Origin of the sequence: Rhizobium sp. NZLR10, assembly GCF_019685125.1 — a bacterium.
GTDB lineage: Bacteria > Pseudomonadota > Alphaproteobacteria > Rhizobiales > Rhizobiaceae > Rhizobium.
Genome location: NZ_JABDWE010000017.1, coordinates 1 through 46,721, shown reverse-complemented (window position 1 = coordinate 46,721; position 46,721 = coordinate 1). Strand labels below are relative to the sequence as shown.

42 protein-coding genes and 2 pseudogenes are annotated in these 46,721 nt (G+C 61.8%); 24 read left to right on the top strand and 20 right to left on the bottom strand.

Features of this window, described 5'->3' with window-relative positions; translation table 11 throughout:
- Positions 1-503 (top strand): calcium-binding protein (locus tag HJB82_RS23315; RefSeq protein WP_409201853.1); only part of this gene is annotated, 503 nt, incomplete at its 5' end.
- Positions 504-554: 51 nt separating this feature from the next.
- On the opposite strand, the gene HJB82_RS23310 is transcribed toward HJB82_RS23315, so the two are convergent.
- From HJB82_RS23310 to HJB82_RS23300, 3 genes are read right to left on the bottom strand one after another with little or no spacing between them, the layout of a single operon-like run.
- Complete coding sequence (locus HJB82_RS23310) at positions 555-1,379, bottom strand: transglutaminase family protein (protein ID WP_207581398.1); 825 nt, start codon at positions 1,377-1,379, stop codon at positions 555-557.
- A 12-nt stretch (positions 1,380-1,391) separates the two neighbouring features.
- Positions 1,392-2,333: an alpha-E domain-containing protein gene (locus HJB82_RS23305; protein ID WP_207581397.1), complete on the bottom strand. Its 942-nt coding sequence runs from the start codon at positions 2,331-2,333 to the stop codon at positions 1,392-1,394.
- The gene (locus tag HJB82_RS23300; RefSeq protein WP_207581396.1) at positions 2,333-3,742 is read right to left on the bottom strand and encodes a circularly permuted type 2 ATP-grasp protein; all 1,410 of its coding nucleotides are present in this window, start codon (positions 3,740-3,742) and stop codon (positions 2,333-2,335) included. Before HJB82_RS23300 ends, HJB82_RS23305 begins: the two co-directional genes overlap by 1 nt.
- A gap of 402 nt (positions 3,743-4,144) precedes the next feature.
- On the opposite strand from HJB82_RS23300, the gene HJB82_RS23295 reads away from it, so the two are divergent.
- Positions 4,145-5,041 (top strand): DMT family transporter, encoded by an 897-nt coding sequence (locus tag HJB82_RS23295; RefSeq protein WP_221117683.1) that lies wholly within the window; start codon positions 4,145-4,147, stop codon positions 5,039-5,041.
- 53 nt (positions 5,042-5,094) lie between these two features.
- Here the strand turns inward: HJB82_RS23295 and HJB82_RS23290 are convergent, their stop codons facing one another.
- The 4 genes from HJB82_RS23290 to HJB82_RS23275 form a co-directional block, all read right to left on the bottom strand.
- Positions 5,095-6,774 carry a DEAD/DEAH box helicase gene (locus HJB82_RS23290; protein WP_207584351.1) on the bottom strand — a complete coding sequence of 560 codons (1,680 nt, stop codon included), beginning with the start codon at positions 6,772-6,774 and terminating at the stop codon, positions 5,095-5,097.
- Positions 6,775-7,020: 246 nt separating this feature from the next.
- Positions 7,021-8,136, bottom strand: coding sequence for a DNA alkylation repair protein (locus tag HJB82_RS23285; RefSeq protein ID WP_207581394.1), 1,116 nt, complete (start codon positions 8,134-8,136; stop codon positions 7,021-7,023).
- A 14-nt stretch (positions 8,137-8,150) separates the two neighbouring features.
- A complete protein-coding gene (locus HJB82_RS23280; protein WP_207581393.1) occupies positions 8,151-9,074 on the bottom strand; it encodes a hypothetical protein in 924 nt (307 codons plus the stop codon).
- A 298-nt stretch (positions 9,075-9,372) separates the two neighbouring features.
- Entirely contained in the window at positions 9,373-9,690 is a 318-nt protein-coding gene (locus tag HJB82_RS23275) for a hypothetical protein (protein ID WP_207581392.1), read from the bottom strand.
- Positions 9,691-10,030: 340 nt separating this feature from the next.
- Between HJB82_RS23275 and HJB82_RS23270 the strand changes: the two genes are divergently transcribed.
- A complete protein-coding gene (locus tag HJB82_RS23270; protein ID WP_221141592.1) occupies positions 10,031-13,432 on the top strand; it encodes a response regulator in 3,402 nt (1,133 codons plus the stop codon).
- A gap of 271 nt (positions 13,433-13,703) precedes the next feature.
- Here the strand turns inward: HJB82_RS23270 and mnmD are convergent, their stop codons facing one another.
- On the bottom strand, positions 13,704-14,432 hold the full coding sequence (mnmD, locus tag HJB82_RS23265; RefSeq protein ID WP_221141590.1) for a tRNA (5-methylaminomethyl-2-thiouridine)(34)-methyltransferase MnmD: 729 nt from the start codon (positions 14,430-14,432) through the stop codon (positions 13,704-13,706).
- Here mnmD and HJB82_RS23260 point away from each other — a divergent pair.
- From HJB82_RS23260 to HJB82_RS23225, 8 genes are all read left to right on the top strand, one after another.
- Positions 14,431-15,609, top strand: a complete 1,179-nt coding sequence (locus HJB82_RS23260; protein ID WP_221141589.1) for an FAD-binding oxidoreductase — start codon at positions 14,431-14,433, stop codon at positions 15,607-15,609. The two genes, mnmD and HJB82_RS23260, sit on opposite strands and share 2 nt — an antisense overlap.
- Positions 15,610-15,723: 114 nt before the next feature.
- On the top strand, positions 15,724-16,431 hold the full coding sequence (locus HJB82_RS23255; RefSeq protein ID WP_207581388.1) for a DUF1045 domain-containing protein: 708 nt from the start codon (positions 15,724-15,726) through the stop codon (positions 16,429-16,431).
- Positions 16,432-16,546: 115 nt separating this feature from the next.
- On the top strand, positions 16,547-17,470 hold the full coding sequence (gene puuE, locus HJB82_RS23250) for an allantoinase PuuE (RefSeq protein ID WP_207581387.1): 924 nt from the start codon (positions 16,547-16,549) through the stop codon (positions 17,468-17,470).
- Positions 17,470-17,970 carry a 2-oxo-4-hydroxy-4-carboxy-5-ureidoimidazoline decarboxylase gene (gene uraD, locus HJB82_RS23245; RefSeq protein ID WP_207581386.1) on the top strand — a complete coding sequence of 167 codons (501 nt, stop codon included), beginning with the start codon at positions 17,470-17,472 and terminating at the stop codon, positions 17,968-17,970. Before puuE ends, uraD begins: the two co-directional genes overlap by 1 nt.
- A complete protein-coding gene (locus HJB82_RS23240; RefSeq protein ID WP_221117678.1) occupies positions 17,967-18,329 on the top strand; it encodes a DUF86 domain-containing protein in 363 nt (120 codons plus the stop codon). The genes uraD and HJB82_RS23240 overlap by 4 nt, the downstream gene beginning before the upstream one ends.
- 4 nt (positions 18,330-18,333) lie before the next feature.
- Complete coding sequence (locus HJB82_RS23235) at positions 18,334-18,834, top strand: ureidoglycolate lyase (RefSeq protein WP_221117677.1); 501 nt, start codon at positions 18,334-18,336, stop codon at positions 18,832-18,834.
- On the top strand, positions 18,831-19,187 hold the full coding sequence (gene uraH, locus HJB82_RS23230) for a hydroxyisourate hydrolase (RefSeq protein WP_221117676.1): 357 nt from the start codon (positions 18,831-18,833) through the stop codon (positions 19,185-19,187). The genes HJB82_RS23235 and uraH overlap by 4 nt, the downstream gene beginning before the upstream one ends.
- A 2-nt stretch (positions 19,188-19,189) precedes the next feature.
- On the top strand, positions 19,190-19,930 hold the full coding sequence (locus HJB82_RS23225; protein ID WP_221132473.1) for a metallophosphoesterase: 741 nt from the start codon (positions 19,190-19,192) through the stop codon (positions 19,928-19,930).
- A 21-nt stretch (positions 19,931-19,951) separates the two neighbouring features.
- On the opposite strand, the pseudogene HJB82_RS23220 reads toward HJB82_RS23225, so the two are convergent.
- Positions 19,952-20,311 (bottom strand): annotated as a pseudogene (locus HJB82_RS23220) (flotillin domain-containing protein); the annotation flags it as partial.
- 513 nt (positions 20,312-20,824) lie between these two features.
- Positions 20,825-21,436: a CDP-alcohol phosphatidyltransferase family protein gene (locus HJB82_RS23215; RefSeq protein WP_221141587.1), complete on the bottom strand. Its 612-nt coding sequence runs from the start codon at positions 21,434-21,436 to the stop codon at positions 20,825-20,827.
- 201 nt (positions 21,437-21,637) lie between these two features.
- Here HJB82_RS23215 and HJB82_RS23210 point away from each other — a divergent pair, with 201 nt between their 5' ends.
- The 3 genes from HJB82_RS23210 to HJB82_RS23200 are packed head-to-tail and all read left to right on the top strand — an operon-like array spanning position 21,638 to position 25,197.
- Positions 21,638-23,422 carry a bifunctional alpha/beta hydrolase/class I SAM-dependent methyltransferase gene (locus HJB82_RS23210; protein ID WP_221141585.1) on the top strand — a complete coding sequence of 595 codons (1,785 nt, stop codon included), beginning with the start codon at positions 21,638-21,640 and terminating at the stop codon, positions 23,420-23,422.
- A gap of 9 nt (positions 23,423-23,431) precedes the next feature.
- Positions 23,432-24,760, top strand: a complete 1,329-nt coding sequence (locus HJB82_RS23205) for a phosphatase PAP2/dual specificity phosphatase family protein (protein ID WP_207581379.1) — start codon at positions 23,432-23,434, stop codon at positions 24,758-24,760.
- Positions 24,757-25,197: a hypothetical protein gene (locus tag HJB82_RS23200; RefSeq protein WP_207581378.1), complete on the top strand. Its 441-nt coding sequence runs from the start codon at positions 24,757-24,759 to the stop codon at positions 25,195-25,197. The genes HJB82_RS23205 and HJB82_RS23200 overlap by 4 nt, the downstream gene beginning before the upstream one ends.
- Before the next feature lie 126 nt (positions 25,198-25,323).
- Here HJB82_RS23200 and HJB82_RS23195 read toward each other — a convergent pair whose 3' ends face one another.
- The 3 genes from HJB82_RS23195 to puuD form a co-directional block, all read right to left on the bottom strand.
- Positions 25,324-26,466, bottom strand: a complete 1,143-nt coding sequence (locus HJB82_RS23195) for an alpha-hydroxy acid oxidase (protein ID WP_207581377.1) — start codon at positions 26,464-26,466, stop codon at positions 25,324-25,326.
- Positions 26,467-26,572: 106 nt separating this feature from the next.
- Positions 26,573-27,883 carry a guanine deaminase gene (gene guaD, locus HJB82_RS23190; protein ID WP_221141582.1) on the bottom strand — a complete coding sequence of 437 codons (1,311 nt, stop codon included), beginning with the start codon at positions 27,881-27,883 and terminating at the stop codon, positions 26,573-26,575.
- Complete coding sequence (gene puuD, locus HJB82_RS23185; RefSeq protein ID WP_221132480.1) at positions 27,880-29,118, bottom strand: urate hydroxylase PuuD; 1,239 nt, start codon at positions 29,116-29,118, stop codon at positions 27,880-27,882. The genes guaD and puuD overlap by 4 nt, the downstream gene beginning before the upstream one ends.
- Before the next feature lie 288 nt (positions 29,119-29,406).
- On the opposite strand from puuD, the gene HJB82_RS23180 reads away from it, so the two are divergent.
- A complete protein-coding gene (locus HJB82_RS23180) occupies positions 29,407-29,739 on the top strand; it encodes a hypothetical protein (RefSeq protein ID WP_085738009.1) in 333 nt (110 codons plus the stop codon).
- Positions 29,740-29,791: 52 nt separating this feature from the next.
- On the opposite strand, the gene HJB82_RS23175 is transcribed toward HJB82_RS23180, so the two are convergent.
- Positions 29,792-30,688 (bottom strand): LysR substrate-binding domain-containing protein, encoded by an 897-nt coding sequence (locus HJB82_RS23175; protein ID WP_221141580.1) that lies wholly within the window; start codon positions 30,686-30,688, stop codon positions 29,792-29,794.
- Between the two features lie 101 nt (positions 30,689-30,789).
- Here HJB82_RS23175 and HJB82_RS23170 point away from each other — a divergent pair, with 101 nt between their 5' ends.
- The gene (locus tag HJB82_RS23170) at positions 30,790-30,993 is read left to right on the top strand and encodes a hypothetical protein (RefSeq protein WP_207581374.1); all 204 of its coding nucleotides are present in this window, start codon (positions 30,790-30,792) and stop codon (positions 30,991-30,993) included.
- Here the strand turns inward: HJB82_RS23170 and xdhC are convergent.
- The 4 genes from xdhC to HJB82_RS23150 form a co-directional block, all read right to left on the bottom strand.
- The gene (gene xdhC, locus HJB82_RS23165; protein ID WP_221141578.1) at positions 30,969-31,784 is read right to left on the bottom strand and encodes a xanthine dehydrogenase accessory protein XdhC; all 816 of its coding nucleotides are present in this window, start codon (positions 31,782-31,784) and stop codon (positions 30,969-30,971) included. The genes HJB82_RS23170 and xdhC overlap by 25 nt on opposite strands.
- 258 nt (positions 31,785-32,042) lie before the next feature.
- Positions 32,043-34,382 carry a xanthine dehydrogenase molybdopterin binding subunit gene (gene xdhB, locus HJB82_RS23160; protein ID WP_207581372.1) on the bottom strand — a complete coding sequence of 780 codons (2,340 nt, stop codon included), beginning with the start codon at positions 34,380-34,382 and terminating at the stop codon, positions 32,043-32,045.
- 103 nt (positions 34,383-34,485) lie between these two features.
- Positions 34,486-35,952: a xanthine dehydrogenase small subunit gene (gene xdhA, locus HJB82_RS23155; RefSeq protein WP_221117666.1), complete on the bottom strand. Its 1,467-nt coding sequence runs from the start codon at positions 35,950-35,952 to the stop codon at positions 34,486-34,488.
- Positions 35,953-35,980: 28 nt separating this feature from the next.
- Entirely contained in the window at positions 35,981-36,757 is a 777-nt protein-coding gene (locus tag HJB82_RS23150) for a 3-hydroxybutyrate dehydrogenase (protein ID WP_207581370.1), read from the bottom strand.
- A 259-nt stretch (positions 36,758-37,016) separates the two neighbouring features.
- Between HJB82_RS23150 and glpK the strand changes: the two genes are divergently transcribed.
- The 6 genes from glpK to map all read left to right on the top strand — a co-directional run bounded on the left by glpK (position 37,017) and on the right by map (position 42,968).
- Positions 37,017-38,510, top strand: a complete 1,494-nt coding sequence (gene glpK / locus HJB82_RS23145) for a glycerol kinase GlpK (protein ID WP_221141576.1) — start codon at positions 37,017-37,019, stop codon at positions 38,508-38,510.
- 159 nt (positions 38,511-38,669) lie between these two features.
- Positions 38,670-39,044: a YciI family protein gene (locus HJB82_RS23140; protein WP_207581368.1), complete on the top strand. Its 375-nt coding sequence runs from the start codon at positions 38,670-38,672 to the stop codon at positions 39,042-39,044.
- Positions 39,041-40,300, top strand: a complete 1,260-nt coding sequence (locus HJB82_RS23135) for an RNA polymerase sigma factor (RefSeq protein ID WP_221141574.1) — start codon at positions 39,041-39,043, stop codon at positions 40,298-40,300. The genes HJB82_RS23140 and HJB82_RS23135 overlap by 4 nt, the downstream gene beginning before the upstream one ends.
- A gap of 94 nt (positions 40,301-40,394) precedes the next feature.
- The gene (locus tag HJB82_RS23130) at positions 40,395-40,862 is read left to right on the top strand and encodes an SRPBCC family protein (RefSeq protein WP_221117664.1); all 468 of its coding nucleotides are present in this window, start codon (positions 40,395-40,397) and stop codon (positions 40,860-40,862) included.
- A 246-nt stretch (positions 40,863-41,108) separates the two neighbouring features.
- On the top strand, positions 41,109-42,170 hold the full coding sequence (locus HJB82_RS23125; RefSeq protein ID WP_221141573.1) for an LLM class flavin-dependent oxidoreductase: 1,062 nt from the start codon (positions 41,109-41,111) through the stop codon (positions 42,168-42,170).
- Positions 42,171-42,209: 39 nt separating this feature from the next.
- Complete coding sequence (gene map / locus HJB82_RS23120; RefSeq protein ID WP_207581364.1) at positions 42,210-42,968, top strand: type I methionyl aminopeptidase; 759 nt, start codon at positions 42,210-42,212, stop codon at positions 42,966-42,968.
- A 71-nt stretch (positions 42,969-43,039) separates the two neighbouring features.
- Here the strand turns inward: map and HJB82_RS23115 are convergent, their stop codons facing one another.
- Positions 43,040-43,615, bottom strand: coding sequence for a PadR family transcriptional regulator (locus HJB82_RS23115; RefSeq protein WP_221141572.1), 576 nt, complete (start codon positions 43,613-43,615; stop codon positions 43,040-43,042).
- Between the two features lie 167 nt (positions 43,616-43,782).
- Here HJB82_RS23115 and HJB82_RS23110 point away from each other — a divergent pair, with 167 nt between their 5' ends.
- Entirely contained in the window at positions 43,783-44,967 is a 1,185-nt protein-coding gene (locus HJB82_RS23110) for a YbfB/YjiJ family MFS transporter (RefSeq protein WP_221141571.1), read from the top strand.
- 217 nt (positions 44,968-45,184) lie between these two features.
- On the top strand, positions 45,185-46,450 hold the full coding sequence (sbmA, locus tag HJB82_RS23105) for a peptide antibiotic transporter SbmA (RefSeq protein ID WP_207581362.1): 1,266 nt from the start codon (positions 45,185-45,187) through the stop codon (positions 46,448-46,450).
- Positions 46,451-46,618: 168 nt separating this feature from the next.
- Here the strand turns inward: sbmA and HJB82_RS23100 are convergent.
- Positions 46,619-46,721: pseudogene (locus HJB82_RS23100) on the bottom strand (IS110 family transposase); the annotation flags it as partial.

The following is a 46,721-nucleotide window of genomic DNA, read 5'->3' as shown; positions in this document are numbered from 1 at the left end:
TCGGTGGTGCGGGCAACGACACTTATATCGTCGACAATGCCGGCGACCTCGTCACCGAAGCCGCCGATAATGGGATCGACACGGTTCGCACGAACCTGGCGAGCTATACGCTTGCCGACAATGTCGAGAACCTGAGCTTTGCCGGCACTGGGGTGTTTGCCGGAACAGGGAATGCGCTGAACAACGTTATCGTCGGCGGCAGTGGTTCCAATACGCTAACGGGTGGCGCCGGCAACGATATCCTCACTGGTGGAGCGGCAGCCGACGTCTTCGTTTATTCGCAGAACTGGGGCCACGATACGATCACAAACTTCGTGGCAATCGGCTCCGCACATGACGCGATCTGGATCGATGACAGCATTTTCGCCGACTGGGCATCGCTTTTTGCGGCAACCCAGCAGTCTGGGAGTGATGCAATTATTACAGCCGATTCCGACAACACCATAACGCTGAAGAATGTTGCTGTTTCAAGCCTTCAGTCGTGGGACTTCTTGTTTGCGTGACCTTCGCTTGGGCCTTGCGGCACAAATTCTGCCGGGGTGGGCTGATGCCGCTCAGCTCTGGCTCTGGCTTTGCATCTGGCCGCCGTTCTCGACCTTCACGGTGACCGACAGCGTTTCGCCCGGCGTGCCGATGCGCATGCCTGAAATCGGCGCGGCGTCGCGGTAGCAGAGGCCGGAGGCGACGCGGACATAACGCGTATCCGGGCAGATTTCGTTGGCTGGATCGAAACCGACCCAGCCGAGGCCGGGGATATGGGCCTCGGCCCAGGCATGGGTCGCCGCCTGTTCGACCTTTTCCGCCATCATAAGATAGCCCGAGATATAACGCGCCGGCACCTGCAGGGCGCGGGCGGCGGCGATGAAGATGTGGGCATGGTCCTGGCAGACGCCGCTCTTTTTCTCAAGGGCCTGTTCGGCCGTCGTCTCGGTGTTGCTGGTGCCGGGCTTATAATCGACCGTCTGGTGGATTGCTTCCATGAGCGCATGCATGCGGGCCAGCGCATTATCGCCGCCGACGTCCTTGATCAGTTCCTTGACCAGCTTGCCGCCCTTGGTCAGCGGCGTTTCGCGCAGGAAAAGCCAAAGTGGGCAGAAGCCGGTATGCGGGCCGGTGACACCGTTGTTATCCGCCGTCTCGACCTCACCTTCGGCCAGAATGCGCGTCACGTCCTGCTCGCCTTCCAGCGAGACCAGGTTGACGTGATTGCCGTACTGGTCGTCATATTCCACCTCGGGGGTGGCGCCCTCGACGTTCAGCGACCAGCCGAGCACCTTCTGGGCGGGGCTCGTCGGCGGCGTCAGTCTGAGCCGCTGCAGCGAGAACTGCGCCGGTTCGTCGTAGCGATATTCGGTGAGGTGGCTGATTTTCAGTCTCATGTTCTGATCCGCTTAAACGTAGAACCGGTAGCCGTTGGAAATCTCGGCGCCGAGCTGATTGTTGCGCGAGACGAAATCCTCCAGGAACTCATGCAGGCCCTGATCCATGATATCGCGGATCGCCCGCGTCTGCAGCGTGGTGCGGATCGCATCGGCGGTATCGTGGGCAGGCAGCCGCTCCTCGTAATCCTGGGCGAGATAGCCGAGATTGCTGACGATCTTCTCGTAACAATAGGCGAGTGAGCGCGGCATCTGGACGTTCAGGGTCAGGAAGTCGGCAATGTTCATGGCGCGGTATTCGCCGTCATAGGCCCAGCTATAGGCGCGGTGGGCGGAGACCGAGCGCAGGATCGATTCCCATTGCACGTTGTCGAGAGAGGAGCCGACGGCCGAGACCGAGGGCAGCAGCACGTAATATTTCACGTCGAGGATACGGCTGGTATTGTCGGCCCGCTCGATGAAGGTGCCGATGCGGGCGAAATTATAGAGTTCGTTGCGTAGCGTCGAACCATGGAAAGCGCCGCGGATCAGGCCGGCGCGGCGCTTGATGGCGTCGATCACCTCCGGCATTTCGGCCGGCTTGACGCGTTTTTCGAGGAGCGACTTCAGGTCGATCCAGCATTCGTTGGTCGCTTCCCAAGTCTCCCGCGTCAGCGCGGTGCGCACCATGCGGGCGTTGTTGCGGCCGGAGTCGATGCAGGACATGACGCTCGACGGGTTGGCGCGATCGCGCAGGAGATAGTCGATCGCGTCGGCGTTGGTCAGCTTCGCATGGCCCTCGTCATAGGCCTCGCGTACGCCGGCACTTTGCAGCACGCCATCCCAGTTGTCGTCGCCGGCGCTGCTGCGGGTCAGCGACATGCGTAGCCCGGCATCGACAAGGCGGGCGATATTTTCGGCGCGCTCGATGTAGCGGAACATCCAGTAGAGGCCGTTTGCGGTTCTTCCGAGCATCAGTCCTCCAATACCCAGGTGTCTTTGGTGCCGCCGCCCTGGCTGGAATTGACCACCAGCGATCCCTGCTTCAACGCCACGCGGGTGAGCCCGCCCGGAATGATCTGAACCTTGTCAGATACGAGCACATAGGGGCGAAGGTCGACATGGCGCGGCGCAATCCCTTTGTTGACGAGGATTGGCACGGTGGAGAGCGACAGCGTCGGCTGGGCGATGTAGTTGTTCGGCTTGGCCTTCAGCTTCTCAGCGAAATCGGCGCGCTCCTTCTTCGAAGCCGTCGGGCCGACCAGCATGCCGTAGCCGCCCGAGCCGTGCACTTCCTTGACCACCAACTCTTCCAGATGCTCCAGCACGTATTTCAGGCTGCTCGCCTCCGAACAGCGCCAGGTCGGCACGTTTTCCAGCAGCGCCTTGCTGCCGGTGTAGAATTCGACGATCTCCGGCATATAGGAATAGATCGCCTTGTCGTCGCAAATGCCGGTACCAGGTGCGTTGGCGATGGTGATATTGCCGGAGCGGTAGACGTCCATGATGCCGGGAATGCCGAGCGCGGAATCAGCTCGGAAGGTGAGGGGGTCGAGGAAGTCGTCGTCGACGCGGCGGTAGAGCACGTCGATCGCCTCGTAACCGCGGGTCGTCCGCATCTTCACCTTGCCGTCGATGACGCGCAAATCCGAGCCCTCGACCAGTTCGACGCCCATCATGTCGGCGAGGAAGGAATGCTCGTAATAGGCCGAATTGTAGATGCCGGGCGTCAGTACCGCGACGCGCGGCTTGCCGGCGCAGCCGGGAGGAGCGAGGGACGCGAGGCTCTGGCGCAGCAGGTAGGGATAGTCCTCGACGCGCTGCACCTTGTTCTCATGAAAGAGCTCGGGGAACATCTGCATCATGGTTTCCCGGTTTTCCAGCATGTAGCTGACGCCGGAAGGCGTACGCGCATTGTCCTCGAGCACGTAGAACTGGTCCTCGCCGGTGCGCACGATGTCGGTGCCGACGATGTGGGTGTAGACGCCGCCGGGCGGGCGGAAGCCGACCATCTCGGGGATGAAGGTAACGTTGTTCTCGATCAGCTCGCGCGGGATGCGGCCGGCGCGAATAATCTCCTGCTTATGGTAGATATCGTCGAGAAAGGCGTTGAGTGCGATCACCCGCTGCTCGATGCCCTGGGCGAGCCTGCGCCATTCGCGGGCGGAGATGATGCGGGGAATGATATCGAAGGGGATGAGCTTTTCGGAGCTATCGGCATGGCCATAGACCGCGAAGGTGATGCCGGTCTTCCGGAAAATGTTTTCCGCATCGCGGGACTTGGCAATCAGATGCGCCCGGTCTTGGCTGTTGTACCACTCGAAGTATTTTTCATAAGGCGGGCGAGGATTTTCGTCCCCGGTAATCATTTCATCAAATGCCAAAAGTGCAGCTCCCCTTTTCGTTCATTTGAATACAACGCAAATGGCAATGCAAGAACCATGCGCAGTTCGAGGAAAAGATTTTGCGCTGCGGGAAACGGGTGAAAATCCGGGCATTTAAAGTGGTGCGGTGCGGCATGCCGGATAATCGATCTGCAGGCTTGCGCAAAATCTGAGCATTTGATCGTTTTTCGTTCGGTCGCCGTGGTTTGTTGGGCGCCGACAGAACCCCACTCTCCTCATCCTGTGCCTGTCACTGGGATGAGAAGAGTGGGGAAAGCCGGCAGATTCGTCCTGCAATCCCAACCATCAGCGCAATTACAAATAAGTATCAACGCTTCGACTTTGACTGAACGGCCGGGTGCGGCTATCAGCGCGACCAGCCCTTCTCTCGCGAGCATCCCCATGTCCCTCGATCGCCTTGCCCCCGCCGTTTTCGTCCTGCTCTGGTCAACGGGCTGGGTGGTGGCGAAATACGCCTCGCTGCATTCCGAGCCCTTCACCTTTCTTTCGATCCGCTACGCGCTGTCGGCGGCGGCCTTCCTGGGGCTCTGCCTGGCGGCGCGGGCGCGATGGCCGACAAGCCGGGCGACGTGGCTACGCGCCATCTATTCCGGTTTCTTCCTGCATGGTTTCTATCTCGCCGGCCTCTGGTGGGCGATTGCCAACGGCGTGCCGGCCGGCATATCGGGAATCATCGCGGCGCTGCAGCCGCTTTTGACGGCAATGGCAGCTCCGTTCCTGGTCGGCGAGCGGCTGCAACAGGCACAGAAATTCGGGCTTGGCCTCGGCTTCATCGGCATTGCCATCGCCATTTCGCCGAAGCTCCTCGATCCGGCAACCGCCGATCTCACACATGCCGCTCTGCCGCTGGCGATCAACCTCATTGCCATGGGGTCCGTTACCTACGGCACGCTTTACCAGAAGAAGCACCTGCAATCGGGCGACCTCAGGACCATCGCGACGCTGCAATATATCGGCGCGCTGATGCTCACGCTGCCGCTTTCGCTCATTTTCGAGCAACAGCATTTCGATGGCTCCGCGCAGGCCTATGGCGCGCTCGCCTGGTCGGTCTTCGGGCTGTCGATGGGTGGCGTCGGGTTGCTGCTTCATCTGATCCGCCGCGGCCAGGTTTCACGAGCTGCCTCGCTGATCTACCTGATGCCGCCGGCCGTCGCCCTTGAGGCCTTCATCGCTTTTGGGGAACCGCTGACGCTGCCGTTGATCGTCGGCACCGTGGTGGTCGTGATGGGGGTCTACCTGACGAACCGCAGGGCATTCAGCGAGCCTGCGGAAGCGTAGATAGCAGAAAGGCCGGGAAATCCCGGCCTTTCTGCTTTTCAGTCTATCGATGCTTAGGCGCGTTCGCGGCGCTGGCCGCCGCCATTGCGGGAGCCGGAGCCACCGCGACGGTCGCCGCCGTTGCCGTCGCGACGGGGTTCCCCGCCCTGGGCCTGCTGTGGGCCGCGGTCTTCACCGTGCTTGCGAGCCGGGCGGCCGTGGGCGTGGCGGCCGTTGCCGCGATGATGACCGCTCGGCTCGCCATTGGCATGGCCGCCATGGGCGGGACGCTGCGGCTTTGCCGAGGGGCGGAAGTCGGAGGTCGAGGCCAGATCGTTGTCGGGACCAAGATTCGGGGTGGCTTCGCCGCGGCGCTGGCCGCGGAAATCCTCGTTGCGAGCGGTGCGTTCGGGACGCGGACGGCGCTCCTGGTGGCTGCCGCGATGCTCCGAACGGTTCTGATCGCCACGGCCTTCGCCACGACCCTGACCTTCGCGCGCCTGACCTTGGCCGCCACCACGATTGCGGTTGTTGCCATTGCCGTTAGCGCGGCGGGGGCCGCCACTGATATTTGCCGGCGGCTCGCCGCTTGCGACTGCGATGTCGATGCCCATCAGGCGCTCGATGTCACGCAGCAACTTGGCTTCGTCGGGGGCGCAGAAGGCAATCGCGATGCCGTCACGGCCGGCGCGCGCCGTGCGGCCGATGCGGTGAACGTAGGCGTCGGGCACTTCGGGCAGGTCGTAGTTGTAGACATGGCTGACGGCCGGGATGTCGATGCCGCGGGCGGCAACGTCGGTGGCGATCAGTGTCTTGATGCTGCCGTCGCGGAAGGCCTTCAGCGCTCGCTCACGTTGCCCCTGGCTCTTATTGCCATGGATCGAGGCGACGGAATAGCCGATGTTTTCGAGATGCTTCATCAGCTTCTCCGCACCGTGCTTGGTGCGCAGGAAGACGATGGCGCGGCCGTCAGGGTTTTCGGTCAGCGACTTGCGGAGCAGTTCCGTCTTGTCGTTCTTGCCGCCGACGAAATGGACGTATTGCTCGACCTTGTCGGCAGCCTTGCCGGGAGGTGTGACTTCGACCTTGACGGGATCGACGAGGTAGTCACCGGCGAGATCGGCGATCGCCTTTGGCATGGTGGCCGAGAAAAGCATGGTCTGGCGCTTCTTCGGCACCATCTTGGCGATCTTGCGCAGATCATGCACGAAGCCGAGGTCGAGCATCTGATCGGCTTCATCAAGCACGAGATAGCGGACCGTGGTCAGCGAGATGGCGCGGCGATTGATGAGGTCAAGCAGGCGGCCGGGCGTGGCGACGAGGATATCGGTGCCCTTTTCGAGCTGAAGCTGCTGCTTGTTGATCGAAACGCCACCGACGACGACGTTGATGCGCAGATGCGACTTGCGGATGAACTTCTTCAGGCTCTCGGCGATCTGGTTCACCAGTTCGCGGGTCGGCGCCAGGATCAGCGTCCGCGTCGTGCGGTTGTCGGGGCGACGTTCGTCGGCAAGCAGCTTTTCGATGAGCGGCAGGCCGAAAGCGGCCGTCTTGCCGGTGCCGGTCTGGGCAAGACCGATCAGGTCGCGGCCTTCGAGAAGGAGGGGAATGGCATGTTCCTGGATCGGCGTCGGCGTTTCGATGCCGAGCTGGAACAAAGTAGCGACGATCGGCTTGGAGACACCAAGCGATTCAAAATTAGTCAAGGCATAACCTTTCGGGGCGCCACAACGACTATCGCCGGAACGCACCATGCGATCCGGTTTCATTCTGGCGTCAAGAACCCCGCGTGAAGTGGGAACTTGTGAGTTGGAAAAAGCTTTCCAGCGCTTCTGGCCGCTCATGGGAGTGCGGCGCTCTATCGAAATGCGCTTTTGTCCCTTCTTCCTGCGTCCGTATTTTCTAGCAGGGGCACGCTCACGCGGCGGCCGGAAGGGTGAAAGCTGAGCCGCATTTGGGCTAGTTCTCTCACAAAGTCAAGTGCAGTGCACAAGAAAGCCTCAGCCAGGCTCAAGAGAAGGCATGACGAGGACGAAGCTTTCCGATGCGGTCTCCGCGCCGTTGACGAGGATGGCGATGCGATGTTTACCGGGATAATAGCGCCGCGTGGTAATCGGCCGCATGGCGTGGCGGCGCTCGATCGCGTGGCTTTGGCCCGGCGCGAGCATGATCGTCTTGCACTTGAAGACCTTGGGCGAGAGCGAACCGTCACCCTTCACGTGGTGGATGGCGTAGTCGATCATCAGCGATTGCGGGGTCTCGCCGGCATTCGTCACGCGGATTTCGAAATCCAGCCCTTCGCCGAAGAGCACCTCGCTGTTTGCGAGCCGCAATTCGCATGCGAGCGAGGCAGCCGCGCCGAAGCCGAAATTGGCGAGCGCCTGCGTATGGCCCTTCTTCAAAAGCGTGCGGGAGGCGTGCTTCAGCAGCCAACGGCGTTCGCGGGTGGCGTTTTCGATGTGGCCGGCGATGAAGGCGGCGACCATGTCCGGATGATCCTTGGCGATATCGTTCAGGCTGTTGGCGACGGAGCGGCGAACATAATCCTCCGGATCGTCGATCAATTCGGTCAGGATCGGCAGGATCGGCGCCGGATCCTTCACGAGCTGCGACAGGCGCATCGCCCAAGGCAGACGTGGCCGCGTTCCCTCGCTCGCCAGCCGGCGCACATGCCGATCGGGATCGTCGACCCAGCCGGAAATGATGGCAAGCGCACGCTGCTGGTCGCGGTGGATGAACGGGCGGATGCCGAATTCGGCGGTGAAATACGGCGTCAGCGCCTTCAGGAGATCGAGACCGAGTTCGAAATGATCAAGGCCGCGTGTGGCGATGAACTGGTTGACCGGCAGCAGCATCCAGCCTGATAGACCGGGCCTGCCTGATGCAGGGAGGCTCGCCTTCAGGATAGCGGCCGCCCCAGGAAAATCATCGGGAAGCGTGGCAAACAGCGCGTCGCGGATCAGGGCCGAGCGTTCCATCAACTCCATCTCCCCGAGGCCATCGGTCGCCAGCGTCACGAAACGGCCCTTGTCGAAGGCGGGCGCATGGGCGGCGATGCGATCGGCCATGTCGCCGACCAGCGCCTGATGCAGCAGGTTCTTGAGCGGTTCCGGCATGCTGATCCTCCTACCTATCTGGTGGCCGCAAACACCAAGTTCGGATAGAGCCGTTCAATGACGGCGCACCGCATGGCGATAGCGAGATCGTCGTGAAAGATTTCGAGCGCTTTGCCTGCGTCTTTCGGCGTGAGCCACCCGTCAGTCAGGCGCCAGCGACGGAAGAACAGCCAGTCAAGCTCGTGCCGGGATATAAACTCCAAGCTACTTCGTGCCCGTTCCGGAGTGTCGGATGAACTTATCATGTTGGCGTTCGGCCCATATTTGGCGCGTGACTCCTCTAAAGCTGCCGCACTTCGTTGCATCTCGGCTGTCACCTGCGCATCGGTGATGGTGACAAGTTTGTCCATTTCGGCGCGGATATCAGCCGGTATCCTGACAAGAGCTTGCTCCAATGCGTTAGAGAAACGGGGATCGGAGGTGAAACTCATTTCCCATTCCTCTGGCCAGTCCCGCCAGAACACGGTTTCAGCAATCTCCGTCCAACGGCCTTCGGCAAGCAGCCCCAATGCCCGAATGACAGGCAAGACCTCGGATGTTGCGAACGCAGGACCAAGACCGTTTGCAGCCGCGATATTCGGCGGAGGCGGAGGTGGTGCGCCTAACCGGTAAACGAGAAAGCCGCCCGTCGATAGAGGCACGCTGCCATCAGGCAGGCGATAAGATAGCAGCCTCTGTTGTGCCGCCAGCCGAAGCACCGAGACGCACAGATCGTCCCAGCGTGGCAGTTCGAGAGGTAGCTGAGCATTCTTACGCGGGATTGTGCCCCCGCGGGTTTCATCGGCCTGTCCGAGTGCCACCAGAGCTTCGCAACCGATCTGATAGGCCGTCAGGAACATATGGTTCCAGCCCTCTTCCCCATCGCCGCGCGGGATGTTTCGGGATAGGAAGCCGACTACGTCTGCCGCCCAACCGGCAGCCGGGATTTTCAAGGCCATTCCGCCTCTGCCCTCCGCATGTTAAATATCCGGCTGATGCTCGAAATTCGATCGATAGCGAAAGCGAAAAGCACGAACGCTTCGAGGGGATTACTAGCTGCCTTTTGCGATATTTAACAGAGTGACGAATAGATCGCTTATCGAGGATGCAGCGCGCAATTGGTGCTCCGATACTGTGGAGCCAAAGCGCTTCATCGGATCGAGCGATGTTGCGGACACTGCGCCATCGGCATTGATGCCGAAGCTGCTGTTGGCCCGGCGCCGCCGGGAGGTCAAGTGGCGCCGGTTGCGGTTTCAGCTATTCGGTGCAGACTTTGACGCGGTAGGGATCGCCCCAATCGTCGCGCCGCCATTCGAGGTGGCAATACGACGGCCGGTAGTAGGTCCGGTAGACCGGATAGGGGCGATAAGCGGGATAGGCGGGGTAGGCAGGATAAGCGGGATAGGCCGGGCGTGCGGCCTCGGACAGCAGAGCGCCGCCGACGACGCCGGCGGCAAGCCCGCCCCAGAAGGCATCGCGTGGACGGGCATCGGCGGTGGTGGCGGTGGCGAGCGAGGCGCTGACAAGGGTCAGCGCGATCAGGCCCGTCGCCATGGTCTTATGAAGAACGGACATGCTGTTTTCCTTGATTTAGACTGGCTTCGATAAAGCCATGTCCAGACTCCGCCCGGATCGCGGCGGCGAAATGGCCGCGCAAGCGCTTCCCGCATTAAATTTTCGTCATGATTCCAACGGGTCCCGGCAGGGGGTGGAATGATGCATAGGGTGGCATTGCCGCCGATATCGCCGCTTTTCAGTCTCGTGCAAGTCCGGGCTCCCAATGTGAGGCAGTTTCAGCCTGGTGAGCGGGCTCGTAAAATTCCCCCGCTAAAATTTATGGTTAAAACCTTGTTAAAAGCCTTGGTGTTACAGTCTTTGTAGTTGATATTTCATTCATTGCGGGAGCGACAATTTCTTGAAATCAGCCGGGGATCTATTGGAATTGGCTTGCCGCCGGATCGCTGATCTGGACACCCCGGCCTATGTCAAGAACAGCGAGCTGCGCTATGTCGCCGTCAACGAGGCCTATGCCGATTTCCTGGGCCGCGAGATTTCCGATTTCATCGGCCGGCGCAGCCGCGAGCTGTTCGACCGTCCCGAGGAAGAGGAGCGCGAGGATAGGGAACGCCGCGCGTTGGTGTTCGGTAGCGAGGAAAACGCCATCTGCTTCGATGCAGCCGGTCTCGGCCATGAGCGCATCCAGATCGAAAGCTTCTCACCGTCGCCTGAGCGGGCCTATGTGCTCGGTATCTTCGAAGTGCGCGAGACGGCGCGTCGCGCGGTTGACGGCGGGCGGGTTGCTAGCGATCCCAGGATCGCTGGCGATCCTGGGATTTCGGCCGATTTTGCCCGCGTGCGCGAGGCGCTGGAAAAGCTCGACCATCCGATCGGCATCTTTGCCGGGGATGGGCGACCCCTGATCGTCAACGCCGCCTATCGCAACAGCGCAAAGCCGGCTGCTCCCAGCGATACGGGCTGGCACGAAAGCGTCAACGAACGCGATCTGTTGCGCATCATCATGGAGGACCTGCCGGTCGCGGTTTTCGTACGCGACGATAGGCACCGCCTCGTCTATGCCAATCAGTATTACGAGACCTTCGGTGGCTATGACCGCTCGCAGGTGCTGGGGATGACCGAGCACGAAATGTTCGGGCCAGAGGACGGCGAGGCGATCTACCAGGAAAACCGCCTGGCGTTGGAAGACGGCCTGTCGAAAGAGATCGAAAGCCAGATGCCGAGCAAGGATGGCCGCATTCATCCGCTCATCTCGCGGGTCAACCGCGTCGTGACGCCGGATGGGCGCACCTATGTCGTCGGCTCCTTTTCCGATATCTCGCCGCTCAAGGAGCGGGAGACGGCACTGATCGAGGCGAAGAAGCAGGAAGAGGTGCTGCATGGGGATATCGAAAGCATCCTTCGCTCGCTGCCGGTCGGCGTGCTGATCCTCGACAACGACCATCGGATTCTCTACGTCAACGACGAATTCTACAGCATTTGGGATCTGCCACCCGACGATCCCTTCGACGGCCGCCCCTTCATCGACGTCATCCGCCGCAATTCCGAGCTCGGCCGCTACGACGGCACGCAGACGCCGGATGAGATCTACGCTTTCCGCAAGCACCTGTTCGAGACCGATGCGCCCGAGCCGATCGAGCTCGATTGGGCAGGCGGTAAATCCGTCATCTTCGACAGTCGCCGTATTTCCAACGACCGTATCTTGCTCTCCTATGCCGACATCACGGCTGTTCGCGAGCGGGAGAAGGAAATCCACGAGGCCCGCGCCGCGCTGGAGCGGCTCGGCGAGATGATGCGCGATGCGACGCATGCCATGTCGCAAGGGCTCGCCATCGTCCAGGATGGCATCATCAAGCTGTCCAACGAGTCGCTTTCAGAGATACTGCGCATACCAGCTTCCCATATCGAGCCAGGCGAGGGCTGGATCGGGCTCTTCGATTTCTGCGCGGCGCGCGGCGATTTCCATGATGCAGCCGCCGAGATCCTGCAGGGTTGGCGCGCCAACATCGCATCGAAGCAACCGATCTCCACGGTCTTCCATGTAGCAGGCGAACGCTGGGTGAACATGGAGGCGACGGTCAGCGAGGGGCAGCATTGGGTGGCGCTTTTCACCGACGTCACCGAGCTCAAGAGCCGCGAGGAGGACTTGCGCCAGCTCTTGTCGCGCGCCGAAGCCGCCGACCGGGCCAAATCCGAATTCCTCGCCAATATGAGCCACGAGATCCGCACGCCGATGAACGGTGTGCTCGGCATGGCGGAACTGCTTGCCAAGACCAATCTCGACACGCGCCAGAAAACCTTCATCGACATCATCGTCAAGTCGGGCAATGCGCTGTTGACGATCATCAACGATATCCTCGACTTCTCGAAGATCGATGCGGGGCAGATGAAACTGCGCAAAGCCGCCTTCGACATCACCGAAGCGGTGGAGGACGTGGCGACGCTCCTATCCTCGCATGCTGCCGAGAAGAACATCGAGCTCCTGGTGCGGGCCGCACCGGATCTGCCCGCCGCGGTGATCGGCGATGCCGGGCGTTTTCGCCAGATCGTCACCAATCTCGTCGGCAATGCCGTCAAATTCACCGAGCGCGGCCACGTCTTCGTCGATGTCGGCTTCCAGACGGTTGCCGGCGGCGAGATCCTGGCGAGAATCCGCATCGAGGATACCGGTATCGGCATCCCGCGCGAAAAGCTCGAATCGGTCTTCGATAAGTTCTCGCAGGTCGACGCCTCCTCGACCCGCCGGCATGAGGGAACGGGTCTCGGGCTTGCGATCACCGCCGGCCTTGTCGATCTCTTCGGCGGGTATCTCAATGTCGAGAGCGAATGGGGCAGGGGCTCGGTCTTCACCGTCAATCTCCCCTTTGCGGTGGCTGCAGCCCGCCTCGAGCCGAAACCGCTGCCAATCAATGTGCAGGGCGCGCGCGTCCTCGTGGTCGACGACAATGATGTGAACCGGCGCATCCTCACCGAGCAGCTTTCGCTCTGGGGCTTTGACGGCGTGGCCGCCGAGGGCGGGGGCACCGGTCTTGCGATCCTGGAGGCGGCGGCGGATCTCGGCATTACCGTCGATGCCGTCGTGCTTGATTATCACATGCCCGATATGAACGGCGCCGATGTCGCGCGCCGGCTGCGCGCCGATCCCCGCTTCGTCGAGCTTCCGATCATCTTTCTGACGTCGATGGATATTTCAGGCACAGAAAAGGAATTCGCGGCACTGAACGGTCATGCGCATCTGATGAAGCCGGCGCGCGCCAACGTGCTGCGCAATACCGTCGTCGAGGTCGTCCGCGCCGGCCGCGTGAAGCAGGTTTCAGAAGGCGAGATCGCCCGGCTGCAGGCGCAGGCGGTGGTGCCGGCACCGCCGCCTGAGCCGATGCCGCAGCAGCGGGCGCCTGAATTCGTCGATGTGCTCGTCGCCGAGGACAACGAGGTGAACCAGATCGTCTTCACCCAGATCCTGCAAGGAACGGGCCTCTCCTTCCTCGTCGTCGACAATGGCGAGCAGGCGGTTGCCGCCTGGGAGCGACACACGCCGCGGATCATTATGATGGACGTCTCGATGCCCGTCATGAACGGCCATGAGGCGACCCGGACGATCCGCGCGCGCGAAAAAGGGCAGGGGCATCGCGTGCCGATCATCGGTGTCACCGCCCATGCGCTCGAAAGCGACCGCGACCTCTGTCTCGACGCCGGCATGGACGACTATATGTCGAAACCGATCAGCCCCGAATTGTTGGAAGAGAAGATTCGGCAATGGCTCCTCAAGGACGAGCAGCAGCCGGGGCGCACCAGCTACTGATCTCAGTCGGAAAACAGGATGCTCTCGAAATCCTGAACTCCGTTCAAGATATGCAGGACCTCGATGCGATCCTTGCCGCCCGATCAAAGATCAGATAATTCCCGTAAGGGCGGCGGACGCCGTGTTCATAGCGCGGGACCAGTGAAAAACCGTTCGGCGTTTCCGCCAGACGTTCGCTTCGTTCCATCAGGTCATGAATAAAGCTTACCGCCCGCTACGGATTGTCCTTGCCATATAATCGTTAGCAACAGTGGACTGGAAGCAGCAAACGTTACCTGTCGGGCGCCTTGATGCCGCAGAGCATTTCGCGTTTGCCGGCGAAGCCCTGGCGGCGCTCGACGGTAAAGCCTGCGGCGATGAGGTTGCGGCGTACGAAACCGGCCGCGGCATAGGTGGCGAAAGTGCCGCCGGGCGCGGTCTTTTCGTGGACACGTCGCATCAGTTCTTCCGACCACATGTCGCCGTTGCGCGAGGGCGCGAAGCCGTCGAGATACCAGGCGTCGAAGCCGCGCTTTGCGGCTGCGACGCCGTCGAGTGCTGCGCCGCAGACGACGCTGAGCCTCATCTGGTCGTCGAGGTCGAGCGAGACGGTATCGGCAGGCGTTGGCGGCCAGGCCGCCGTCAGCGCCTCGCGTTCGGCATCGATCTCCGGCCAGTGGGAGAGCGCACGGCCGATTTCTTCGCCGCGCATCGGGTGGAGCTCGAAGGAGATGAAATGCAGCTGCTGGCCGGGCACGCTGTACAGCTTCCATCGCCGCCAGGTCTCGGCGAAGTTCAGGCCGGTGCCGAAGCCGAGTTCGCCGATCACGAATTCCTGCCGCCCGTTCCAACGCTCCGGCAGGCCGTTGCCGGCGAGAAAGACGTGGCCGCATTCCAGCCGCCCATCGGTCTGGCAATAAAAATGGTCGCCAAAGGCGAGGGAATAGGGCATATCGCCGTCGCGCCATTCGAGCGGCTGCGGCGCGCCCGCGCCAATCTGATCGGGGTTCACGTCTGTCATGGAAAAAGCCGATAATCCTCAGCCGGTCTCAGGTCAATCGTCCTGCGAATTGCTGATCGTCGGCGGCGGCATCATGGGTCTCTGGGCGGCCGTCCATGCCGAGCGCCGTGGCATCGCTACCCTTATCGTCGACGCCGGCAAATTGGGTGGAGGTGCGAGCGGCGGCCTGCTCGGCGCGCTGATGCCGCATATGCCGGATCGGTGGTCTGAGAAAAAGCAGTTCCAGTTCGATGCGCTGGTCTCGCTCGAAGCCGAGATCGCCATGCTGGAAGCCGAAACCGGGCTTTCGGCCGGTTACCGCCGTTCCGGGCGGCTGATCCCGCTGCCGAAGCCGCATCTCAACAAGATAGCGCGCGCTCACTCCGAAGATGCCGAGCGCCACTGGTGCGCAGGCGAGCGCCGCTTCCATTGGCACGTGCTCGACAGTCCGCCGGTCGACGGCTGGATCGAGGCATCCGCCGGCGAGAGCGGTTTCGTGCATGATACGCTCGCCGCCCGCGTTGCGCCCCGCTCACTGACTGCGGGGCTCATTGCCTTCTTGCGACAGGCAAAACATGTGCGGATCATGGAACACGCGGCGGTGACGGGTGTCGATCCCGACTGCGGCACGGCCGACATAGGGGGCGAAACCATCACTTTCAGCGACTGCGTCCTGGCCGCCGGTCACCAGTCTTTTCCGTTGCTGCAGGTGCTGACCGCCGGGCTGAAGCGACCGCTCGGTCAACCGGTCAAGGGGCAGGCGGCGCTGTTGAAAGCCGATCTCGACCCGGCGCTGCCGACGATCTTCCTCGACGGGCTCTATGTCGTCGCGCACGAGGGCGGCTATGTGGCGATCGGCAGCACCAGCGAAAACCGCTTCGACGATCCCACATCGACCGATGCTCAGCTCGACACGCTGATCGCCGCGGCGCGGGAGATCGTGCCGGCGCTGCGCGACGCCCCTGTCATCGAGCGCTGGGCAGGGCTCCGCCCGAAGGCGATCGACCGTGACCCGATGATCGGCCGCCACCCCGATCACCCGCGCCTGATCGCGCTGACCGGCGGCTTCAAGGTCAGCTTCGGCCTGGCCCACCGGTTGGCGGAAGCGGCGATATGTATCGCAGGCGATACGGATTGCGGATTTTTGCTGCCGGAAAGCTTCGCAATTTCAAGCCATATCGCGGCAGCTTCACGTTAAACGTGAATTCGACGCCGCTTCGTTTCGTTATTCTGTCATGCAAATCACCTATCTGCTTGCGCATCGACAGCGCCGGATTTGATCGGCGCTCAGTTCCTTGATGGAGGAAATTGCATGCGCTATGCCATTTGCTTCACGCCTCCGGCGAGCGACCCGCTGTCGCTTGTGGCTGCCAGTTGGCTTGGCCGAAACGTGTTTTCGGGCGATATGGTGGAGCCGCCGGCAGTTCGTGGCCTTGGCATTCACGAGATCGCCTTCCATACCGCCGTGCCGCGGCGCTATGGTTTTCACGGCGTTCTGAAGGCGCCGTTTCACCTGGGTCACAATATGTCCGAAGCGCAACTCCTGCGCGATCTGATGCGTTTTTCCGGGACCTTCGTCCCCTTCCAGATTCCGCGCATCGAAGTCGCACGGCTCGGCAATTTCTACAGCTTGCTGCCGAGCGCCCCCTGCGAGCGGATCCAGTATCTCGCTTCGGCGATCGTCCAGGAATTCGATCGTTTCCGCGCGCCGCTCAGCGAAGCCGAGATCGAGCGCAGCGATCCGGACGGGCTGTCGGCAGCGCAGTTTTCAAACCTGCATCGCTGGGGCAATCCTTATGTGATGGAAGAGTTCCGCTTTCATATGCCGGTGACAGGACCCGTCAACGCGATCGACATGGCGCGCATCGAGCCGGCCCTGCGGACGATTTTCGCGCCTGCCCTCAGTGACCCGGTGACGGTTTCAAACGTGGCGCTCATGATCGAGGAGGGCACGGGCGGTCCCTTCCGCGTTCATTCGCTGCACCCGATGGGCAAGGTCAGCGCGCGCAAGATCGCCTGAGCGTGCCGATGGGCTAAGCCATTGTACTGCAAAGGCAAAATCGGATTGAGCAGTTTCCTTCTCGACATTCCGGCTGCGGATGCTACCGTTCGCCGTCTTTTCAGAAGGTGATTTGATGGTATCCGAGACTTATCCGCGCAATCTCGTCGGCTACGGGCGACAGACGCCCGATCCGAAGTGGCCGGGCGAGGCGCGCGTCGCCGTGCAGTTCGTCATCAATTATGAGGAGGGCGGCGAAAGCTCGATCCTCGACGGCGATCCGGCTTCTGAAAATCTGCTGTCGGAGATCGTTGGCGCGGCCGCCTGGCCCGGACAGCGCAATCTCAACATGGAATCGATCTACGAATACGGTTCGCGCGCGGGCTTCTGGCGGCTCTGGCGGATGTTCACCGATCTCAAGGTGCAGGCGACCGTCTACGGCGTAACGCTAGCGATGGCGCGCAATCCTGAAGCGGTCGCTGCGATGAAGGATGCCGGCTGGGAGATCGCCAGCCACGGTTACCGCTGGCTGGAATACAAGGATTTTCCGGAAGATCTGGAGCGCAAGCACATCCTCGAAGCGGTGCGCCTGCACGCCGAGCTTACCGGCGAGCGGCCATACGGCATGTATCAGGGCAAGCCTTCCGACAAGACGCTTCGGCTGGTGCAGGAGGAGGGCGGCTTCCTCTATTCCTCCGATTCCTATGCCGACGATCTGCCTTACTGGGTGAAGGGCGTCGATGGGAAACCCTTCCTGATCATCCCCTATACGCTCGAAACCAACGACATGCGCTTTGCCACACCGCAGGGCTTCAATACCGGCGATCAGTTCTTCACCTATCTGAAGGATGCCTTCGATACGCTCTATGAGGAAGGCAAGGCGGGCAGCCCGAAGATGATGTCGGTCGGCCTGCATTGCCGCCTCGTCGGGCGCCCGGGCCGGGCGGCGGCGCTGAAGCGCTTCATCGAATATGTGCTGAAGCATGACAAGGTCTGGATTCCGCGCCGCATCGAGATTGCCGAGCACTGGCACAAGCACCATCAGCCGGACGCGATCTGATGCTGTCGCGCGAGGATTTCGTTTCCCGCTTCGGCGGCGTCTTCGAACATTCGCCTTTCATCGCCGAGCGCGCCTATGACGCCGGCAGCGTGAACGAGCCTCTGACGGCGGCCGGCGTACATGCGGCGCTTGCCGCCGTCTTCCGCGCGGCAAGCCGACAGGAGCGTCTCGGGGTGCTCAGCGCCCACCCCGACCTTGCCGGGCGCCTCGCCATATCGGGTGAACTTACCGAAGACAGCCGCAAGGAGCAGTCCGGCGCCGGTCTCGACCGCCTGAGCCCTGCCGAGCACGCCCGCTTCACGGAACTCAATTCGGCCTATGTCGAAAAATATGGCTTTCCCTTCATCATCGCCGTCAAGGGGCTCGGCAAGGAGGATATCCTGGAAGCTTTCGAAACACGGATCGGCAACGGCCGGGACGAGGAGTTTTCGACCGCGACGGCACAGGTCGAAAAGATCGCGCTGCTGCGTCTGACATCGATGTTGCCGGAGGCTGAATGAAGGAGAGGCGCGCTATCGACTATCTCAATGACATGCAAAAGGCGGCATCCCAAGCGTTGTCCTTCATCGGCGGAATGGATGAGGCGGCTTTCGCCGAGGACCAGCTTACCTTCAAGGCCGTTGCCTTCTGCCACTTCACCATCGGTGCTGCGGCATCCCGTCTGCTGGTGACCCATCCGGAATTTGCCACCGAGCATCCCAATCTGCCGTGGACCAGGATCTGCGGCACCGGTAATCGCATCCTCGACGACGTCTTCGATCTCGATCCCTCCGAAATCTGGGAGGCGACGTATCGGACGCTGCCGGAGCTTCTTCGCGAGATCGATGCCGTCCGATACTGGCATGCCCAAGGCGAGTGACGCGATGTCTCGGTTTCTCGACATTCGTCCTCTCACCAGCTCCGCCTTCGCTCTCTTCGGTGAGGTGATCGAAGCCGATCCGGCCGCGAAGCGGCTCATCAATGGCGGCACGACGGAGCGTTTCCATGCGCTGGCCGCGGCGCAAGCGACGGGCGAGGGCGCCCGCGTCATCATCAACCTCTTTCGCGGCCAGCCGCGCAGCTTTCCCTATGACATCGACATGATGGAGCGTCATCCCTTCGGCAGCCAGAGCTTCTCGCCAGTCTCCGGCCGTCCCTTCCTCGTCGTCGTCTCCGAGGACGAGGGCGGACGTCCGGGCAGACCGCAAGTGTTTTGCGCGCGCGGGGACCAGGGAGTGAACTACCGCCAAAATGTCTGGCATCATCCGCTGATGGCGCTTGGCCAAGTCTCCGATTTCCTGGTCGTCGACCGCGACGGGCCGGGCAACAATCTGGAAGAGTTCTTCTTCGAAACGCCCTACATCATCAAAGAGCCAGCCCCATGACCGGACTGACCACCCATGTTCTCGACACCGCCCTCGGCAAGCCGGCCGAACGCCTCAGGATCGATCTTTTCCAGCTCGACGGCGAGATCCGCAGGCATCTGAAGACGGTCGAGACCAATGCCGACGGCCGAGTCGACGGCGGTCCCATCCTCGCTGGCGAACATTTCCGGGCCGGCACCTATGAACTGGTCTTCCACGCCGGCGATTATCTGAGGGCCAGCGGCACGCCGCTGCCGCATCCGGCCTTTCTCGATCTGGTGCCAATCCGCTTCGGCATTGCCGATGTCACGGCGCATTATCATGTGCCGCTGCTGATTTCGCCCTACGGCTATTCCACCTATCGAGGGAGTTAGAAATGCGTTTTGCCGCGATCGCCGACATTCACGGCAACCATCTGGCGCTTGAAGCCGTGCTTACGGATATTCGCGCTGAGGGCATCGAGGACATCGTCAATCTCGGCGATTTCTTCAGCGGGCCGCTGGAAGCCGGTCGGACCGCTGATTTGCTGATGCCGCTTGGCCTGACCTCGGTTCGCGGCAATCACGATCGCTATCTGATCGAGCAGGATCCGGCCTCCATGCATGCCTCGGATGCTTCAGCCCATCGGCAATTGACGTCGTCCCATCTCGACTGGATTCGCAGCCTGCCGTTCAACACCGTCTATCGCGGCGAGGTGTATCTCTGCCATGCGACGCCGAAGGACGATAATCTCTATTGGCTGGAATCGGTCTCGGCGGATGGCGTCGTCTTCCTGAAGCCGATCGAAGCGATCGAGGCGCTGGCCGAGGGCATAGACCTGCCGCTGATCCTCTGCGGCCACAGCCACCTTCCCCGCGCCGTCCGTCTCTCCGACGGGCGCCTGATCGTTAATCCCGGCAGCGTCGGCTGCCCCGCCTATGACGACGACCGGCCCTATTACCACAAGATCGAAGCCGGCCATCCGCTGGCCGGCTATGCCATTCTGGAAAAGACGGCGGCGGGATGGACGTGGCAGTTCAGGAATGTCGCCTACGACCATATGGCGATGTCGGCACTGGCCGCCGAAAGGGGCCGTGGCGACTGGGAGAGCGCGCTGGCGGCGGGTTGGGTGAGATAGCCCAGACCCGCCTGCACGCGATCATTCCTTCTTCGGCGCCGCAGGGGCGATCGTCTTTGCCGGGGCTGCGGCCGCTGCCGGCGCTACCGGAGGCGCGGCCGGTATTGCCGGCTTTACCGGAGCCGGAACCAGCTTTGCCGGTTTCGCGCCATCGAGATTTCCAAGGAGGGATGAGATGGCGTTGTCGCCGTCGAAGCCGGCCTCTTTCAGCAATTTGTCGAGGATCGGCTTGTTTGCCTGATAGGAGCGGAGCTGGCCGGCCAAGCCTTCGCCGAGGCCGATGCCGCTTTCGCCGTTCGCGCCCCCGCGGCCCAGCATGCCGCCGGTGTCGAAGATCCTGATGTCAGAGATTTTCTCGATCTGCTTGACCGCCTCGGCGAGCTCGATCAGGATGTCGATCATCCTGCGATAGGCGACTATCGTGTCATCGAGCGCCGCCCATCACGCCGAAAATCTGCACAGCGAGGCCGCGCGCCCTAATCGTGTTGAACCCAGGTTCGATTGGCCGCGCCTATTTCGAGGAAATCGCGAAGGCTGTGAGCGGTCCTGGCGAGCCTGATCCGGCGCGGCTTACAGAGATCATGCTGCGGCACGGCCTGATTCCCGCCTGAAAAGACTCGGCCGCCGCCCGGCTGACAAGTTCCGGGCCTCCCATCCCAATGGAACCGGCGAGGGCCGTCTTAGGCGTGTGCGCAAAGCGGACCCGCCGCCGCTCGCGGTCGAGAGCCGCCGACGGCTTTCTGAAGCTACTGGACCCGCAGCCTGAAGTGGGCAGATGAGCACTAATCATGGGGAGCGGTATAAGCTTAACATACCGTTAGGAGGACGGAGGCAGCGTCGATTGTCGGATCACATTTGCCGATGGAAGCATAGGCGACAGATCGGCTCCGCTTCCTATCGGGCGGCCGTGTGCGCCTCGCGAATACCGGCGTTGATACGGTTGATGATGGTCCATATGAGAAGTAGAGCCACCACCGCCCAAAGCCACGAAGTCCATGCTGCAAACGTACCACCAACCGCGACAAAGGTGCCGAGCGCGCCAAAAAGCACCGCGCGGTCGCTCTTGCCCAGCGGCCCGTCGTAACGCCGGCTTGCCCCGACCCTTTGACCCAGAACGCCGGTAAATTCCGTCAGCGCCGAGAGGAATATGACGGCCATCGCCGGCACCAAGCCGTTCGGATCGATGAGCGCAAACGGCAAATACAAGGCGGTATCCGATACGACATCACCGATCTCGTTCAGATACGCGCCTAAAATGCTCTTCTGCCCATGTTCGCGCGCGAGCATGCCGTCGATGGCGTTGAGGCCCATGCGCAGGAGAAACCATACGGGCACCAGCAGGAACCAATGCGGAAGCGGAACAACGCTCAGAAAAACGCCCAATGCAACCGAGACGGCGGCGGCAACTGAAGTCACCTGATTGGCGGTGACGCCTCGCGCGGCGAGGGAGCGCACCAGAGGGCGAAGAATATTCTGAAATCGGGACTTCAATTGATAGACAGACATGCTACCTCAGTGGAATTTCGTGGCATCGGAAAGGTCTATCCCGGCTTTGGCGGTGCAGATCGTTGTATTTTTGAGGAAGGCCACACTTCATATCGGTTCTCGCAAAGGGCTTACATTTGCGACTAGACTTTTGCAATGAAGACAAATCACTGTTCCCGCCAGTGGTTGCAATCCACCCACCAATCAGAATTGGAGAAGACCGTGCTGCAAACTGCCGATAGCGGGCAACCGTCCTCGACGGCCAGACCAATGCATGAATCCGAATTCGCATCGCATGATGGCATACGGCTTTTTTATCGGGTGTGGCCTGCGACGGGGGCTGCACCGAAGGGCGTAATCATTCTTCTCCATCGCGGCCACGAGCATAGCGGCCGTGTCGCCCATCTCGCCACCGAGCTCGGCCTCGATGATTTTTCCTTCTACGCCTGGGACGCACGCGGCCACGGGCGTTCACCGGGAGAGCGCGGCTATTCGCCATCCTTTGCTGCCTCGGCGCATGATCTCGATTGCTTCGTCCGCCATGTCAGCGGGACAAGCGGCACTGCCGTCGAAGACATCGCCGTCATTGCGCAGAGCGTCGGCGCGGTTCTCGCTACCACCTGGGTGCACGACTATGCGCCACCGATCCGTGCGCTCGTGCTTGCCTCGCCGGCCTTCAGCGTCAAGCTCTACGTGCCTTTTGCCAAAGAAGGCATTGCGCTCTGGGAAAAGCTTAAGGGGACATTCTTCGTCAATTCCTATGTCAAGGCGAGGTTCCTGACGCATGACCCCGAGCGCATCGCCTCGTACGAATCCGACCCATTGATCACCCGGCCAATTGCCTCCAACATCCTGTTGCAGCTCTATGAGGCGGCCGCCCGCGTCGTCGGTGACGCCCGCGCCATCACCGTCCCGACCCAACTGCTGATCTCCGGCAGCGACTGGGTGGTGCGACACGCCCCGCAGCACCGGTTTTACGAAAACCTCGGCAGCCGTATCAAGGAACGGCATGTGCTTGCCGGCTTCTACCATGACACGCTTGGCGAAAAGGACCGCGCGATTGCCCTGGCCGAGGTTCGCCGTTTTATCGGCGCGCGTTTTGCCGAGCCCCGGGCGCCTGCCGACCTTCGCAGCGCCCATATCCAGGGCTATACAAGGGACGAGGCCGACCGGCTCGCGAGCCCGTTGGACGCCACATCCCCACGCGGCATCTACTGGGCGCTCAGCCGCCTCAACATCAAGACTGGCGCCCTGGTGTCCGAAGGCATAAAGACGGGGGTCAAGACCGGTTTTGATTCCGGCTCGACGCTCGATTACGTCTACGAGAATATGCCGCGCGGGCTCGGTCCCGGCGGGCGTTTGATCGACAAGGTGTTCCTCGAGGCGATCGGCTGGCGCGGCATCAGGCAGCGCAAACTGCACTTGCAGGACCTGATCGACCGCGCGCTGCAGCGCCTGAAAGCAGCCGGCCGCAGCACCCATATGCTCGACATCGCGGCCGGGCACGGCCGTTATGTCCTTGATGCGATCGAGACGGCTGCCGTGCGTCCCGATAGTGCGCGGTTGCAGGACTATTCCTCCATCAACGTCGATGCCGGCCGCAACAGCATTGCCGCGCGGGGACTGAGTGATTTCGTGAGCTTCCGCCAGCAGGATGCCTTTGACGGCGAGGGGCTGGCTGCAATCACGCCGGCCCCGGATCTCGCGATCGTCTCCGGCCTTTACGAGCTGTTTTCCGACAATGCGATGATCGCCGCATCGCTCAACGGGATCGCCCGGGCGATGCGGCCCGGTGGTCTGCTTGTCTACACCAACCAGCCATGGCATCCACAACTGGAGATGATCGCCCGCGCATTGACCTCCCACCGCGGCGGCGAGGCGTGGGTGATGCGGCGGCGGACGCAAGAGGAAATGGACCAGCTGGTCGCCGCAGCCGGTTTCCGCAAGATCGAACAGCGCATCGATCAGTGGGGCATTTTCACCGTCTCGCTGGCCGAGAGAGTCTGAGGGCAAACCGTGGACAAGGCACGTTCTACTTTTTCCCGGGCAGCACCGGTCCCGAAGCGGGCGGCGCTCTGGCTCGTCTTCCTGGCGCCGTTCTTCTATCTGAGCTATGGCGGCGCCAATTGGCTGGCATCGCAACGCGCTCATGTGCCAAACGTCGCCTTCGCATGGGAAAGCGCCATTCCGTTCCTCGGATGGACCATCATTCCATATTGGTCGATCAATCTGTTCTATGCGCTCTGCCTGTTCATCAACACGACGCCGCGCGATGTGGATATGCTCGCGAGACGTTATCTGACGATCCAGATAGTTGCCGTCGCCTGCTTCGTCGTGTTTCCGCTCGAAGCGATCTTCGTGCGGCCGGCAACGAGCGGCCTGCCTGGTTTCATGTTCGCCGTCCTCGGTGGCTTCGATAAGCCGTTCAACCAGGCGCCGTCGCTGCATATCGCGCTCCTGATGGTGATCTGGGATCATCTGCGCGGCCGGCTGCCACGGAAGGCACGGCTTATCTGGCACTTCTGGTGCTTCCTGATTGGAGCCTCCGTGCTGACCACGTGGCAGCATCAGATCATGGACATACCGACCGGCATGCTGCTCGGTTTGTTTGCCGCCTGGCTTTTCCCGCGCGATGCCGGTTCGCCTCTCGCGAACTTTGCGATGAGCGGCGACCCAAGGTCGCGCCGTCTCGGCATCTATTATCTGTGCGGTGCCGTCGCATTTCTCGGCCTTGGAGCGCTCTGCACTCCTCTATCGGCCGCAGCGCTTCTGTTGCTCTGGCCGGCTGTTGCGCTGGCGATCGTCGCAGTCGGATATTTCGGCGCCGGCCCGCAGATATTCCAGAAACGCGTCGATGGCCGGGCCACGCTTGCCAGCCGCTGGCTACTGGCGCCCTACCGGCTCGGCGCTGTCATCAACGTTTGGCTCTGGACCCGCAGAATGCCGGCATCCGTGGCGATCGCTGATGGTGTCCATCTTGGTCGTTTTCCGCGTTGCCACGAGGCCAACCGTTTTGCCACGGTGATCGACATCACCGGCGAACTTCAGCGGCCGAAAGGGACGCTGGCGGGCTGGTCCAGCTTTCCAACCCTTGATCTGACCGGCCTCGACAAGATCCAGACCCGAGCTGCGGCGAACCTTATCGAGGTTGCGCGCCAGCGGGGACCGGTCCTCGTCTGCTGTGCGTTAGGTTTCCAGCGGAGCGCCGGCGTCATCGTGCGCTGGCTGCTCATCAGCCGACGGTGTGAAAATCCAGCTGAAGCGCTGCGGCTGATCGAACGGGCGGGGTGGCGTGTTTATCTGCCCGTGGAAAGTCTCCATTCCGTGGCGGAGGGCTTACAATGACGCAATGGAATGCCACAGCCTCGGCGGCTGCGCGAAATCTCGGCCGCAATTCAATCTTCTGCGGGCTGACAGCGCTGTTGCCACTGATTGTCGGCCCGATCACCGCGGAATATCGAGGCTTCGCTCCACCGCTTGGCTGGCTCTTGATGCTCGTTTTCTGCGTCATTGTTCTTGCGCTGGCGATCCATCTCCTTTTCGATGCGCTGTTGTTTCGCCTCGCGTCGACCTACGACACCGAGACGGCCGGTCTTGCAGCCGTCGACGACCTGTTGTCCCGCATGCAGCTTCGCACGCTTGACAGGACACCGCCTGGCCTCGAGAGGCGGATTGCCGGATCGCTTCGCATCGTCTGGCAGCAGCGTTTTGCGCTCGCCATCTGTCTCGCGATTTTCGCGATCCTTCTGCTCGATGCAACCGATGGGCAGCCGCTCTGCTGAATACGACCGCAGGCGATTGATGCAAACGCTCTCCGGCACGTGTCTGGCAGGTCTTGTACTTAATGACTCAGCAATCGCGACGGCAATTCCGGGATTCGTGTCTTCTAAGCTGGCTTCTCAAGCAGGTCACTGCCGCCCCGATATAATCGACGAATTCACATCGTTGATATCGCGCCGGCCGCAGAGCGCCATGGTGAGGTCCATCTCCTTGCGGATGATGCCGAGCGCCAGCGTCACGCCTTCCTTGCCCATGGCGCCGAGGCCGTAAAGGAAGGGGCGGCCGATATAGGTGCCCTTGGCGCCGAGTGCCACCGCCTTCAGCACGTCCTGGCCGGAGCGGATGCCGCCGTCGAGATGGATCTCGATGCGGTCGCCGACGGCATCGACGATCCTCGGCAGCATGCTGATCGAGGAGGGGGCGCCGTCAAGCTGGCGGCCGCCGTGGTTGGAAACGACGATCGCATCGGCGCCGGTGTCGGCGGCGGCCTTCGCATCCTCCGGATCGAGCACGCCCTTGATGATCAGCGGGCCGCCCCATTGCTCCTTGATCCAGGCGACATCGGCCCAGGAGAGCCGGGGGTCGAACTGCTCGTGCGTCCATGCGGCCAGCGAGGTGATGTTGGAGACATTTTTCGCATGGCCAATGATGTTGCCGAAGGTGCGGCGCCTGGTCTGCAGCATATCCAGGCACCAGAAGGGCCGGGTCGCCAGCTGCCAGATGTGCTTCGGGGTGAATCTCGGCGGCGCCGACAGGCCGTTGCGCAGGTCCTTGTGGCGCTGGCCGAGGATCTGCAGATCCGCCGTCAGCACCAGCGCCGAGCATTTGGCGGCCTTGGCGCGGTTGATGAGGTCGAGGACGAAATCCTTGTCCCTCATCACATAGAGCTGGAACCAGAAGGGGCGCGTCGTCACCGACGCAACGTCCTCGATCGAGCAGATGCTCATCGTCGAGAGCGTGAAGGGAACGCCGAATTCTTCCGCCGCGCGCGCCGCCAGCATCTCACCATTGGCATGCTGCATGCCGGTCAGGCCGGTTGGGGCGAGTGCCACCGGCATCGACACTTTCTGGCCGATCATCGTCGTTTCCAGCGTGCGGTCGGTCATGTCGACCATCACCCGCTGGCGCAGCTTGATCTGGCTGAAGTCGCTCTCATTCGCCTGATATGTGGATTCCGTCCAGGCGCCCGAATCCGCGTAGTCGAAAAACATCTTCGGCACACGGCGCCGTGCGAGTTTCTTCAGGTCGGCGATGGTGAGCGGAGTGGCCATGAATTGAACCTTCAATCTGATTCCAGCTGTCGGTGGTAACATGGTTTCGCAGCAGTATTGCGGGAAATGGGCGGGTGAGGCAGCTTCGCACGGGGCAATGGGCGTGTCAGCGAAGCGCCGCCTTCAAGGCGACACCTGCAACATAGGTCTCGGCAATCGCCCGGTCGTCGCCCATCGTCTGCAGCAGGAAGAGTTCCTCGGGCAGTGTCTTTACCACCTCCAACTTCAGCGCCATCGCCGGTGTTGCCGCCGCATCGAGCACGACGAGATCGGCTTCGGTGCCGGGTTCCAGCGTGCCGATCCTGTCGGTTAGGGACAGGGCTTCGGCATTGCCGCGGGTCATCAGGTAGTAACTTTCGAGCGGGTTCAGCCGTTCGCCGAGCAGTTGCTGGATCTTGTAGGCCTCGTCCATCGTCTTCAGCATCGAATAGCTGGAGCCGCCGCCGATATCGGTCGCGACGCCGATGCGGACCGGCTTTTCCCGCCGGACAAGCGCCTTGAGGGGAAACAGGCCGGAGCCTAGGAAGAGGTTCGAGGTCGGGCAGTGGACGGCAACGGCCCCCGCTTCGCTCATGACATCGGCTTCGCGCTCGGACAGGTGAATGGCATGGCCGAAGAGGCTTTTCGGCCCGAGCAGCCCGTAATGGGCGTAGATGTCGGTATAGTCGATCGCATCGGGATAGAGTTCGCAGGTGAATTTGATCTCGTCGTGGTTCTCCGAAAGATGCGTCTGGATGTGCAGGTCGGGAAATTCGCGGGCAAGGGCTGAGGTCGCTTCCATCTGCGCCGGCGTCGAGGTGATGGCGAAGCGCGGGGTGATGGCGACGTGGTTGCGGCCCTTGCCGTGCCAGTCCGATATTACCTGGCGGGTCTCGTCATAGCCCATCTCGGGCGTATCAAGCAGGCCCTGGGGGGCATTGCGGTCCATCATCACCTTGCCGCCGACCATGCGCATATTGCGCTTCATCGCCTCGGCGAAGAAGGCGTCGGCCGAGGTCTTGTGCACGGAGCAATAGGCGACCGCCGTCGTCGTGCCATGGCGGATCAGCTCGTCGTAGAAATGCGTGGCGATCCTTTCAGCATGCGCGCTTTCGACGAAGCGGCATTCCTCAGGGAAGGTATAGGTGTTCAACCATTCGAGCAGGTTGGCGGCATATGAGGCGATCACCTGCATCTGTGGAAAATGCAGGTGCATGTCGATGAAGCCGGGCAGGATCAGATGCGGGCGGTGGTCGATCTCGGCCGTGCCCTCGGCTGCTTTTGCCTTGACGTCGGCATAGGAGCCGACCGCAGCGATCAGCCCGTCTTCGATCAGCAGGCCGCCGTCCTCCTCGTAGCGATAGCTTTGGCTGTCGGCGAGGCTTAGCGGCGCACGATGGAAGGAAAGCAGGCGGCCGCGCAGGAGTGTCGTCGTCATTGTTTCTTGCCTTCGACTGCGCTCTCGAACCAGGCGACGAGCAGCTTGCGTTCGTCCGGCGTGACGTCGGTGATGTTGCCGGGCGGCATGGCATGGCTGCGGCCCGCCTGTATATAGATTTCGCGGGCATGGGCGGCGATTTCTGCGTCGTTTTCGAGCACCACACCCTTTGGCGGCCGGACGATGCCCTCATAGACGGGCTCGGCCGCGTGGCACATCGAGCAGCGCGTCGAAACCAGCTGCTTGACGGCGGGGAAATGCGGATCACCGGCGAATTGCTGGAAGGCCGGTGCTACGGCTGCCGCATCCGTTTTGCCGGTCAGCAGTTTCGGCACTGTGGAAAGCCACATGATCAGGATGAAAAGGATGACGGTGACGATCCAAGTCCAGGTCGGCCGGCCCTTCCTGGCATGCGTGGTGTTGAACCAATGGCGGATGGTGACGCCCATCAGGAACACCAAGGCCGCGATCACCCAGTTGAATTGCGTTCCGAAGGCCAGCGGATAGTGGTTCGACAGCATGAAGAAGATGACCGGCAGGGTCAGGTAGTTGTTGTGCAGCGAACGCTGCTTGGCGATCTGTCCGTATTTGGGATCGGGCGTCCGCCCGGCGATGAGATCGGCGACGACGATCTTCTGGTTCGGGATGATGATCATGAAGACGTTGGCCGACATGATCGTCGCGGTAAAGGCGCCGAGATGAAGGAAGGCGGCGCGGCCGGTGAAAAGCTGCGTATAGCCCCACGCCATGACGACCAGCACGACATAGAGCACCGCCATCAATCCCCAGGTATTCTTCCCGAGTGGCGATTTGCAGAGCAGGTCGTAGACGATCCAGCCGAAGGCGAGCGACGCCAGCGAGATCAGGATCGCGACGAGTGGGCTGATATCGAGCACATGGCGATCGATGAGAAAGAGGTCGGCGCCACCATAATAGACGATACACAGCATCAGGAAGCCGGAAATCCAGGTAAAATAGCTTTCGTATTTGAACCAGGTCAGGTGCTCCGGCATCTGGGCGGGCGCCACCAGATATTTCTGGATATGATAAAAGCCGCCGCCATGGACCTGCCATTCCTCGCCGTAGGCGCCGGGCGGCAGGTGCGGGCGTTTCACCAGCCCGAGATCGAGCGCGATGAAATAGAAGGACGATCCGATCCAGGCGATCGCAGTGACGACATGGAACCAGCGCGCCGCAAAGGCGAGCCATTCCCATGCTATGGCATATTCATACATCGAGTTCCCCTGTCTTCCTCCGACTCGTGACATTGCTGAAATTTTGGCGGGGAGGGAAGAGGAGATTCGGTTTTGCCGAAGCCGTCGACCGCAGTCGCATCGCAGATCTGCGGTCGCGTGCCTAAAAGCTGCCGAGAAGGCTGTGCATTATCTGTCTCTAATACGGAATACGCTAATTCAGCGGACCTTGAAACTACGATGGTTCGATTACAGTTATTTGCAGGCCGCCGGAATAAAATAAGGACCGTTAGATCATCGGCGGCGCATTCATCGACGGAGAAGATGCCCATGCGCAGCATTCTGACGTGTGTGATGATTGCGTATGCGTCGCTGGCGACGGCTCACGACGCACCTACGGGGTGGAGTTATGACCCCTATTGTTGCAACGGCGACAGTCATAATGGCGATTGCCAGATGATCCCTTCGAAAAGCGTGGCGGTGACGCCGGGCGGATATCGAGTGACGCTGCTGCCGGGCGACCACCGGCTGGTCACGCATGCTCACGTCTTTCTGCTGCCGATGACGAAGGCGATGCAATCGGGTGACAACGACTATCATCTCTGTCTGTTTCCAAACGAGGATACGCCGCGCTGTTTCTATGCGCCGGAGATGGGATATTGAAGCCGGACTAACAGATCGGACAGGTCGGAACCAAGCCCGGACACCCGATGAACTAATTCCCGGCCGCCTTCATTTCCTCAAGGATCCAGTTGCGGAAGGCCTTGATCTTCGGCACGTTGCGGCGGTTTTCGGGGTAGACGAGCCAGTAGGCCTTGCCGTCGCTGCGGGTCAGTTCGAATGGCTGATAGAGCCGGCCGAGCGCGATCTCGGCTGCATAAAAGGCCGGATGGAGGATGGCGACACCGTGGCCGGCGATCGCCGCATCGGCTTCCACCGCCTGGGAGCCGAGCTGGTTGCGCGGGCGGCGATCGAGGTCCGTCTCGGTGATGCCGGCTGCCTCGAACCATTGTTTCCACCAGATGTCGCCGGCGTCGAAGAGATCGAGCTTCAACAGATCACGCGGCTCCTTGATGCCGCCTGCCGATTCCGCCAGCTTCGGGCTCAGCATCGGCGTGAACTCCAGCCCCATCAGCCGGTGCAGCGTCAGCCCCGGCCAGTTGCCGTCGCCCCAGCGGATGCCGATATCGATCTGCTCACGGGCGAAATCGATGATATCCGGGCTCGCCTGAAAGCGCACCGCGATCGCCGGATGTTTCAAGTGGAAAGAGCCGAGGCGCGGCGCCAGCCATTTCGAGGCGAAAGTGTGGGTTGAGCTGATGGCCAGCGTGCCTTCGACGCTGTCGCGTGCCGTCGCCATCGCGTCGTGCAGTATGGCGAAGGCCTCGGTCACCTTCGGCGCCAGCCGCTCGCCGGTTTCCGTCAGCGCGATCTGACGGGGGCGGCGCAGGAAGAGCGGCTCGCCGACATTCTCCTCCAGCAACTTGATCTGGTAGCTGACGGCTGTCTGCGTCATGCCGAGCTCGTCGCCCGCCTTGGTGAAACTCCCGAGCCGGGCCGCGGCCTCGAAGACGCGCAGCGCATTCAACGGAAATTGCTTCGAAAGCTTCATGGATAAGTTCTCTTGATGCAGGCAGACGGTTGTTCGATTGGAATTGCAGCATTTTCGGCGGCAAACTGCAACTCATACCATCAATCCACCGAGGTGATGCCATGGACTGCCATGCTATCGAAGAGCGCCGGCCGCAGCAGAGAATCCAGATTTTCCGGCGCCTTGCCGACTGGTTGGCGGGTGGTGCCGACCGTTTCCGCCGTCTGCCCCGGCTGGATCTTTCCGCCACGCCAGACCGCGTCAAACGCGACCTCGGTTTCCTCGACGGACGCGATCCCTACTACGAGGACGAGCGTATGCGGTAGGCGCCAAGCGCCGTCAGGATCTCGGCGGCGGTCATGGCGGCGATCACTTCGGGTCGTTTGTCCCTAACCACGGCGCCGCCGATCGGCAGCGTCAGCCGCTCGATCCAGTCGCGCTCCCCGCCGCCTTCACGGGAAAGCCAGCCTGCGAAAGTGGCGCGCTTGGTCGCCGAGCCGATCATGCCGGTATAGGCAAGGTCGCTCCTTGCCAGCGCTTCGCGGGCGATGAGAAAGTCGAGCGCATGATCATGCGTCAGGATGACGGCCGCGCCGCCAGCCGCAATCTCGTTCACCAGTGCTTCCGGCATCGGGACGAGGCGGGTCTTCGTCCGAGCAGGCAGGTTGGCGAGTTCCTCCTGCCGCGTTTCGACGACGGTGACCGAGAACGGCAATGGCGCAAGGGCTGCGGCCAGCGCCCGGCCGACATGGCCGGCACCGAAGAGATAGACTTCGGGTAGACGCTCGATCTCGCCCAAAAGTTTTGCCTCCAACTCACCTTTCACCGCCTGCGTCAGTCTGCGAAACCGCAACTGCGTGCGGCCGCCGCAGCATTGGCCGATCTCGGGGCCGAGCGGGATATCCATGATGGCCTTTCCGCCCGAGCCAGCCAGCATCTCCCGCGCATTCGCGATCGCCATGAACTCGAACTGCCCGCCGCCGATCGTGCCCCATAGAGCTGTTTGCGAGACGAGCATGAAGGCGCCGGCCTCACGCGGGGTGGAGCCTTGTGTGCCGGTGATGTCGATGAGGATGCTGTCGGGATGGGCGGCGAGGAATGTGGGGAGGTCGGTCATAGGGAGATGGCCGATAGGTAAGTGGCTGTGTTACCCCCCTCTGTCCTGCCGGACATCTCCCCCACAAGGGGGGAGATTGGATGGGGTTGACGGCTTCGCCAAACAACTAAAGCGCTGCTACTCCAACGGGGCAGATGGGGAGCGATGCTCCAACCTTTTACCGATCTCCCCCCTTGTGGGGGAGATGTCCGGCAGGACAGAGGGGGGTAACATTGACTCCGTCCGTCCTGTTTAAACAACAAACCAGCCGGACTCATCCTACACCCGCTTCATCCGCTCCACCGCCATCAGCACCCGCTCTGGCGTCGCCGGGGCGTCGAGTCTTGGGCAGACCTTGTAATTCGCCACACTTGCGACCGCCATCGACAGCGCTTCCAGCACAGAGATCGCCAGCATGAAGGGTGGTTCGCCGACGGCCTTGGAGCGGCCGATGGTGGCCTCAGTGTTCTCCGACCATTCGGCGAGGCGGACGTTGAAGATCTTCGGCCGGTCGGAGGCGAGCGGGATCTTGTAGGTCGAGGGAGCATGGGTGCGCAGGCGGCCCTTGTCGTCCCACCAGAGCTCTTCCGTCGTCAGCCAGCCCAGGCCCTGCACGAAGGCGCCCTCGACCTGGCCCATGTCGATTGCGGGGTTCAGTGAGCGGCCGACATCGTGGAGGATGTCGGTGCGGTCGATCAGGTATTCGCCGGTCAGCGTGTCGATCGAGACTTCGGTGCAGGAGGCGCCGTAAGCGAAATAATAAAAGGGCGTGCCGCGGCCGGCCTTGCGGTCCCAGTGAATCTTCGGCGTCTTGTAGAAGCCGGCGGCGGAAAGTTGGACGCGGGCGAAATAGGCCTGCTTGATGAAATCGGGGAAGGGGATCTCGATTTCGCCGACGCGCACGCGGTTCGGCAGGAAGACGACGTCGGCGGGGCCAACATCCCATTTCTCGGCGGCAAACGCCACCAGCCGTTCCTTGATCTGACGGGCGGCGTCGAAGGCCGCCATGCCATTGAGGTCCGAGCCGGAGGAGGCGGCGGTGGCGGAGGTGTTCGGCACCTTGGCCGTCGTCGTCGCGGTGATTTTCACCCGGTCGATGTCGACCTGGAAGCTGTCGGCCAGCACCTGCGCCACCTTGGTATAGAGGCCCTGGCCCATTTCGGTGCCGCCATGGTTCAAGTGGATCGAGCCGTCCTGATAGATATGGACGAGGGCGCCGGCCTGGTTGAAGGCGGTCATGGTGAAGGAGATGCCGAATTTGACCGGCGTCAGCGCGATGCCCTTTCTGATGTAACGGCTGTCGCGGTTGAAGGCGATGATGGCGTTGCGGCGCGCCCGGTATTCGGCCGTTTCCTCCAGCTCCTCAACGATGCGGGCGATGATATTGTCCTCGACCTCCTGATGGTAGGGCGTGAGCGTGCGGCCGGAGCCCGGCTGGCCGTAGAAATTCAGCTTGCGGATATCGAGCGGATCCTTGCCGAGGGCATAGGCGATCTCCTCGATGAAGCGCTCGGCGCCGAGCATGCCCTGCGGTCCGCCGAAGCCGCGGAAGGCGGTGTTGGAGACGGTGTGGGTTTTCAGCGGTTTCGACTGGAGATGCACATGCGGATAGAAATAGCTGGAATCGGCATGGAAGAGGGCGCGGTCGGTCACCGGTCCCGAGAGATCCGAGGAGAAACCACAGCGCGCCGCGTAAGTGGCGTCAACCGCATGGATGCGGCCTTCGGCATCGAAGCCCACCTCATAATCGACGAGGAAATCGTGGCGCTTGCCGGTGGCGCTCATGTCCTCGTCGCGGTCGGGGCGGAATTTGATGGCGCGGCCGAGCTTCTTGGCGGCGATCGCCGCGAGCGCTGCGAACTGATTGCCCTGCGTCTCCTTGCCGCCGAAGCCGCCGCCCATGCGGCGGACGTTGACGGTTACGGCGTTGGAAGGGATATCGAGCACGTGGCCGACGATGTGCTGGATCTCGCTCGGATGCTGCGTCGATGACCAGACGGTGACCTCATCATCTTCGCCGGGGATGGCCATGGCAATATGGCCTTCGAGGTAGAAATGCTCCTGGCCGCCGATGCGCATCCGGCCCTTCAGCCGCATGGGGGCATTCGGCATTTCCACTTCAGGCTCGCCGCGCTGGAGCGTCATCGGGGTGATGACCAGCGGGCTGCCGTTGGCGAGCGCGCCGTCGATATCGCTCCAGTGCGGCAGGTCGCGATAGTCTATCTTCGCCAGCCGTGCGGCCCGGCGGGCAGCTTCGCGCGTTTCGGCGATGACGGCAAAGATCGGCTGGCCGTGAAATTCGACCTTGGTTTCGGCGAGCAGCGGCTCGTCATGGCTGCCGTTGGAGCTGACGTCGTTGACGCCTGGCACGTCCTTGCCGGTGAGGACCCAGACGACGCCGGGATAGGCGGCGACCGCGGACAGATCAATGCCGGCGATTTCGGCATGCGCCCGGTCCGAGAGGCCGAGGGCGCCGTGCAGCAGGCCGGCGGGTTCGGGGATATCGTCGATATAATCGGCGGTTCCGGTGACATGCTTATGTGCCGAATCATGCCGCAGCGAGCCGTGCATCGGGCCTGAAATGATGACCTTGCGATCTTCGAAGGTGGACTTATCCATTAGATCAGCCCTCCAAGCGTAGCCACACGGAATGAGGGAGGGGAGGAGATCGCGGCTGTTCCCATCAAAGCTTGCATTCCGGGCGTGCTAATCAGTGTATCCATCACGCCACCTCCTCGAACCGCTTCAGCTCAGCCGGCGCGCCCACCGTTTCCAGGTAGAACCGCGTCAGCAGGTTCTTTGCCGTCAGCTGGCGGTATTCTGCCGTGGCGCGCCAGTCGGTCAACGGTTGGTAGTCGGTGTCGAAGGCGGGGCGGGCGGCCTCGATGGTCGCCTCGGTCCAGGGTTTACCGATCAGCGCGGCCTCGACCGTGCTGGCGCGTTTCGGTGTTGCCGCCATGCCGCCGAAGGCGATGCGGATCTCGGTGATCATCTCGGCCTCGTCGAGCGTCAGCAAGAAGGCGCCGAGCACGGCGGTGATATCCTCGTCGCGGCGCTTGGTGATCTTGTAGGCAGCAAAATGGCTCGTATCGGCGGGATAGGGCACGAAGATGCTCTCGACGAATTCGCCCGGCTCGCGGTCCTGTTTGCCATAGCCGATGAAGAAATCCTCGAGCGGCATTCTGCGCTGGCCTTGCAGCGACCGCAGCGTCAGCGTCGCGCCGAGCGCGATCAGCGGCGGCGGGCTGTCACCGATCGGCGAGCCGTTGGCGATATTGCCGCCGATCGTCCCCATGTTGCGCACCTGCTCGCCGCCGATGCGGTCGATCAGCCGCCCAAGCGCCGGGATTTTCTTGGAAATCGCCGCGAAGGCCCTGCTGTAGCTAACGCCGGCGCCGATGGTGACGCCGTCCTCGCCTTCCGTGACCGACTGCAATTCGCTCAGATGATTGATGAAGACGACCGGGTTCAGCCGTCGCATCTGCTTCGTCACCCAGAGGCCGACATCGGTCGCGCCGGCGACGACGATCGCGTCGGGCTCCTGCGAGAGGACTTCGGCCAGCGCCTGGATGGAAGCAGGCACGATCAGCCGGTCTTCGCCACTGGTAATCCTGATGGTGCCGCTCGCCTGCATGGCCCAGAGCCGCGCGACGATTTCCGAACGTGTCCGCTCCAGCGGGTCGAAGAGCGCGCTCGGCCGCATCAGGCTCACCTGCTCGGCAGCCTTGACGATCGGCTCGTAGCCGGTGCAGCGACAGAGATTGCCTTGCAAGGCCTTTTCGATTTCCTGGCGGCCAGGCTTTTCCTTCGTCAACCACAGACCATAGAGCGACATGACAAAGCCCGGGGTGCAGAAGCCGCATTGCGAGCCGTGGCAGTCGACCAGCGCCTGCTGCACCGGGTGCAGTGCGCCGTCCCGGCCGGCCAGATGCTCGACCGTCACCACGTGTGTGGCATGCAGCGAACCTAAGAAACGGATGCAGGCATTGACCGATTCATAGGCGAGCTTGCCGTCGGCGAGCCGCCCGACGAGCACGGTGCAGGCGCCGCAATCGCCTTCGGCGCATCCTTCCTTGGTGCCCGTCAGCCGTTGCCTCACCCGCAGAAAATCGAGAAGCGTCTCGGTCGGCCCGACATCGGTGAGTGCGATGTCCTGGCCATTCAGGATGAAGCGGATGCTGTCGTTCATGATATTCCCGGTTGTTTTTTCCAAATGGTTAAGCCGCCGTCCAGCCACCGTCAATCGAGATGTGCGTTCCGGTCACTTGGCGGGCGGCGTCGCTGGCGAGGTAAAGCGACAGCGCACCGATTTCCTCGGCCTTGACGAATTCACGGGTCGGCTGCGCCTTGAGGATGACCTCGCTCTTCACCTGTTCCTCGGTCATGCCGCGGGCCTTGGCGGTATCCGGTATCTGCTTTTCGACGAGCGGCGTCAGCACGTAACCGGGGCAGATGGCGTTCACCGTCACGCCGAATTCGGCAAGCTCCAGTGCCGCGGTTTTGGTGAGGCCCAATATACCATGTTTTGCCGCGACATAGGCGGATTTGAAGGGAGAGGCGACCAGGCCGTGGGCCGAGGCGATGTTGATGATGCGGCCGTGTTTTTTCGCCTTCATCAGCGGGATGGCGGCGCGCATGGTGTGAAAGGAACTCGACAGGTTGATGGCGATGATCTGGTCCCATTTGTCGATCGGGAAATCCTCGATCTTCTCAACATGCTGAATGCCGGCATTGTTGACGAGGATATCGACGGTGCCGAAGGACTTCGCCGCCGTTTCAATCAGGTCGGCGATCTCGGCGGGCTTGGTCATGTCGGCCGGATGATAGAGCGCCCGGCCTTTAGACAATGATTCAAGCCGCTCGACGATCGCCTTGATTTCATCAGTCTTTCCGAAACCGTTGATGACGACGTTGTCGCCCGTGTCGGCGAATGCAGTGGCGATCGCAAGGCCGATGCCGCTGGTGGACCCGGTGACGACGACTGTTCTGCTCATGCTGTTCTCCCGTGAAAGGCGCGATGCTGCGTTGCAACGTTAGTGGCGAGGTTATGCCCAAAGCCGGCGGGCTGGCAATTCCGCTTTATTCGCTTTTCTCGCCCGCATCCGTGTCCTATTGATTTGTCACGATAATCATATGCCGGAGCATTTCCGTTTTTCTTCGAATCACGGAAATGCTCTATCTCTTTTTTCACGCAATTCCGGACGCAAAACCGCTGCACACTTTTGCTGGAATTGCTTTAGCGGGGGGATTTTCATGGGTGGATTTGTACTGGCGATCGATCAGGGAACGACATCGACGCGGGCGATCGTCTTCGATGCCGACATGCATGTCGCCGGCAAGGGCCAGAAGGAATTCACCCAGATCTATCCGCGCTCCGGCTGGGTCGAGCACGATCCTGAGGAAATCTGGGATTCGGTTGTCTCCACCGTCAATATGGCACTGCGCGATGCGGGGATTACCGCCAAGGATATTTCGGCGCTCGGCATTACCAACCAGCGCGAGACTGTCGTCGTCTGGGAGCGCGAGACTGGCCGGCCGATCCAGAATGCCATTGTCTGGCAGGACCGGCGCACGGCAAGCTATTGCGACAATCTGAAACGACAGGATCTGGAGCGGCTTTTCACGAAGAAGACCGGCCTGATCCTCGATCCCTATTTTTCCGGCACCAAGCTTTCCTGGATGCTCGCCAATGTGAAGGGCGCACGGGCCCGTGCTGCAAGGGGCGACCTCTGCTTCGGCACGATCGACACCTTCCTGATCTGGCGGCTGACTAATGGCAAGAGTTTCGTCACCGATGCCACCAACGCCTCGCGCACGCTGATGTTCAACATTGCTGAAAACGCGTGGGACGAGGATCTGCTCGATATTCTGAGGGTGCCCGCCGCCATGCTGCCGGAGGTCAAGGATTGTGCCGCCGATTTCGGCACGGTCGATCCCGCGATCTTCGGTGCTGCAATCCCTATCCTCGGTGTCGCCGGCGACCAGCAGGCGGCCACCATCGGCCAGGCGTGTTTTCAGCCGGGCATGCTGAAATCGACCTACGGCACCGGCTGTTTCGCGCTGCTTAACACCGGCGCCGATATGGTGCGCTCGAAAAACCGGCTGCTGACCACCATCGCCTATCGCCTGAACGGCCAGACGACCTATGCGCTTGAGGGGTCGATCTTCATCGCTGGCGCGGCGGTGCAATGGCTGCGTGACGGGCTTCGCATCATCGGCAGCGCCGCCGAGACCAACGGGCTTGCCGAACGAGCCGATCCGACCCAGGAGGTCTATCTCGTGCCCGCCTTCACCGGGCTTGGCGCGCCGCATTGGGATGCCAATGCGCGTGGCGCGATCTTCGGACTGACGCGCAACAGCGGTCCGGCGGAACTCTCGCGGGCAGCGCTCGAAGCGGTCTGTTACCAGACCCGCGACCTGCTCGATGCCATGCAGAAGGACTGGAAGAACGGCGGCGACGACACCGTGCTGCGCGTCGACGGCGGCATGGTCGCCTCCGACTGGACAATGCAGCGTCTTGCCGACCTGCTCGATGCCCCGGTCGACCGCCCGGTGATCCTGGAGACGACGGCGCTGGGTGCCGCGTGGCTTGCCGGCAGCCGGGCAGGGGTGTGGCCGGACAGAGACGGCTTTTCGGCGACGTGGAAGCGGGACCGGCGATTCGAACCCGCCATGGAGGAGAAGGTACGGGCGGCAAAGCTCAAGGGTTGGAAGAATGCGGTCAAGCGAACGCTGAGCGAAGGGTGAGGGCAATCAGCGCCGCAATATAGCTTCGTTCGCTCCGGCAGAATGCCCAGCTGCGGCATCGCCGTGCTCTGCAAGATCACGAATTTCCCCCCAATAATTTTGATGCGGCCTGTCGGCTAAGCGGTTACTCCTTCGTCATTCGGAAAGAGGAGTGACCCGATGCTTTATGCAATCCTTTGTTACGCCCATGAGGAAACCGTCTTTGCCTGGACCAAGGAGGAGGAGGCTGCCGTCATGGAGAAGCTCTATGCCGTGCAGGAGCCGCTTGCCGCAGCCGGCAAGCTCGGCCCCGTCGGCCGGCTGATGCCGACGACGGCGGCGACGACGGTGCGCAAGGGCAAGGACGAGGCTTTGGTCATCGATGGCCCGTTTGCAGAAACGAAAGAGGCGCTTCTCGGCTTCTACGTGGTCGACTTCGAAACGCTCGATGAGGCGATCGCCTTCTCGAAACAGCTTTCGTCGGTCAATCCAGGTTCCACCTCTTACGAAATTCGGCCATTCTACGTCTTCAGGCCGGGAGATGCTTCATCATGACCGATATTGCCTGGATCGACCTTGCACTTGCCTCGGCCCGCCCGAAGGCCCTTGGCGCCCTGCTGCGCTATTTCCGCAATCTCGATACTGCGGAAGAGGCGTTTCAAGAGGCATGCCTGAGGGCGATCCGGACATGGCCAGAAAAAGGGCCTCCGCGTGATCCCGCGGCCTGGCTCATCTTCGTCGGCCGAAACAGCGGGATCGATGCGGTGCGCAAGCGGACGAAGCTCCAGGCCTTGCCGGATGAGGACGTCATCTCCGATACCGAGGATGCCGAAAGCGACATCGCCGAGCGACTGGACGATTCCCACTATCGCGACGATATCCTGCGGCTGCTGTTCATCTGCTGCCATCCGGATCTGCCGGCGACCCAGCAGATCGCGCTGGCGCTGCGCATCGTCTCCGGGCTTTCGGTGCCGCAGATCGCCCGTGCCTTCCTGGTGTCGGAAAGCGCCATGGAGCAGCGCATCACCCGGGCCAAGGCACGGGTGGCGAAGGCCGGCGTGCCTTTCGAAACGCCAAGCCCTGGGGAAAGGGCCGAACGGCTGTCGATCGTCAGCACGATGATCTATCTCATCTTCAACGAGGGCTATAGCCAGGCCGACCCGAAGCATGAGGCTGCGGCCTTCAGCGACGAGGCGATCCGGTTGGCACGCCTGATGCTGTATATCTTCCCGTCCGAACCGGAGTTGATGGGGCTGCTTGCACTGATGCTTCTGCAGATCTCGCGCCGCCCGGCGCGCTTCAGCGCCGAGGACGAGATCGTGCTGCTCGAAGATCAGGACCGCGCGCGCTGGAACCAGCCCCTCATCAACGAGGCTTTGGCGCTGCTCGACAAGGCGCTGCGACACCGCCAACCCGGCCCCTATCAGCTACAGGCGGCCATCGCCGCGATCCATTCCCGGGCAAAACGTGCCGGGGATACCGACTGGGTGGAGATCGATCTGCTCTACCGCGCGCTGGAGCGTCTCCAGCCGTCTCCTGTCGTGACGCTCAATCGCGCTGTCGTGGTTTCCAAACTGCGCGGACCGCAGGATGCGCTCGATCTCATCGATCCGCTTGGCGAAAAACTCGGCGGCTATTTCTACTATCACGGCCTCCGCGGCGGGCTGCTGAAGCAGCTTGGCTTGACCTGCCAGGCCCGCGAAGCCTTCGACCGCGCCATTGCGCTTGCCCATTCGGCGGCTGAAGCGGCTCATATCCGCCGGCAGATCGACAAGATGCAGGAAGAGGCGACGCAGCCGACCGCAAAATAATCAGGAAAAATCGGCACGCTGTCGGAAAGGCAAACTTCGATACGTCCTTGCTACAACCTGGGAAGCAGGTTTCATTCAATTGGAGAGATGCCGAATGACCGCCAGCACGCAACATGAACTCGTCCTCGTTCGCGAATTCGACGCGCCGCGCGAGAAGATCTACAAGGCATGGACCGATCCCGATCTCATGAAACAGTGGTTCGTGCCGCGCCCCTGGGGTGTGGCGGAAGCGACGCTCGACGTCCGCCCCGGCGGGTCCAGTGTCATCGTCATGCAAGATCCCGAGGGCAATCAGTATCCGAACCGTGGCGTCTATCTCGAGATCGTCGAGAACGAGAAGATCGTCTTCACCGATGCCTATACCAGCGCCTGGGTGCCTGCCGAGAAACCTTTCTTCACCGGCGTCATCCTGCTCGAAGATCTCGGCAATGGGCGCACGAAATATACGGCGAAGGCGCTGCATTGGCGCGCCGAGGATAAGGAAACGCACGAGAAGATGGGCTTCCACGAGGGATGGGGCAAGGCTGCTGAGCAACTGGCGGAGCTGTTGGCGAAGATGTGAACGGCGCGGGCGTTGGCGCTACTCAAGCGCGGCATGAAGCAGCTTGGAAAATGATTCCGCCGTGGCTTCGAAGTCGTTGAATTCAGATTCGAATTTGTGGGTGGGTTCTGTCCCTTGATGTCTGCCGAAGCAGGGCAAAGACATCATGCCACTATCGAATTTTTCGAACATTCCGTTCCAGAGTTTGTATTTGCGCTCCGTCTCGGCGATCCTTATCTCCGGGCAGAATTCAACAGGATGCCGACAATGGAACTGGGCCTTTATACATTCGCCGACGTCAATCCCAACCCGTCCCGCAGCAAGGGCGCGGAAGGGGCCGAGCGGCTTAAGCATCTGATCGAGGAGGTCGAGCTTGCCGATCAGGTGGGGCTCGACGTCTTCGGACTCGGCGAACATCATCGGCCGGATTACGCGGCGTCGGCTCCCGCGGTCGTGCTGGCGGCGGCGGCCGTCAGGACGAGGAATATCCGGCTGACAAGTGCGGTCACCGTGCTTTCTTCCGATGATTCCGTGCGCGTCTTCCAGCAGTTTTCGACGCTCGATCTGATTTCCAACGGCCGGGCCGAGATCATGGCGGGGCGCGGCTCCTTCATCGAGTCCTTCCCGCTATTCGGCTACAACCTCGAGGACTACGACCAGCTTTTCGAAGAGAAGCTCGATCTGCTGCTGGCGTTGCGCGATAGCGAAGTGGTGGAGTGGAAGGGCGAGCTTCGCGCTGCGATTAACGGGCGCGGCGTCTATCCCAGGCCGTTGCAGGATCCGCTGCCGCTCTGGGTCGCGGTCGGCGGCACGCCGCAGTCGGTGGCGCGCGCGGGCGCGCTCGGCCTGCCGGTGGCGCTGGCGATCATCGGCGGCGAGCCGCGCCGTTTTGCGCCGCTCTTCGATCTCTATCGCGAGGCCGCGCGCCGGGCAGGGCAGGACCAGGCGAAGCTGAAGACCAGCATCAATGTCCACGGCTTCATCGCCGATACGACGGAGGCTGCGGCAGATCAGTTTTACGGGCCACAGGCCGAAGTGATGAACCGCATCGGGCGCGAGCGCGGCTGGGGGGCAACGAGCCGGGCGCAGTTCGACATGTCGCGCGGGCCGAGCGGGGCGCTCTTCGTCGGCGATGCCGAGGCGGTCGCGGAAAAGATCATCGCCCATCATACACTCTTCAAGAACGACCGCTTCCTGCTGCAGATGGCGATCGGGCTGATGCCGCATGCGCAGATCATGCGTGGCATCGAGCTCTACGGGACGAAAGTCGCGCCGATCGTCAGAAAGGCGTTGACTGAAAGCGGCGAAGGGGCGAAAGCCACAGCGTGAGGCGGCCGTGGCCGTTCTGCGCAAGGCCGGAATAGACGAATGGTTATCGCAAACGACGACGAACTGGCGAAGCTCAAGGAGATCGGCCGCATCTGCGCCAACGCCATCCAGGTGATGGCGGCGACGATGGAGCCCGGCATGACGACGCTGGAACTCGACCGGATCGGCCGCAAGGTGCTTGAGGATTCGGGCGCGCGCTCGGCGCCGGAGTTCTGCTACCAGTTTCCCGGCGCCACCTGCATCAGCATCAATGAGGAAATCGCCCACGGCATTCCCGGCCCACGCGTCATCCGCGCCGGCGACCTCATCAATATCGACGTTTCGGCTGAGAAGGACGGCTTCTTCGCCGATACCGGTGCCTCCTTCGCGATGCCGCCCGTCAAGCAAAAGATCGAGCGGCTCTGCCGCGACGGCAAGCGGGCGCTCTGGGCCGGCCTCAACCAGGTGAAATCGGGCGAGCCGCTCGCAAAGATCGGCACCGCCGTCGGCGCGTTCGCGCAGAAGAACCGCTACACGCTGGTCGCCAATCTGGCGAGCCATGGCGTCGGCCGCTCGCTGCACGAGGAGCCGGCCGAGCTCTCGACCTGGCCGGACCCTTCAGAAAAACGCATGATGACGGAAGGTCTCGTCTTCACCGTCGAACCGTTCCTGTCGCTCGGCGCGACATGGGCGGAAGGCGGCGACGATGCGTGGACGCTCTATGCCGATCCAAAGGCGCCAACGGTGCAATATGAACATACGGTGGTTGCAACGCGCAACGGGCCGGTGGTGCTGACCTTGCCGGATGGGCGGGCGTAGGGCGCAGCCTCGAAGCACGCCGCAACGCTGCTCCTTGCATTCATCGGACGGGCCGAGCACCAACCTCGTCCTCAACCGCGCGTTTCCGGCTTGCCGACCTGCAGGATTTCGGTGGCGGCGCGTTCCAATATGCCGGCGATGCGGGCGGCTTCGGGTTTCGACCAGGGATAACGCATGCGCAGGGCCGAGCGCAGCAGCATGCGGGCAGCGCGAATATCGCCGCCGTCCTGCATGAAATCGCCGTCATCACCCTCGTCGGCGCCGTGGCGGTCGGTTTCGAACACACGCTTCACATAGGCCATCTTTTCGCCGATGCGCTCAAGCTTGGCGAGCGTGTGCAGGATCATATCGCGGTTTTCCTCGACGCGGCGACGGCCGGCCTCGGTGATACGATAGAGCTTCTTGGTGCCCTCGGCCTCCACCTCGGCAAGACCGGTTTCCTCAAGATAGGTGAGCGCGGGATAAATGACGCCGGGGCTCGGTACATAGAAGCCGCCAGAGCGCTCCTCCAGCAACTTTATCAATTCATAACCGTGGCGCGGTTGCTCAGCGAGCAGCGCCAGGATGACGAGCTGCAGATCGCCGGCAGCGAACTTGCGGCCCATGCGGAAAGCTTCGCCGAACATGCCGCCTTTAAAACCTCTCATGGTTTTTTCCTTTCATCAGCAGATATATCGTTGGTTATGTCGTAAAACATATATCGTAAGATAGTCTTTTTCAAGGGAAGCGAGGAATTTTTCATGTTTCCGGAAATTGATCGATCGATCAGAATTACTTGATTGTGATGCAGATGCTGCGGCGCGATAAGCGCTGCATGCTCGAGCGTATCCGTCACTCCCCGCCGAACCTCGTTTCCACCGCCGCTGCCGGCGCCGTCGCTATGGCCGCCGCCATGGGCTTCGGGCGCTTCTCCTACACGCCGATCCTGCCCGGCATGATCAGCGGCGTGCCGCTTTCGGCTGCGGATGCAGGCTTCATCGCGTCGGCGAATTTCCTCGGTTATCTCGTCGGCGCTGTGCTTGCCGCCTATGGCTGGGCGGCGGGGCGCGAACGACTGGTGGCGCTTTTGTCGCTGCTGGCGACCGCGATCCTGCTTGCGGCCATGGCCGCCACCCAATCCGTCGCGGTCTTTGCTGTCATCCGGTTCCTCGCCGGCTTTGCCAGCGCCTTTGCGATGGTCTTCACCTCGTCGATCGTGCTCAGCCACGGGGCTGCTGCCGGTAATGACCATGTGCAGGCGGCGCACTTCGGCGGGCCGGGGGCGGGTATCGCACTATCCTCGGTCATGGTGTTTCTCATCGGCCTTGGTTATCACGACGGGCCGGGCGGCTGGCGGGCCGACTGGATCGGCGGAGCGCTCTATTGCGCGGCAAGCCTCGTCGTCGTCTTCCTGTTGCTGCCGTCAGCCCCGGCGCAATCGGCGCAATCGGGCAAGGAGCCGGCGCTTGTCTGGAGCCGACCGATGGTGCTGCTGACGTTGTCCTACGGCCTGTTCGGCTTCGGCTACGTCATCACCGCGACCTTCCTCGTCACCATCGCGCGCCTTTCGGCGACAGGACCCTTGGTCGAATTCCTTTGCTGGTTCATCGCCGGGCTGACGTCGACGGTGGCGCTGTTTGCCTGGAAGCCGCTTGTCAGGCGGCTCGGGCTTGGCGGCGTTTATGTCGCAGCCCTTCTGATCGAGGCGGCCGGCGTGCTTGCGACTGTGGCATTGCCGCATTCCGCCGCGCCGCTGGTCGGCGGTGCGCTGTTCGGGGCGACCTTCCTGGCGATCACGGCTTACGGGCTGCAGATCGGCCGCAAGCTTTCGCCGGAAAGCCCGCGGCGGATACTGGCGATGATGACGGCTGCCTTCGGTGTCGGCCAGATCGTCGGGCCTGTTGTTGCCGGCTGGATCGCCGAGCGCAGTGGCAATTTCACCGCCCCAACAGTGATCGCCGCCATCGCCCTTGTTGCCTGCGCAGCGTTGGTGATGCCGGTGATCAAGAAAATCGCATAGAGCGATTCAGCTTCGCAGAACTGCTCCATAATTTTGTCTCTACGCAATTCCGGACGGAAAACCGCTTCCCACTTTTCCTGGAATTGCTCTAACCCGTTACATCTCCGTAACAATGGGCCGAACCCATTGCTGCTTCCTTCGAACTGCCTTAGTTTCCGGCAAAATCAGTGTTCCGTGACACTCCCGAGACTCACAGTTCAGGAAAGCAAAGCTCCCCGTGTTTCATTCCTTTTTTCCGCAGCCGAAGGCGTTCTTTACCTCGCTTGTTGTTTGGACGCTGATTTCCATCGCCGGCTGGTATCTCTTTGCCGCTAATCTCGGTGCATCGCTCGGCTATGCGCCGGTCGCCGAGGAACAGCAGCCGATCGACCTGTCGTTCTTCCTGCTGCCCGAAAATGTCTGGTTCTACAGCTATTTCTTCCTTACGGCGGTGATCTTCTGCGGCGCATGGCATCTGAAGGCGCTGCACCACCCTTGGAAGCTGTGGTCGATCTGGGGTTCGGCGCTGATTATTTTCGTCACCTACTTCGGCGTCCAGATCAGCGTCGTGATCAACAATTGGCGCCGGCCATTCGGCGACCTGCTGCAGAACGCATTGTCGAAGCAGCCAGGCATTTCCGTCGACAATTTTTATAGCTTAATGTGGGTCTTCTGTCAGATCGCGTTCCTCAGCATGTTCGTGTCGATCATGACCGACTTTTTCACCAGCCACTATATCTTCCGCTGGCGCACGGCGATGAACAATTTCTACATGTCGAAGTGGGAAAAGCTGCGGCACATCGAAGGCGCCTCGCAGCGCGTTCAGGAAGACACGATGCGCTTTTCGAGCACGCTCGAAGGTCTCGGCATCAGCCTCATCAACTCGGTGATGACGCTCGTGGTATTCCTTCCGATCCTTCTGGCGCTGTCGCATTATGTGACGGAACTACCGTTCATTGGGCCGGTGGCGAATTCGCTCTTCTGGCTGGCGCTCTTCTGGTCGGCGTTCGGAACGGTTTTGCTGGCGGTCGCGGGTGTCAAGCTGCCGGGCCTGAACTTCCGCAACCAGCGCGTCGAAGCGGCCTATCGTAAAGAACTGGTCTATGGCGAGGACCATGCGGAACGGGCTCAGCCGCTGACCGTCACCGAACTCTTCGGCAACGTTCGCCGCAACTACTACCGCATGTATTTCCACTACATGTATTTCAATGTCGCCCGCTATTTCTATATCCAGGCCGACGCACTCTTCGTGGTCTTCATGCTGGTGCCGACGATCGTGGCGGGCACTATCACCTACGGTATCTTCCAGCAGATCTCTACCGCCTTCGGGCAGGTCAGCAACTCGTTCCAGTATCTCGTCAACTCCTGGACAACGATCATCGAACTGCTCTCCATCCACAAACGCCTCAAGGCCTTCGAGGCAGCAATCGACGATGAGCCGCTGCCGGATATCGACCAGCGTTATCTGGAGCGTGATGCTGGTGTCGTGCACGCCGACGGTTGATGAGTGGGGCTGCCTGGATGGGGAAGGGCACGTGGGCATTCGATGACGGCATGCCGTGCGGCCCCTCATCCGACCCTGCGGGCCCTCTTCTCCCCGCCGGGGAGAAGAGGGAGTCGAGGCGCCGCTGCTTGTCTCTTCTCCCCTCGGGGAGAGCGACTGTCTTATTTGTCAAGCGTTTTGCCATGGTCGTCCGTCCCTGATGATGGCATTGAGGATGGTGAGCAGCTTGCGCATAGTTGCGACGGTTGCGACGATCTTGGGCTTGCCGGCC

Bases quoted from the DNA above. Each gene is read 5' to 3' on its own strand.
- HJB82_RS23310 (WP_207581398.1), bottom strand. From the start codon at position 1,379: ATGAGACTGAAAATCAGCCACCTCACCGAATATCGCTACGACGAACCG.
- HJB82_RS23305 (WP_207581397.1), bottom strand. From the start codon at position 2,333: ATGCTCGGAAGAACCGCAAACGGCCTCTACTGGATGTTCCGCTACATC.
- HJB82_RS23295 (WP_221117683.1), top strand. From the start codon at position 4,145: ATGTCCCTCGATCGCCTTGCCCCCGCCGTTTTCGTCCTGCTCTGGTCA.
- HJB82_RS23290 (WP_207584351.1), bottom strand. From the start codon at position 6,774: ATGGTGCGTTCCGGCGATAGTCGTTGTGGCGCCCCGAAAGGTTATGCC.
- HJB82_RS23285 (WP_207581394.1), bottom strand. From the start codon at position 8,136: ATGCCGGAACCGCTCAAGAACCTGCTGCATCAGGCGCTGGTCGGCGAC.
- HJB82_RS23280 (WP_207581393.1), bottom strand. From the start codon at position 9,074: ATGGCCTTGAAAATCCCGGCTGCCGGTTGGGCGGCAGACGTAGTCGGC.
- HJB82_RS23275 (WP_207581392.1), bottom strand. From the start codon at position 9,690: ATGTCCGTTCTTCATAAGACCATGGCGACGGGCCTGATCGCGCTGACC.
- HJB82_RS23260 (WP_221141589.1), top strand. From the start codon at position 14,431: ATGGAAAAAGCCGATAATCCTCAGCCGGTCTCAGGTCAATCGTCCTGC.
- mnmD (WP_221141590.1), bottom strand. From the start codon at position 14,432: ATGACAGACGTGAACCCCGATCAGATTGGCGCGGGCGCGCCGCAGCCG.
- HJB82_RS23255 (WP_207581388.1), top strand. From the start codon at position 15,724: ATGCGCTATGCCATTTGCTTCACGCCTCCGGCGAGCGACCCGCTGTCG.
- puuE (WP_207581387.1), top strand. From the start codon at position 16,547: ATGGTATCCGAGACTTATCCGCGCAATCTCGTCGGCTACGGGCGACAG.
- uraD (WP_207581386.1), top strand. From the start codon at position 17,470: ATGCTGTCGCGCGAGGATTTCGTTTCCCGCTTCGGCGGCGTCTTCGAA.
- HJB82_RS23240 (WP_221117678.1), top strand. From the start codon at position 17,967: ATGAAGGAGAGGCGCGCTATCGACTATCTCAATGACATGCAAAAGGCG.
- HJB82_RS23235 (WP_221117677.1), top strand. From the start codon at position 18,334: ATGTCTCGGTTTCTCGACATTCGTCCTCTCACCAGCTCCGCCTTCGCT.
- uraH (WP_221117676.1), top strand. From the start codon at position 18,831: ATGACCGGACTGACCACCCATGTTCTCGACACCGCCCTCGGCAAGCCG.
- HJB82_RS23225 (WP_221132473.1), top strand. From the start codon at position 19,190: ATGCGTTTTGCCGCGATCGCCGACATTCACGGCAACCATCTGGCGCTT.
- HJB82_RS23215 (WP_221141587.1), bottom strand. From the start codon at position 21,436: ATGTCTGTCTATCAATTGAAGTCCCGATTTCAGAATATTCTTCGCCCT.
- HJB82_RS23200 (WP_207581378.1), top strand. From the start codon at position 24,757: ATGACGCAATGGAATGCCACAGCCTCGGCGGCTGCGCGAAATCTCGGC.
- HJB82_RS23195 (WP_207581377.1), bottom strand. From the start codon at position 26,466: ATGGCCACTCCGCTCACCATCGCCGACCTGAAGAAACTCGCACGGCGC.
- guaD (WP_221141582.1), bottom strand. From the start codon at position 27,883: ATGACGACGACACTCCTGCGCGGCCGCCTGCTTTCCTTCCATCGTGCG.
- puuD (WP_221132480.1), bottom strand. From the start codon at position 29,118: ATGTATGAATATGCCATAGCATGGGAATGGCTCGCCTTTGCGGCGCGC.
- HJB82_RS23180 (WP_085738009.1), top strand. From the start codon at position 29,407: ATGCGCAGCATTCTGACGTGTGTGATGATTGCGTATGCGTCGCTGGCG.
- HJB82_RS23175 (WP_221141580.1), bottom strand. From the start codon at position 30,688: ATGAAGCTTTCGAAGCAATTTCCGTTGAATGCGCTGCGCGTCTTCGAG.
- HJB82_RS23170 (WP_207581374.1), top strand. From the start codon at position 30,790: ATGGACTGCCATGCTATCGAAGAGCGCCGGCCGCAGCAGAGAATCCAG.
- xdhC (WP_221141578.1), bottom strand. From the start codon at position 31,784: ATGACCGACCTCCCCACATTCCTCGCCGCCCATCCCGACAGCATCCTC.
- xdhB (WP_207581372.1), bottom strand. From the start codon at position 34,382: ATGGATAAGTCCACCTTCGAAGATCGCAAGGTCATCATTTCAGGCCCG.
- xdhA (WP_221117666.1), bottom strand. From the start codon at position 35,952: ATGAACGACAGCATCCGCTTCATCCTGAATGGCCAGGACATCGCACTC.
- HJB82_RS23150 (WP_207581370.1), bottom strand. From the start codon at position 36,757: ATGAGCAGAACAGTCGTCGTCACCGGGTCCACCAGCGGCATCGGCCTT.
- glpK (WP_221141576.1), top strand. From the start codon at position 37,017: ATGGGTGGATTTGTACTGGCGATCGATCAGGGAACGACATCGACGCGG.
- HJB82_RS23140 (WP_207581368.1), top strand. From the start codon at position 38,670: ATGCTTTATGCAATCCTTTGTTACGCCCATGAGGAAACCGTCTTTGCC.
- HJB82_RS23135 (WP_221141574.1), top strand. From the start codon at position 39,041: ATGACCGATATTGCCTGGATCGACCTTGCACTTGCCTCGGCCCGCCCG.
- HJB82_RS23130 (WP_221117664.1), top strand. From the start codon at position 40,395: ATGACCGCCAGCACGCAACATGAACTCGTCCTCGTTCGCGAATTCGAC.
- HJB82_RS23125 (WP_221141573.1), top strand. From the start codon at position 41,109: ATGGAACTGGGCCTTTATACATTCGCCGACGTCAATCCCAACCCGTCC.
- map (WP_207581364.1), top strand. From the start codon at position 42,210: ATGGTTATCGCAAACGACGACGAACTGGCGAAGCTCAAGGAGATCGGC.
- HJB82_RS23115 (WP_221141572.1), bottom strand. From the start codon at position 43,615: ATGAGAGGTTTTAAAGGCGGCATGTTCGGCGAAGCTTTCCGCATGGGC.
- HJB82_RS23110 (WP_221141571.1), top strand. From the start codon at position 43,783: ATGCTCGAGCGTATCCGTCACTCCCCGCCGAACCTCGTTTCCACCGCC.